This window comes from Streptomyces sp. NPDC006602, assembly GCF_042870385.1.
Taxonomy (GTDB): Bacteria; Actinomycetota; Actinomycetes; order Streptomycetales; family Streptomycetaceae; genus Streptomyces.
In genome coordinates, this window is record NZ_JBIAHG010000019.1 from 114,673 (window position 1) to 162,064 (window position 47,392).

General features: G+C 67.7%; 35 protein-coding genes and 1 pseudogene. 24 read left to right on the top strand and 12 right to left on the bottom strand.

What is annotated here, in order from left to right:
• Positions 1-175: 175 nt before the first annotated feature.
• The 11 genes from ACFYO2_RS34310 to ACFYO2_RS34360 all read left to right on the top strand — a co-directional run bounded on the left by ACFYO2_RS34310 (position 176) and on the right by ACFYO2_RS34360 (position 22,377).
• The gene (locus tag ACFYO2_RS34310) at positions 176-3,229 is read left to right on the top strand and encodes a DEAD/DEAH box helicase family protein (protein ID WP_388356949.1); all 3,054 of its coding nucleotides are present in this window, start codon (positions 176-178) and stop codon (positions 3,227-3,229) included.
• Positions 3,226-4,575 (top strand): hypothetical protein, encoded by a 1,350-nt coding sequence (locus ACFYO2_RS34315; RefSeq protein WP_388356951.1) that lies wholly within the window; start codon positions 3,226-3,228, stop codon positions 4,573-4,575. Before ACFYO2_RS34310 ends, ACFYO2_RS34315 begins: the two co-directional genes overlap by 4 nt.
• Entirely contained in the window at positions 4,572-6,086 is a 1,515-nt protein-coding gene (locus tag ACFYO2_RS34320; RefSeq protein WP_388356953.1) for an N-6 DNA methylase, read from the top strand. The genes ACFYO2_RS34315 and ACFYO2_RS34320 overlap by 4 nt, the downstream gene beginning before the upstream one ends.
• Positions 6,087-6,120: 34 nt before the next feature.
• Positions 6,121-7,755, top strand: a complete 1,635-nt coding sequence (locus ACFYO2_RS34325; protein ID WP_388356956.1) for an AAA family ATPase — start codon at positions 6,121-6,123, stop codon at positions 7,753-7,755.
• Positions 7,756-7,835: 80 nt separating this feature from the next.
• On the top strand, positions 7,836-8,888 hold the full coding sequence (locus ACFYO2_RS34330; protein WP_388356959.1) for an HNH endonuclease: 1,053 nt from the start codon (positions 7,836-7,838) through the stop codon (positions 8,886-8,888).
• A gap of 372 nt (positions 8,889-9,260) precedes the next feature.
• Positions 9,261-9,620, top strand: coding sequence for a hypothetical protein (locus tag ACFYO2_RS34335; RefSeq protein ID WP_388356961.1), 360 nt, complete (start codon positions 9,261-9,263; stop codon positions 9,618-9,620).
• 28 nt (positions 9,621-9,648) lie between these two features.
• On the top strand, positions 9,649-14,952 hold the full coding sequence (locus tag ACFYO2_RS34340) for a sacsin N-terminal ATP-binding-like domain-containing protein (RefSeq protein ID WP_388356963.1): 5,304 nt from the start codon (positions 9,649-9,651) through the stop codon (positions 14,950-14,952).
• A 721-nt stretch (positions 14,953-15,673) separates the two neighbouring features.
• Complete coding sequence (locus ACFYO2_RS34345; protein WP_388356965.1) at positions 15,674-17,155, top strand: DUF3375 domain-containing protein; 1,482 nt, start codon at positions 15,674-15,676, stop codon at positions 17,153-17,155.
• On the top strand, positions 17,152-17,778 hold the full coding sequence (locus ACFYO2_RS34350) for a DUF4194 domain-containing protein (RefSeq protein ID WP_388356967.1): 627 nt from the start codon (positions 17,152-17,154) through the stop codon (positions 17,776-17,778). The genes ACFYO2_RS34345 and ACFYO2_RS34350 overlap by 4 nt, the downstream gene beginning before the upstream one ends.
• Positions 17,775-21,191 (top strand): ATP-binding protein, encoded by a 3,417-nt coding sequence (locus ACFYO2_RS34355; RefSeq protein ID WP_388356970.1) that lies wholly within the window; start codon positions 17,775-17,777, stop codon positions 21,189-21,191. Before ACFYO2_RS34350 ends, ACFYO2_RS34355 begins: the two co-directional genes overlap by 4 nt.
• Position 21,192: 1 nt before the next feature.
• Complete coding sequence (locus ACFYO2_RS34360) at positions 21,193-22,377, top strand: Wadjet anti-phage system protein JetD domain-containing protein (RefSeq protein ID WP_388356973.1); 1,185 nt, start codon at positions 21,193-21,195, stop codon at positions 22,375-22,377.
• A 48-nt stretch (positions 22,378-22,425) separates the two neighbouring features.
• On the opposite strand, the gene ACFYO2_RS34365 is transcribed toward ACFYO2_RS34360, so the two are convergent.
• The gene (locus tag ACFYO2_RS34365) at positions 22,426-23,814 is read right to left on the bottom strand and encodes an HNH endonuclease (protein WP_388356975.1); all 1,389 of its coding nucleotides are present in this window, start codon (positions 23,812-23,814) and stop codon (positions 22,426-22,428) included.
• Between the two features lie 649 nt (positions 23,815-24,463).
• Here ACFYO2_RS34365 and ACFYO2_RS34370 point away from each other — a divergent pair.
• A complete protein-coding gene (locus ACFYO2_RS34370; RefSeq protein ID WP_388356977.1) occupies positions 24,464-25,333 on the top strand; it encodes a hypothetical protein in 870 nt (289 codons plus the stop codon).
• 8 nt (positions 25,334-25,341) lie between these two features.
• On the opposite strand, the gene ACFYO2_RS34375 is transcribed toward ACFYO2_RS34370, so the two are convergent.
• The 7 genes from ACFYO2_RS34375 to ACFYO2_RS34405 form a co-directional block, all read right to left on the bottom strand.
• Positions 25,342-26,709, bottom strand: coding sequence for an IS701 family transposase (locus ACFYO2_RS34375; RefSeq protein WP_388356979.1), 1,368 nt, complete (start codon positions 26,707-26,709; stop codon positions 25,342-25,344).
• A gap of 195 nt (positions 26,710-26,904) precedes the next feature.
• Entirely contained in the window at positions 26,905-27,309 is a 405-nt protein-coding gene (locus ACFYO2_RS34380) for a transposase (RefSeq protein ID WP_388356982.1), read from the bottom strand.
• Positions 27,310-27,539: 230 nt separating this feature from the next.
• A complete protein-coding gene (locus tag ACFYO2_RS34385; protein WP_388356984.1) occupies positions 27,540-28,640 on the bottom strand; it encodes a PDR/VanB family oxidoreductase in 1,101 nt (366 codons plus the stop codon).
• A gap of 23 nt (positions 28,641-28,663) precedes the next feature.
• Positions 28,664-29,575, bottom strand: coding sequence for a metal-dependent hydrolase (locus tag ACFYO2_RS34390; protein WP_388356987.1), 912 nt, complete (start codon positions 29,573-29,575; stop codon positions 28,664-28,666).
• Positions 29,576-29,656: 81 nt separating this feature from the next.
• Positions 29,657-30,586 (bottom strand): alpha/beta fold hydrolase, encoded by a 930-nt coding sequence (locus ACFYO2_RS34395; RefSeq protein WP_388356989.1) that lies wholly within the window; start codon positions 30,584-30,586, stop codon positions 29,657-29,659.
• Positions 30,583-31,728 carry a hypothetical protein gene (locus ACFYO2_RS34400; RefSeq protein ID WP_388356990.1) on the bottom strand — a complete coding sequence of 382 codons (1,146 nt, stop codon included), beginning with the start codon at positions 31,726-31,728 and terminating at the stop codon, positions 30,583-30,585. Before ACFYO2_RS34400 ends, ACFYO2_RS34395 begins: the two co-directional genes overlap by 4 nt.
• 4 nt (positions 31,729-31,732) lie before the next feature.
• On the bottom strand, positions 31,733-32,644 hold the full coding sequence (locus tag ACFYO2_RS34405; RefSeq protein ID WP_388356993.1) for an SDR family oxidoreductase: 912 nt from the start codon (positions 32,642-32,644) through the stop codon (positions 31,733-31,735).
• Positions 32,645-32,796: 152 nt separating this feature from the next.
• Between ACFYO2_RS34405 and ACFYO2_RS34410 the strand changes: the two genes are divergently transcribed.
• The 9 genes and pseudogenes from ACFYO2_RS34410 to ACFYO2_RS34450 all read left to right on the top strand — a co-directional run bounded on the left by ACFYO2_RS34410 (position 32,797) and on the right by ACFYO2_RS34450 (position 41,010).
• Positions 32,797-33,438, top strand: a complete 642-nt coding sequence (locus ACFYO2_RS34410; RefSeq protein ID WP_388356995.1) for a TetR/AcrR family transcriptional regulator — start codon at positions 32,797-32,799, stop codon at positions 33,436-33,438.
• A gap of 57 nt (positions 33,439-33,495) precedes the next feature.
• Positions 33,496-33,834 (top strand): annotated as a pseudogene (locus ACFYO2_RS34415) (TetR/AcrR family transcriptional regulator); the annotation flags it as partial.
• 797 nt (positions 33,835-34,631) lie between these two features.
• Positions 34,632-35,444 carry an oxidoreductase gene (locus ACFYO2_RS34420; protein WP_388357046.1) on the top strand — a complete coding sequence of 271 codons (813 nt, stop codon included), beginning with the start codon at positions 34,632-34,634 and terminating at the stop codon, positions 35,442-35,444.
• Positions 35,445-35,509: 65 nt separating this feature from the next.
• The gene (locus ACFYO2_RS34425) at positions 35,510-36,028 is read left to right on the top strand and encodes a nuclear transport factor 2 family protein (protein WP_388356997.1); all 519 of its coding nucleotides are present in this window, start codon (positions 35,510-35,512) and stop codon (positions 36,026-36,028) included.
• A 200-nt stretch (positions 36,029-36,228) separates the two neighbouring features.
• Positions 36,229-37,386 (top strand): L-dopachrome tautomerase-related protein, encoded by a 1,158-nt coding sequence (locus tag ACFYO2_RS34430; RefSeq protein ID WP_388357000.1) that lies wholly within the window; start codon positions 36,229-36,231, stop codon positions 37,384-37,386.
• 462 nt (positions 37,387-37,848) lie between these two features.
• Positions 37,849-39,147: an SNG1 family protein gene (locus tag ACFYO2_RS34435; protein WP_388357003.1), complete on the top strand. Its 1,299-nt coding sequence runs from the start codon at positions 37,849-37,851 to the stop codon at positions 39,145-39,147.
• 234 nt (positions 39,148-39,381) lie between these two features.
• Positions 39,382-39,957 (top strand): TetR/AcrR family transcriptional regulator, encoded by a 576-nt coding sequence (locus tag ACFYO2_RS34440; protein WP_388357005.1) that lies wholly within the window; start codon positions 39,382-39,384, stop codon positions 39,955-39,957.
• A gap of 360 nt (positions 39,958-40,317) precedes the next feature.
• A complete protein-coding gene (locus tag ACFYO2_RS34445; protein ID WP_388357007.1) occupies positions 40,318-40,557 on the top strand; it encodes a hypothetical protein in 240 nt (79 codons plus the stop codon).
• Between the two features lie 54 nt (positions 40,558-40,611).
• Positions 40,612-41,010 carry a hypothetical protein gene (locus ACFYO2_RS34450; protein ID WP_388357009.1) on the top strand — a complete coding sequence of 133 codons (399 nt, stop codon included), beginning with the start codon at positions 40,612-40,614 and terminating at the stop codon, positions 41,008-41,010.
• A 93-nt stretch (positions 41,011-41,103) separates the two neighbouring features.
• On the opposite strand, the gene ACFYO2_RS34455 is transcribed toward ACFYO2_RS34450, so the two are convergent.
• The gene (locus ACFYO2_RS34455; protein ID WP_388357012.1) at positions 41,104-41,703 is read right to left on the bottom strand and encodes a TetR/AcrR family transcriptional regulator; all 600 of its coding nucleotides are present in this window, start codon (positions 41,701-41,703) and stop codon (positions 41,104-41,106) included.
• Between the two features lie 85 nt (positions 41,704-41,788).
• On the opposite strand from ACFYO2_RS34455, the gene ACFYO2_RS34460 reads away from it, so the two are divergent.
• Both ACFYO2_RS34460 and ACFYO2_RS34465 read left to right on the top strand, forming a co-directional pair.
• Positions 41,789-42,844: an aldo/keto reductase gene (locus ACFYO2_RS34460; RefSeq protein WP_388357015.1), complete on the top strand. Its 1,056-nt coding sequence runs from the start codon at positions 41,789-41,791 to the stop codon at positions 42,842-42,844.
• Positions 42,845-43,586: 742 nt separating this feature from the next.
• Positions 43,587-44,723 (top strand): alpha/beta fold hydrolase, encoded by a 1,137-nt coding sequence (locus ACFYO2_RS34465; protein WP_388357018.1) that lies wholly within the window; start codon positions 43,587-43,589, stop codon positions 44,721-44,723.
• Here the strand turns inward: ACFYO2_RS34465 and ACFYO2_RS34470 are convergent.
• On the bottom strand, positions 44,710-44,913 hold the full coding sequence (locus ACFYO2_RS34470; RefSeq protein WP_388357021.1) for a 3-methyl-2-oxobutanoate hydroxymethyltransferase: 204 nt from the start codon (positions 44,911-44,913) through the stop codon (positions 44,710-44,712). The two genes, ACFYO2_RS34465 and ACFYO2_RS34470, sit on opposite strands and share 14 nt — an antisense overlap.
• A 19-nt stretch (positions 44,914-44,932) precedes the next feature.
• Here ACFYO2_RS34470 and ACFYO2_RS34475 point away from each other — a divergent pair, with 19 nt between their 5' ends.
• On the top strand, positions 44,933-45,571 hold the full coding sequence (locus ACFYO2_RS34475; RefSeq protein ID WP_388357024.1) for a hypothetical protein: 639 nt from the start codon (positions 44,933-44,935) through the stop codon (positions 45,569-45,571).
• A 25-nt stretch (positions 45,572-45,596) separates the two neighbouring features.
• Here the strand turns inward: ACFYO2_RS34475 and ACFYO2_RS34480 are convergent, their stop codons facing one another.
• Both ACFYO2_RS34480 and ACFYO2_RS34485 read right to left on the bottom strand, forming a co-directional pair.
• On the bottom strand, positions 45,597-46,775 hold the full coding sequence (locus tag ACFYO2_RS34480; RefSeq protein WP_388357026.1) for a serine/threonine-protein kinase: 1,179 nt from the start codon (positions 46,773-46,775) through the stop codon (positions 45,597-45,599).
• 46 nt (positions 46,776-46,821) lie between these two features.
• Positions 46,822-47,349 (bottom strand): hypothetical protein, encoded by a 528-nt coding sequence (locus ACFYO2_RS34485; protein ID WP_388357029.1) that lies wholly within the window; start codon positions 47,347-47,349, stop codon positions 46,822-46,824.
• Between the last annotated feature and the right edge of the window lie 43 nt (positions 47,350-47,392).

Genomic DNA, 47,392 nt, shown 5'->3' on the forward strand with positions numbered 1-47,392 from the left:
GGGCATCTCAGGGGTCGCGCCATCCGCTGGCTCGCCTTGGGGCGGAGCTGATGCATTAAGCGAAACCTCGATGTTCCACACGGTTGACGGGCGATAGGGTAGGGGACCGGTCTGTAGCGCGCACCACGCCGCCGACCGCATCACCAGGCAGGTCAGGCAGGCAGGGAGGGCTGGCGTGGCTCGGGAGTCGAGCGACCTCGAAAGCCGGTTCACGGACCTGGCGCTCGCCTCAGCCAATTTCGGTTTTCTTCTTCCCTACGAACCGCTCCTCGTGCTCTATGGAGCCTCGGCCGAGGCTCGTGCGTCCACTGCTCCTGCTGTGGCGGTGACGTCGGCGCGTCAGTTCGGTGAGGTTCTCGCCGCCAAGCTTGGCCACATGGCCGGGGTGCGGCCGCCGACGGCGGACCAGTCGGCCCGTCTGCGGGTGCTGACCCGAGCCGGGCTGCTGCCGGCACGAGTCCTTGCCGCGTTCACTGACCTCCGCGGTTCCTCAGAGGGTGACCGGGGAGCGGCGGCCGCGTCTTACCTGGTGCAGCGCTGTTTCGAGCTGGCTGTCTGGTTCTTCCGTCTTCAGACCTCCGACAAGGAGCCGATGTCCTTGGTTCACACCAGCCCGTCCGACCTCCGTGTGGTGGCGGAGCTAGTGGCCCCGCTTGACGCGGTGTTGCCCCGGTTGCGCCGGGAATTCGACCGTCGGGTGGGGCCAACTTCCTTGCCGGCCTCCGAGCGCGAACACTTGATCGTCAGCGCCCGCGACGCTGCCTATGAGCCGTTGGCAGAAGAGGCGATCGCGGCGGAGGTGCAGCGCGGGCTCACCAAGGCGGGGTGGGATGTTCTGGGCCCCGATGCGGATGATGACCGGCACCACTCGCTCGGTTGCGTGTTGATCGAGCCCCGTCTGCCCGGCGGCAGCCGTGCCGACTTGCTGCTGTTGGTTGGCGGGCAGGTAGTGGGCATCATCGAGTGCAAGAAGGACGGCGCGGATCTCAGCACGGCCATGGAGCAGGCGGGGAGGCTGGCCGCCGCGGTGACGGACGCCTCGCCGTGGTCGGTCTGGCGCTCTCCGCTGCCCTATCGGTACGTGAGCGACGGCCGACGGCTGCTTTTCTACGACGCCAATGATCCAGAACCGCGCGGCCGGCTGGTCAGCGGCTTCCACCGGCCGGCCACGTTGGCTCGTTGGCAGCGTGAAGCAGAGGCAGACGGTGAGGCGCCAACCTATCGCGCCAGGATGGCGGCCCTGCCGCCTCTGCAGGAGGGCACGCAGGCGGCCGGGCAACTGCGCCAGCCGCAGCTCAAGGCAGTTTTGGCAGTCGAGCAAGCCCTCGCGGCCGGAGACCGCCGTGCTCTGGTCCAGATGGCTACCGGCACAGGACGGATCTATACCGAGGTCTTCGCGGCCTACCGCCAGCTCAAAGACGCCAGGGCCGCCCGCATCCTGTTCGTCGTCGACCGCGTGGTGATGGCCCATCAGCTGACGGCCGTGTTCCGGCAGTTCACTCTCCCGGATACGGGTCGGAGCCTGGCCGATGTGTACCAAGTCGCAGAGCTGACATCGGCAGGCGTGCCTCCGTCGGCATCCATCGTCGTGGCCATGGCACAACGGTTGGAGGGCATGCTGGCAGGCACGCCCGAGCCGGAGGACGGGTCCGCCCGCGTATCGGCCTATGAGACCGCCGAGCAGGTCTCGCAGTCCGACACCGTGCCGCTCGAAGTGACCTACTCCCCGACCCTTCCGCCTGACTCCTTTGACCTCATCGTCGTCGACGACTGCCATCACCAGGTCTACGGACGAGGGCGTGCTCTCCTGGAGTACTTCGACGCTCCTGTGATCGGATTCACCGCGACACCGGTCGCCCCGGTGTTCGGCTTCTTCAACGCCAATCTGGTCAGCGAATACCCCTTCGAACAGGCCGTCGCCGACGGACTCGTCGTGGACTACGCCCTCTACCAGGCACGGTTCGAGCCGTCCGGACGCGCGGCGCTGGTGCCGCTGACCGAGCGCATCACCGCAGAGGCCAAGGCTCCGCGCCGCAGCTGGTACGAGCAGTTGGACGAGGACCTGGCTCACGCCGGACCGGCCAGCGCCCCACGGATCGTGGGGCCCAAGCAGCTGGCCGCGGTGATGACGGAGTTCCGTGATGAACTGCCTGCCCTGTTCCCCGAGCGGGCGGTCGAGGGCGGGCTGGGCGTCCCCAAGACCGTGGTCTTCGCACTCAACGACGCGCACGCGGAAGACATCGTGCACCACATCCGCGAGGTGTTCGGCGCCGGCGATACCTTCTGCCAGAAGATCACCATGCGCAGTCATAACCCGGACCAGCTGCTGAGGGACTTCCGGACCGCTCCGCAGTTTCGGATTGCCGTGGTGGTGGACATCATGTCCGGCCCCACCGACATGCGGGCGGTCGAATGCGTGCTGTTCCTGCGCGATGTCCGCTCCGCTGCCTACTACGAGCGGCTACTGGCGCAAGGGGCGCAGCGCATCGCACCGGCGGTGCTCCGCGCGGTCACCCCAGGAGCATTCGCCAAGACCCAGTTCGTGGTGATCGACGCGGTGGGAACCTCGCGTCACCATCACCGACGGCTCGTCAACGTCACTGATGCGTCCGGCCGGGCCGGCCGACGCGCCCTGGAGCGCCTGCTGAACCGCACGGCGGACGCCGGCATGACCGCCGACGAGACGGCCGAACTCGGGGTGCGGCTTGCCCGGCTCGTTCCCGTGTTGAGCGACGCCGATGGCGCTGCCGTGCGGAAACTGGCCGGCTTTTCCTTGGAAGGGTTGGTAGCCCGGCTTCTCGGCACCGTCGATCCGGACCACGTGGCGCAGGTCCGCGCAGCCTGGGGGCCGGAGGCCCTCGAGGAGGAAGTCCGCGATGCCGGTGCTCTGCTGGGCAACAGGCCTGCGCTGCGGCAGATGCTGCTCCGCCTCTACGACCGACCGGCCACACCGGATGCGGGGGAGCCCACCGGACAGAGTGCGGCCGCCGAGGACATGCGACGGCGTCTGGCCGCGTTCCTGCAGCAGGCCGGGCCCTTCACCCCGGCCCAGGTGTGGTGGATCGAGAACATCGCGGAGGCCGCTGCCGCAGCCGAGGACCGATTTGACCCCCGGGACCTCGACAGCGTCCCGTTCTCGGGCCGGGGTGGCACCGACGGCTTCCTTGGCACGTTCGGCGCCGACGCCGCGATTGACCTCCTCGACGACCTGGGTGAGGCGCTCGCTTGAACCGTGACCTTCCCACCGGTTGGACCCTGGTGAAGTTGGCTGACGTCCTGCACGAACCGTTGGCCAACGGCCGGTCCCTGCCCGCCCGCCAGGATGGCTTCCCCGTGCTGCGGGCGACGGCCCTTCGCCCGGTGACGGTGGACTTCACCCAGACCAAGGGCGGCGACGAGACAGCCCACAACAGCCCGCCCGTCCTGGCCGAACCCGGTGACCTGCTGGTCAGCCGGGTCAGCGGCTCCCGGTCCCTGGTCGGCGAGGGCGCCCTGGTGGACGTCCCGCCCCGTGCGACGACCTTCCCCGACACCATGATCCGCGTGCGCGTACAGCCTTCCCTGGTCGACCCGCGATACCTCGCGCACCTGTGGAACTCGCCGATCGTGCGCCGCCAGATCGCGGACCGGGCCCGGCAGGGGGGCGCCGCGCTATACCGGATCAACCACCGTGATCTGGCGCAGATCCTGCTTCCGCTCCCGGCACCTGGCGAGCAGGCCCGGATCACCAGCCTGGTGGAGGACCATCTTGCTCGGATCGACGCCACCACGACCCGCACCCGCAGGGCAGTGGACCAGGCCGGCGAACTGGTCCACGCAATGAGCGCCCAGGCCAGCCTGGGCCGCCTGTCCGGCACCGACCGTGCAGCAGGAAGCCTGCCGGCTGCCGGCACCCACGACGGCGCCCTGCCTGCCTTGCCCGTCGACTGGCGGTGGACCCGTCTGGAGACCGTCGCCGAGCTGACCCTCGGGGTAGCCAAGAACAGCAGACGGCAGTGGGATCCCGCAGACGTGGAGGTTCCCTGCCTTCGCGTCGCCAACGTGCAACGAGGCCGACTGGCCCTGGACGACATCCAGGTGATCCGGGTGCCCGCGCAGCGGGCTCAGGCCGCCCGCCTCCGCACCGGTGACGTGCTCCTGACCGGCGGCGGAGACCGCGGCCAGCTGGGCCGCGGATGGATCTGGGAGGAGCAGGTGCCCGACTGCGTCCACCAAAACCACCTGTTCCGCGCACGCATCACCGACCGGCAGCTGCACCCGAAACTGCTGGCCTGGCACGCCAACGGATTCGGCCGCCAATGGTGCCAGCGCAACGCCACGCAGGTCACCGGGCTGGCGTCCATCGGTCTGGGGAAAATCCGGCTGATGCCGGTCCCCGTCGCGCCGGCCGGCGAGCAGCAACGGCTGGTCGCATTGGTCGACGCGCACCTCACCACCCTGCAGACCGCCTCCGCCGCGGCCGAACGAGCGGTTGACGTCGCCGACCGGCTGCGGAGCAACCTCCTGCAGCGGGCGTTCACCGGCCAACTGTCCCACGCCGCCCACCCGTTCGGGCACCAGGAGTCCTCGCTGTGAACCCACCTGCCTCCTCGCACCCCGGCCCCGACCAGGACCTGGCCAAGGTCCTGTGGTCCTTTGCCGACGTGCTGCGAGAAGACGGGGTCTCGGGCATCGAGTACGTCGAGCAGCTCGCCTGCCTGATCTTCCTCAAGCTGGCCGACGAGCAGAGCCGGCGTCCGCTCAACCCCGTGGAGGTGACCGGCTACGACGCGTGGGCAGAGATCCGCTGGAGCGCCGGTGAGGGCCAGCAGGAGCGCTACGAGCAGGCCCTGGACCGCCTTGCATACGGTCCGGGCAACCTCGGTCTGCTCTTCCGCAAGGCGCAGAACCGCATCCCGGACCCCGCCAAGCTCAGCCGACTGATCGACCTGGTCGACAGCTACCCCTGGTCAGGAGAGGGCAGCCCCGGCCGCGGCGCGGTCTTCGAAGCCCTGCTGGCCCGGATGGCCGCCGATACCAAGACGGGCGCCGGACAGTTCTTCACCCCCCGCCCGCTGATCGAGGCGATCGTGCAGTGTGTCCAGCCGGGCGTAGGCGACACGATCATCGATCCGGCCTGCGGCACCGGCGGCTTCCTGACCAAGTCATTCGAGTACCTGGTCGAGCACTTTCCCCCCGGCGTCACCCCTGCCGAGCGCGCCCGACTCACTGCGGGCGCGTTCAGCGGCACCGAACTCGTCGACGCCACAGCGCGGCTGGCCACGATGAACCTCGTCCTGCACGGACTGACGCGGGCCGACGCCCAGCCCCTGATCGCCGTCGGCGATGCGCTCGCCCAGACTCCGACACGGCACGCGACGCTGGTCCTCACCACGCCCCCGTTCAGCAGGCGATCCACGATCGCCGGGGAGACGTACGCGTACTATCGGCCTGACTTCTGGGCGGAGACCGGCAACCGGCAGCTCAATTTCCTCCAGCATGTCCACAGCCTGCTGCAGCTCAACGGCCGCGCCGCCGTCGTGGTATCCGACAACGTGCTGTTCGAAGGCGGAGCCGGCGAGCATGTCAGGCGCCGACTCCTTGACGCGTGCGATGTGCACACCCTGCTCCGGCTTCCGCCAGGCGTCTTCTACGCAACCGGCCTCAAGACCAACGTCCTGTTCTTCGACAAGGCCGCTCCCCGGCCAGACGGCAGGCCGTCAACCAAGCAGCTGTGGGTGTACGACCTGCGCTCCCACCGCCCCGCGTCCACCAAGACGACCACGTTGACCAGCGCCGACTACGACGACTTCGTGTCCGCCTACCGGCCAGGACGGCCCCGCAGCGAGCGGGTCGAGTCCCACGTGTTCAGGTCCTTCAGCGTGGAGGACCTGCTCGCCCGGGACCGCACCAACTTCGATCTTCTGGCCGCAGACCCACCGGACGATCCGCTCGCCCCCGCCGAGCCCGAAGCCGACCTGCACCACATGGCCCAGGAAATCGCCGGTGAACTCCGCTCGGCCCTGGAGGAGTTGACCGCTCTCACCGAAGCGCTGCGGCCCTACGGTGCACACGGCGACGGCCCGGATCTGGGCCCGGCGACGTGACCGTGACCATTTCTGCTGCGACTGGAGGGACCGCATGCGGCTGCTGCGCCTGAGCCTTCCCGACTACCGCGGGCTGCGCGACTTCCACCTGGACCTCACCGACGCGGTGGACGGCGGCCATGCCATCGCCACGCTGATCGGCCCCAACGGCGGCGGCAAGTCGCGGGCCCTGCACGCGCTCGCTGAGATCTTCGGTGCCCTGCACCGGCCGAAACACCGCACGGCATTCCCCTTCGACGTCCACTACGAGCTGCGCGGCACAACCGTGAGGGTTGTGCAGACCACCCACGCAGCCGCCCCCGAATTGACCGTGGCGCAGGAGGGCCGCGAGCCGACAAGAGTGCCGAGGGCACACTGGCCGCACCATCTTCCCAATCACGTCTTCGGCTATCAGGCCCACCCCCATGCCCCCTGGACCGCGGAGTTCGACCAGCACCGCCGCTTCGCGACGCGCCGCCTGGGCGATTGGCGCCGGCAGTGGCGAGAGGCCCTTGACGAGTGGCTTGCCAGCCGGTCGCCCGAGGAGGCGTGGCCGGAACAGCTCACCCTGCCCATCCGCTGTCCCCTGTACACCCCCGTCTTCCTGTGCACCCCCGCTCACCTGCCGCTGCTGCTCCTGGCGCAGACCACCCACTGGGCCGACTCGTTCGGTACCTACCTGCGGGAGCACTCCTACATCCAGCACGTCGCCTCGGCCGTCCTGCGCGTCAAAGCGCCCCACACCGTGCGGGGGGCGCCCTTGGCCGAGCTGCCGTACTGGGGCCTGGGCGGGCCCGCCCGCACGCTGTTCGCGGCCGTGGCCGAGTCCGGCCGGTTCGGCCCCATTCCCGACGCCGACCCGGTGGACGGTGCCGGGAGTCCCGCCGACGGGTTCCGGATCGTGCTGGGCACCACCGAGGACGTCCGGGCCTTCCGCAACCTCTTCGACAGTGATCTGTCGATGTTCGGGCTGCTCGCCACCCTGCTCGACGCCGGATACCTCACCGTCGACGTCCGCCTGCACAAGACCGGCGCGGTGATGCTCGGCCTGGACGACCTGAGCTCCGGAGAGCAGCAACTTCTGACCATTTTGGGCCTGCTGCGGCTCCAGCGCGCACAGGAGTCGCTCTTCCTCCTGGACGAGCCCGACTCACACTTCCACCCCGAGTGGAGCCGGCGCTGGTACAGCTCCGTGCGCACCGTCCTCGGGGCACATCAGGACTCGCAGTTCATCACGGCCACCCACGAACCCCTGCTGGTATCCAACATGACCCGCCAGCAGATCCGGATCATCGCCACCGATCAGGAAGGTCAGGCCACGGCCGTAATTCCCGAGGCCACCCCGCGGGGACAGGGCGCAGGCGGTCTGCTGACCACCGATCTGTTCGGGCTGCCCAGCCAACTGGACGAACACACCCAGGAGTTGATCGACCGCCAGTACACGCTGCTGCCGGCGGCGGCCCACGACGCGGTGCTGCAGACGGAGCTCCGCGAGGTCACCGACGAGCTCGACGCACTGGGCTTTACCACCGCGAACCGTGATCCTCTCGTGACGGCCTTCCTCGCCGAACTCCACCGCAGGCGCCGTGCTCTCGTCGAGGCCGCCACCAGCACCAACCCTCCGCCGCCGCAGGTCCTGGAGGCCATGGTCGCCGAACTGTTCAACGAGCACTTCTCGTCGGTGATCTGACGCCGATGCGACACGTGGACATGAGCGGACTCTCCACTCCACAGGCGTGGACGGCCAAGACTAAAACCACCTTGGACGCCGTGCGGGCCGCGATGGCCAGCAACACCAAGCGCGCCTTCACGGAGCACTGGACCGATGACGAGGTACGCGACCCCCTGCTTGCGCTCGTCGGACAAAAATGCTGGTACTGCGAGACCACAATCCAGCGCGCGGATATCACCGTCGACCACTTCCGGCCGAAGTCCGAAGTGCTCGGCGAACCAAGCCATGACGGCTACTGGTGGCTCGCCTACACGATCGACAACTACCGCATCGCATGCAAGCACTGCAACAGCGGCGGGGCCCGGTTCAACGGTGCGCGAGAAGGCCGTGCCAAGGGCAGCCGGTTCCCGCTGCTGGCCGGGCCGCGCGCCTGGCGCCAGCACGACGACCTGGGCCTGGAGCAGCCGATGCTCCTGGACCCGGCCCGGATCGGCGATCCCGACCTGCTCGGGTTCGACACCGCCGGCTACGCCCGGCGCAGTCACACCCCCTACTCCAAGGCCGAGGCACACCGCGGGGTCTGCCGCGCCGACGAGACCATACGGATCCTGGCGCTCAACGCCACCCAGATCAAAGACCAACGCCGCCTCCTGATGAAGGAGATCGCGGTACTCGCCCAGATACCGGGCGACCTGCCCAGCGTCCAGGCACTGATTGCCGGGAAAACTGCGACAACAGCGCAATGGAGCGCAGCAGCCGCCGCTGCCCTGGCCCTGCACCGTGCATGTGCTCTGACGGGGAACGAGCCCGACCAGTCCCCGGCAGGGCATCCCGACACCCCGGTCATCGACCCGGGGCGTTCGACCGTCGACGTGCGGGACCTGCTCAAGCACCTGAACCCGGCCGAACTGACCGCCGGCATCCCACTGATCGGCCGTCACAACAACAAGCCGCACCCGGGTGTTCTGCAAGCGGACGGCCGCATCAGCGTCTGGAAGCGCCCTTGGGGTACCCCGAACTCTGCGGCCCGGGCCGCCACCGGCAGCGACGACATCGACGGCTGGGAATTCTGGCGGCTGACCATTTCCGGTGTCGAGCAGTCGCTCGCCGAGTTCCGCGCCGCACACACCACGCCCGACCCACCGGCCTGAGCGGGTAGCCCCACTTGATGCTCGCCCTGACACGCCTGGGGGCCGGACGAACAGGCCAGACGAAGGACGGACAGCCCTTCAGGGCTGGCGGCGGTGGCGGCGCGCTGGCCCATCGCAGTGATGCCGCGCCGTCGGCTGACGAGGCACAGGCACTGCGAGGTGCACCATGACGAGGCTCACGCCGGTGATTCACTCACCGTTTCGGACACTGCTTGTTGCTCCGGACGTTCCGGACTGGGCCCGGATCTTCAGTCAGGGTTCGTGGATTGGGTGCGTTCAGAATGCCGGACGCGGTGGTTGCGGCTGGTGTAGCGGCAGAGATTGCAAATTTGCAGATCAAAGTGGTAACTGCCGTGATAGGAGGAGGTGGTTGTGCCTGCTGATGGGGTGGTCCACCGCTATCTGAAGCCCGCGAACGTGATCCTGGCCCCGGACAGGGCGCGGGTGCTGGACTTCGGCATCGCCCACGTCGCCGACGGCACCGCGGTCATCCGTCCTGGCGCGCCGACCGGGACTCCGGGCTGGCTGAGCCCCGAGTACCACCGGGATGCCACAGCGGGTCGCACGGAGATCTTCGCCTGGGGTGTGCTGTACGCCTTCACGGCAACCGGCTGCCACTCCTTCAGCACCGGCGTTCGTACTGGTCGGTGGGGCGATGACTCCTCGCCGACCACCGTGCTTCGGGTTGTGCGTCCGAAAGTCAGTGGTCACCCCTATCGTCGGGAAGAGTAGTTGTCAGAAGGCTTCCGGGGGGGGAAGAGTGACCGACGGACAGAAGCGAGCAGGGCGGTCCGCGGGTCGTGTCGGTTCGGCCAGGCGCAAGCGGGTCGTAGCGACGGCGGTCATGGAGGCCGAGGGGTGTCTCGCCGACCTGAAGCGCGGGCGCCGTGCCGCTCGCGAACTCAAAGAAGTCACCGAACAGATGCTCTCGCCTGAGTACATGGGGCGCGTGCTGGTCGAACTCCTTCAGAACGCCCACGACGCGCACCGCGCCCGGCACGGCGATGGCCGCGTAGAGATTGTCCTCGACGAGGACGAGGGCGAACACGGCGTCCTCTACGTGGCGAACGGCGGAAGGCCTCTCGGGTACAAGAACTTCGAGGCGTTGTGCAGCATCGGCCTGTCGAGCAAGCGACCCGACGAGGGTATCGGCCACAAGGGGGTCGGCTTCAAGAGCGTGCTTCAGCTCACCTCTGCCCCAGAGATGTACAGCGTCACGAGCTCCGCGTCCAAGGCCTTCGACGGGTTCTGCTTCCGCTTCGCCCGGGACGACGACTTCGACTGGTTGGCGGACCAGGTCGCGCCCGGCCACCCGGAGGCTGCCGACCAACTGCGCGCGAACCTGTCATCGTTGAAGGTTCCAGTGCCGGTGGACGACGTCCCGGCTGCGGTGGCTCCCTTCCGCCGACGGAGAATGGTGACCGTGGTCCGGCTCCCGCTGCGGTCCGCCGAGGCCAGGCTGGAAGCGGTACGCCAGCTGCGGGAACTGACCGATGACGGGGCGCCGTTCGAACTCTTCCTGGACCGCCTCGGCAAAGTGACCGTCACGCACCGGGTGGGCGGCCGGGGGCGCCCCAGCGTCTACACACGCAAGGTGGACACCCTCTTCACCTCTCGTGACCTGAAGATCCAGCAGATCACGCTGCGCCGTCGCACCCGCCTGATCATGGTGACGGCCGCAGTGGACAGCGAGCGCGCACTCGAAGCCATCGCCGCCGGCCTGGGATCCGGACCGCTGAAGGACGGCTGGCAGGCACTAGGAAACTCGGCCGTGGTCAGCGTGGCGGTACCCGCGGGCGACCCTCTGGAGCGCGGCAGGCTCTACACGTTCCTGCCCATGGGGACACAACGGATCTGCCCGGTGCGCGGGTTCGTCAACGCGCCATTCCACACGGACGTGAGCCGACGCACCATGGCGGAGTCCACGCAATGGAATGACCTGCTGCTCGACACCGCGGCCGAGGCCTGCGCACGGGCGACCGCATTGGTCGACGAAGGACGCGTCGTGCTGCCCGCAGGCACCCTCATCGACCTGATGTGCTGGGAACACGATCAGGTTCGGCGCCTGGAGCTGGCCTTCAAGGCACAGGACCGTGAGTTCGACGCCGTTCCGTTCATGCCGGTACTGCACCCCGCGGGCACCCGCACCGCGTACCGCTGCGGCTACTTGTGGCGCGGCCCCGACCAGGCTCGCGTGTTGACACCGCAGGCCGTGGCTGCCGCTGGGGTCAAGCACGTCATCGACCCACAACTCCATCCCCGGCGCGCCGAGCGGCTGGCGGCGCTGGGTACGGCCCGTGGACTGGGTCTCGTCCCGCCTGTCAGCGTGCTCGCCGACTGGGCGGAGAGCGTAGCCTCGGCCCTCGCCCAGGAGGAGTTCGACGCCGGAAAGTGGGCGGACTACTACCACGACCTCTCGGTCTGCTTCGCTCGCACTGGCGAGGAACTGAAGGGGAGGAAAATCGTCCTCACGGTCGACGGGAAGCGGGCTCCGGCCGGCGATCCCGGGTTGTTCTTCCGCCGTTCGGACGGCCCGCCGGCCGCGCTGCCCGCCCTGCCACCTGGACTCGCGAAGAGCATCTCCTTCGTCCACACGGAGATCGCTTGGGCGGGACGGAAGACCAGCCGGCGCTCCCGCGGTCGTACCTGGCTGGAGGAACAGGGGCTGGTACGGGACTACAGCCCGAAAGCCCTGCTGGAAGTGCTGGGCGACGCCATGCGCAAGGTCCGTGAGGACGACGAGGCTCTGCGCGAGCACCTCCTGTTCGCCTGCGCCCTGTGGGCGTCCTCCGTGGACCGGCACGGCAAGCGGCCTGTGATCAAGGGGCTGTTGGTGCCGGGCCGCAAGACCTGGGTGCCCGTTACGGAGGCCATGTTTGGAGATGGTTGGACAGGCGGGCACGGCGGGATCGACCGGGCACTGGTCCGCTTCTTCGACCGTACCGAAGCTGTCTCCCGTGACCTTGTCGCCGCCGCCGATCGGGTCGTCCGCCCCGCCCACGACATCTGCGCCGGCACCCGCACCGACGCGCAGACTCTGCGGCGCTTCCTCGAACACCAGGGCGTCCGCCACGGCCTGCTATCGACCTACGTGGCAACGTCCCAGGCGGTGAAGGGGCAGCATCTCAACCGTCCGTCCAGCTTTCCCGGACTGTGGGCCCTGAACCTGGACCCGGATGAGCGGACCCAATGGCAGTCGACGGCCCAGCGCTGGCCCAAGCGCCGCGACGATCTCTACCTGACCGTCGAGTACCGCCCGACCCGCAAGAGGGTGGCCGTTCTTCCCGGCCAGCGGGAATACGCCGCGTTCGACGAGGAGAGTCGTCGGCTCTACGCCGAACTGATTGTCCACGGCCTGGACACCTGGGACGCCGAGGCACTCGAGTTCCGCTTCGCGGGCGGCTCGGATCAGAAGGGCACACCGTGGCCCACCCCGCTGGCGGCCTTCCTGTTCCGAGTCCCGTGGATTCCCCAGACGGGTGACGACGAAGACACCCCCGCTTTCACCACGGCCAGCCAGGCGTGGTGGTGGGCCTCGGGGGAGGCGCCGCCCGCCTTCCTCACCGTCGCCTCCGCCGCGCTGCGCAGACGGCAGTCGGACCGCGTGCTCAAACGCCTGGAGCTGCTCGGCGTACGTCGCTGGGACGATCCCGAGACCGCCGCGGACCGGCTCCGCCACCTGCCCGCCCTACTCCGCCGTGTGCCCCGGCTACGGCAGGGACGCCTTGGGCATCTGCTGCGGCGGGACTACGAACAGGCCTGGGCGGACCTCCTTCCTCCGGACGGGTTCGGCGGCGGGTGGCGGTCCGGGGTCCTCCCCGAACTCCTTGTGAGCCGGGCCGGGACACTGGATGTGCTGGCAGCCGATTCTGAGCCGGAGCCGGTCTACGTGGCCGACATCCGCGGCACCCAGCAGCGGAGGCTGCTCGACGAGGCACCCCTGCTGCTCCTGCCGGTCGACGACAGAGCTCTGGGCCAGCGCGTTCACGAGCACCTGGAGGCGCAGGGCCGTTTCGTGATCCGGCCGACGAGCGAGGCGGAACTCGACGTGCGGGTCGACCAGCTGCCGATCGCCGACGCACCCCGAGTACCGCTGTTTGCCCTGGCCGGGCCCTGGCTGGAGACCCTCATGGTCGCGCTGGTCGAGTTCGACGAGGAGCGGTCCTCCCGCGCCACGGTCCCCGCGGCGCGCCGCGTCAGGCAACGGCTTCGATCCTGTGGCGTCGTCGTGGCGCGGACCGCGGTCACCCATATCGCCGGGCACGCCCTCGACGCCTCCGGCGATGACCGCTCCCTCCTCCACGACGATCCGGACGAACCCCGGCTCGTCGTGGTGTGCGCAGGGCAGCGCTCCGGCTGGCATGTGCTGGAGGTAGCCGCGACCGCCCTGAGTACCCTGATCGGCGCCCCCTACCTGAGCACGGCGGTACAGCTGGCGTTCATCGCACTGAACCGGCTGGACCGGACCGTCGCGGACGTCACCGAGGCGGACATTGCCTCCGTGCTCGCCATCCCGCAACAGCGCCTGGAGGCGGTGCTCGCCGACCGTGCCTCGATCCGCTCCGGCAGCGCCCGACTCGTCCCCCTTCTCGCCTGCGTTAACCTCGCCCTCGCCGAGGAACTGCAACGCGGACAGGAGACCTTGCACGATCGCGGCGAACTCCACGACTGGCTGGTCGCCCGGCTCGATGTCGACCGCGCCGACCAGTTGCTGGGACTCGTGGAGGAGGCCGACTGGCAGCGGATGCTGTCCGCACTGGGAGTGCCCCTGGCCGAGGCCAACCAGGCTTGGCAGACACTGGGTCTGCTGACCGTCGACAACGCGGAGACCCACCAACGCCAGTTCCAGGCCTGGTTGCAGCTGAACCGGGCCCGAATGGCCGACCGCGTCCGTGACGCCTACGTGGCCACGCACAAGGGTGGCGCCCCCCTCACGGAGTACGTTCGGCTGCGCTCGCTCCCCGGACTGGAGCCGGACCCCCGGTGGGGACTCGAACACTGGGACCTTCCTGCTGACCTCCTCGACGCCCACGCCGAGGAATGGACGGTCACGCACCTGCCCCCGACACCGGCCCGGCAGCACCACCCGCGCACGGTGGCCGAGATCCACGAGGACTGCGTCGACACCATCCACGCGCGCCTTCCCCGCCTGCGTGTCCGCATCGAAGCCTGGCTGAACCGCCAGGGCCGTGAGATCCCCTCCCTGCCGTCGGCCACCGAGGTCGCGTCGGCGATGGACGCCGAGGGCCTGCTCGACTTCGAGCCGATCGGCACCCGCACGCTCATCGCCTGGCTCCAGACCCACGGTCACTGGCCCGCGGACATGCCCGCCACGGACCGGGCGGCCGACCTCGGTCTGCGCGAACCCGCGCCCCTCCCGCCGAGCCCGCCCGTCGGTAGCACCTCGCTCCCTGCCGCGCCGTTGGGCCCGTCACTTCTCCTGAACGGCTGTGCCCTTCTGATCAGCCCCGACCACCTGCGCGACCTTGCCCGACAGGTCGCCGCCGACCTCACCCCCGACCAACTCGCTGCCTCCCCACAGCCCGGGACACCGTCGGCACCCGCCCTCCCGAGACAACGAACCACCTCCGCGGTCGCCGGTCGTGGCGGGGGATACCAGGCCGTCCCTCGGGACCCCCAGAGGGACAGGGCCGTCGGACTCGCCGGAGAGGTGGCCGTGGCCGCCTGGCTGGAGCGGCAGTACGGCGTCCCCCGCGAAGAATCCTGGAAGTCCGGGCTACGCCAGCACGTCCTCGCCGACGGCTCGGGCGACGACAGCCTCGGCTACGACTTCCTGATCCACGACGGCGATCGCACCCTCCTGTACGAGGTGAAGGCCTCGACCGGGGACCGGGGCGAGTTCGAACTCGGCGAGTCCGAAGTCGAACGAGCCAGTCACCTACGCCCGGACGAGACCTACACCATCGTCTACGTCACCCACGTCCTCGACAGCACCCACCGACGCATAACACCCCTCCCCAACCCGTTCAGCGCTCCCGGCCTCGCCGGCTACCGCCTCGTCGGCACAGCCATGCGCCTGCGGTTCGAGCTGCCGCCGGGGTGACTGAAACCTTCTCTGTAGGCGAACGAGGCTGAGCTGACTCCAGGAGCCGCTTGGGCAGTTGTTGGAGCAGCCCGCCCTCGCCGGTCAGTTGAAGGCTCTGAGCTTGAGCCCGGACCCCCAGCTCGTCGATCAGCTGGGGGTCCACAGGCGGTCCAGGCCCTGGCGGCGCCAGCGGCGCAAGAGCACGTAAACCCGTGCCCACGGCGGGTGGGTGCGGCGCATCCGGAGCTGGAGCGCTATCAGGGCTGGGCGATGTCCGGGCCGCAACGGTGACCTTGCCACCCGTGTCCCGCCCGACCGCAGAGGGCTGCGGCATTCGCGACGGCGGTGCGGGAACCCTGGTCGACGGCGGTGGGCTGTTTGCTTTAACCCGTCGTGATCAAGGTCCGATGGCATGGCCTCTCGTCCGCGCAGATGACGTCGGGCCGGGACTCGAAATGGTGTTCGCATAGGGCCTGAGGAGGAGGGTCGGGAACGATGCGGAATTCAGATGTATCTACCCTCTTGCCTGGCGTTTTACTTCCTCGGGCTGCCGTGGCCTATCCAGTTGTCGGCTCTGCCGAGTCCCGTTGTCAGTGGTGCCCTCTACGGTTTCTTGTGGTCGGCGCGGAATGCCTGTGCACGGCTGCGCGGGCATGGGTGCCGGCCGAGTAGGGCGTGCGTTTCCGCCGTTGGCGGGAAATGCGGTCGTACTCACCGGGGTAGTGAGAGGGCAGGATGTATGGAGTTGGACTACGACCGTCTGGTCGCCCTACGAAAGCAGAGCGCTGCTTGGCGGCTGCTGAAGGCCGACAACGCCGCGCTGATGCTGAGCTTCTTCAACAAGGTCTTCGTTGAGCATGGAGCGCGCTCGATTGTCGGTGCGGAGCTTGTCGAACGGCTGGACGACGAGTTGTTCGCACTCAACGACCGGCTGGGGCAGGGCACGTTTCCCAAGTCCGCGAAGGCGTATCTGGATGACTGGTCGGGGCCGGGGAACGGCTGGCTGCGCAAGTATTACCCGCCGGATTCGGACGAGCCGCACTATGACGCCACGGCTGCAGTCGAGAAGGCCATCACGTGGGTCCGGTCGCTGGAGGAGCGTTCGTTCGTCGGTACTGAGTCGCGCCTGAACACGATCTTCGATCTGCTGCGGCAGATGACGTATGGCACTGAAACCGACCCCGAGGCGCGACTGGCGGAGCTCACCCGGCGTCGGCATGAAATCGACCAGGAAATCGAGCGTGTTGAGGCTGGCGAGGTGGATGTTCTGGACAGCGCGGCGCTGCGGGACCGCTATCAGCTGGTGACGACGACGGCGCATGGGCTACTGGCTGACTTCCGCGAGGTCGAGGCGAACTTCCGGGACCTCGACCGAGACCTGCGGAGCAAGATTGCCGCGTGGGACGGGGTCAAGGGCGAACTCCTGGATGAGGTGCTGGGCAGCCGCGAGAGCATCGCGGAGTCGGACCAGGGCCGGACTTTCCAGGCGTTCTATGACTTCCTTCTCGCCCCGAGCCGTCAGGACGAACTCAAGTTGCTGCTGGCCGCGGTCGAGGCGATGGAGGCTATCGGTGAGCCCGATCCGAGGATGCGACGCATGGCCCGGGACTGGCTGGAGGCCGCCGAACGCACCCAGACCACGGTGCGGCAGCTGTCGGATCAGCTGCGCCGGTTCCTGGACGACCAGGTGCGCTCGGAGGATCGGCGTGTCCTGCAGCTGGTGCGCGGGATCGAGGCGCAGGCCCTGGCGTTGCGTGATACACCGGGCGTGGATTTGGTCGCCGAAGTCGATGCGGCCGCTCCGGCCATCGCCTTGCCGATGGAGCGGCCTTTGTATACGCCGGTGGTCAAGGTGGCCATCGACAGTACGGGGATCCAGGCGGGGGATGAGGAGTTCACCGCCGACGCCTTGTTCGAGGCTGTGTATGTGGATCCGGCCAGGCTGACGGCCGCGGTGCACCAGGTGCTCGGCTCCCGCACCCAGGTGTCGTTGGCCGAGACGCTGCGCGAGCACCCTTTGGAGCAGGGGCTTGCCGAGCTGGTCGCCTACTTCGCTCTGCCGGACGCCGGGTTCACCACCGTGTTCGACGATCACCGTCAAGAAGAGATCACATGGATCGGCGAGGACGACGCTCTGCAGGTCGCCACCGTGCCCGTGGTCACTTTTGCCCGCACGAGCCCTGGCATCGCCTGGGCGTCCAGCCCGAAGGAGGGGCGATGACCACGCCCGCCACCCCCATCCCACACCAGCCGTACACCCTATCGCTGCCGGTCAACCAACTGCTCAAGGGACCAGTATCCCGCGACCAGCACGAGCGGGCCTGGGACGCCCTGCTCCATCACAGTGCCGGCGTGAAGGACTACGTCGACGTCATGGGGCTGCGCGTGGTGATCGACGAGATGGAGGGCTACGCCTTTCTCCAGTCGAAACCCGACGACGAAGACGACGTCCGCGATCCTCGGATGGCGCCGCCGCGGCTGATGCCCCGCCGCTCGCTGTCCTACCCCGTCAGTCTGCTGGTCGTGCTGCTGCGTAAGCGGCTCGCCGAGTTCGACGCGGGTGCCGACGGCACCCGTCTGATGATCACCCGGGACGAGATCGTCGAGATGATCCGCACGTTCCTCCCGGCCGGCAGTAACGAGGCGCGTCTCGTCGACCAGATCGACGGCCACATCAACAAGGTGGTGGACCTGCAGTTCCTGCGCCGTGCTCGCGGGCAGGAGCAGCTGTTCGAGGTGCAGCGGATCATCAAAGCCTTCGTTGACGGGCAGTGGCTCGCCGACTTCGACACGAACCTGGCCCAGTACGCCGCCACCCACACCCCCCAGGAGAAGCAGCAGTGATCCCCGCTCAGCACGGCCCCGCTGGCACGAGTGCCTCCACCGATCTGGTTGCGGCAGGATTCCGGCTGGAGCGTCTGGAGGTCTACAACTGGGGCACGTTCGACAAGCACGTGTGGTCGTTCGGCCTCGGCGGCGCCAACGCCTTGCTGACCGGTGACATCGGTTCCGGCAAGTCCACCCTGGTGGATGCGATCACCACGCTGTTCATGCCCGCCCGCAAGATCGCTTACAACAAGGCGGCCGGCGCGGAGAGCGGAGAGCGGAGCCTGCGCTCCTACGCGCTGGGCCACTACAAGTCCGAACGCAACGAGACCACCGGGACGACCAAGCCGGTGGCACTGCGCAAGCCGGGCAGCTACTCCGTCATTTTGGGTGTGTTCACGAACCCGGCGCTGTCTGCGACCGTCACGCTGGGGCAGGTGTTCTGGCTGGCCGACGCGAATGCCACAAGCCCCGAGCGTCTGTTCCTCGTCGCCGACCGGGCGCTGTCCGTTGCCGGGGACTTCGCCGACTTCGGCACCGAGGTGCGATCCCTGAAGAAGCGCCTTGAAGCGAGCGATGTCCGCGTCCACAAGACGTTCCCCCCCTACAGCAAGGACTTCCGGCGCCGGATGGGCATCGAGTCCGAGCAGGCGCTGGAACTCTTCCACCAGACGGTGTCGATGAAGTCGGTGGGCAGCCTGGATGACTTCGTGCGCAGCCACATGCTCGAACCGTTCGATGCAGCGGTGATGACCGGCAACATCGTCAGCCACTTCGACGCGCTGACTACCACCTACAACTCCGTTCAGCGAGCCCGCGCCCAGATCGAGGCACTCACTCCGCTGCTTGAGGACTGCGACGCCTATGAGGGCCTGGCTACACGTATCGAGGAGGCCGACGCCCAACAGGCCGCCTTGCGGTACTTCATCGCAGAGCGCACGGCGGTGCTGCACGAAGCTCAGTGCGCAGAGGCGGAGCGGATGCTCAGCCGCCTGGAGAGCGAGAAGAAGGCTGCCAAGGAGGAGCTGGAGCGGCTGCGGGGCCAGGAGCGCCGGTGGGAACTGCAGCGTGAGGGCCTGGGCGGCGGGCGCCTGGGCGAATTGGAGCGCCAGATCGAGGAGATTGAGCAGCAGCGCGCCGCTCAGGAGAAGCGCGCCCGCCAGCACGCCGCCCTGCTGGAGCAGGCAGAGCTGGCCCCGGTCACCGATCAGGCGCAGTTCTCCGACCGCCTTGAGGAGATCGCCCGGGCCCAGCACGACGTCGCCGCGACGACACAGGAGACACGCACGGCCCTTGAGACGCTCGCAGTCGAGGCTGCACAGCTGAGGCAGCGGGCCGAAGACCTCAACGCAGACCTGATCAGCCTGCGCTCGCGCCGCAGCAACATCCCCCGCAAGCAGCTGGAGGTACGCGCCTGCCTGAGCCGCGAACTCGGCATCGAGGAAAGTGTCCTGCCCTTCGCCGGCGAACTCATTCAGGTGCGAGAGGAGGAACAGGCATGGGCCGGAGCCGCCGAGCGGCTGCTGCGCGGCTTCGCCGTGTCCCTCCTGGTTCCCGGCGATCAGTACACTCGCGTCTCCGACTGGATCAATGACCACCACCTGGGGACGAAGCTGGTCTACTTCCGCGTCCCGGACAAGCTCCCGCCGCGGCGCCTGTCCACCGGTGCGTCCACAGCGCTGTTCACCAAGCTCGAAGTGCGAGAGGAATCGCCATTCGCTCCGTGGCTGGCCAGCGAGCTCGAACGCCGTGCCTCCCACGCCTGCGTGCCGACGATGGAAGCCTTCCGGTACGCCGAACTGGCTATCACCGCACAGGGGTTGATCAAGGGGCCGCGGGGCCGCCACGAGAAGAACGACACCACCCGCATCGACGACGGCAGCACCTATGTGCTCGGCTGGACGAACCAGGCGAAGATTGATGCCCTACTGGATCAGGCGGGACGGGTCCATGGCGCCCAGCGCGAGATGGAGAAGAAGAAGAGCGGGCTGGGAGCCGTCTACGAGGACGCCATCAGCCGAGATAAGGTCCTCGACCGGCTGACGGCGATGCTGGACTACAGGGAGATCGACTGGCCGTCCGCAGTACGACGCATCACCGAGCTCACGGGTGAGAAGCAGCGCCTGCAAGCCGCCTCCAAAGACCTGGACGAACTCACCCGCAGCCTCGCCGAGATCGCCGACGAAATCACCGAACAGGAAGCAGCCTATGAGAAGGCCAGCCAGAGCTGGGGACGGGTCGGCGGCGAACGCGACGCCGCTGAACGCTCCCGCGACGAGGCCCGCGCCGTACTCGACGAACCTGCCGCCGACGCTGCACAGGCGCACTTTCCGGCCCTCGAACAGCGCTTGACCACAGCCCGCCTTGCGTGCCGGACCGCGAAGGAGTGCGCGCAGACCGAAACCTGGCTACGAGAGGAGATGACGGCGCACAAGGACCGCTGGGCCAAGGAGCAGACCCGGCTCACCCAGACGATCGCTGCCCAGATGAGCTCCTTCCACACTACCTATCAGGTCGAGACCAGCGAACTCGACGCCTCCGTCACCTCCGCCCCCGGATACCGCGCCCTGCACCAGCAGCTCGTCGCCGACGACCTGCCGCGCTTCCAGGACCAGTTCCGCACCTACCTGAAGACCAACGTGATCCGCGAAATCGCCGGATTCCACGCGCAGTTGAACATCTGGGCCGACGAGATCGGCGACCGCATCCACACCATCAACGAGTCGCTGGCCGGCATCGACTACCACCCAGGCCGCTACATCATGCTCAAGCCCGAGCAGACGCCCAACACCGAGATCCGTGAGTTCACCGCGGAACTGCGCGCCTGCACCGACGACGTCCTGTCCGGCGACGACTCCGACCTGTACTCCGAGGAGAAGTTCCACCAGGTCCAGCGCTTGATCGAACGCTTCAAGGGCCGCGAAGGCCACACGGACAGCGACCGCGGCTGGACCAAGCGCGTCACCGACGTGCGGTACTGGTTCGTCTTCAGCGCCAGCGAACGACGCCGCGAGGACGACTCCGAGTACGAGGTGTACTCCGACTCCGGTGGCAAGTCCGGCGGTCAGAAGGAAAAGCTCGCGTACACCATCCTGGCCGCCTCCCTTGCCTACCAGTTCAAGCTCGACACCACCAGCAGCAGGAGCCGTACCTTCCGCTTCGTGGTCATCGACGAAGCCTTCGGACGCGGCTCGGAGGAATCCGCCCGCTTTGCCCTGGACCTCTTCAAACGCCTGGGCCTGCAACTCCTCATCGTCACCCCGCTACAGAAGATCCACGTCATCGAGCCCTACGTCTCGGCCGTCGGCTTCGTCGATAATCCCAGCGGACACCATTCCCGCCTGCGCACCCTGACCATCTCCCAGTACCGCCAAGAACGCCTTGCCCACACCTTGGCCGGCCTGCAGCCCGCCGCAGGACAGGGAGACTGAGATGACGACTCATCAAGACCTCAACTGGACTACGCCGCAGGCCGTCCTCGAACGCCTCCGCAAACGCTGGAACACGGGGACCTACCTCACCCAACTCGCCGACGGGGCACGCTGGAAACCCGTCGAGATTCCGCTGCGCGGCCCGAAAGCCAGCGACATCACCCGCCACTATGACCAAGTCCTCGCCTGGACCGAATCGTGGGTGCCCAGCGCACACAGGCACTTGCGCATCGAATACCGCCGACTCGGCGGACGCCTCGCTGGCGTGAACAACATCCCCGACCGCGTCTGGATCGACGACCGCGACGGTCTCTGGCGCCTGCTCGGCGTCACCCCCACGGTCGCCCGCTACCAAACCCTGCTGACCTCTACCCAGGAATCACTGCCCGCGCTCATCGACTGGATGATCGCCCACCCCATGCAGGTCCTCCAGCGGGAAGCCGACTGGCTCCGCCTACAGGCCACGAGCCGCTGGATCACCGACTACCGTGGCCCAGCCGTCTACCTGCGCCAGCTCGACGTACCCGGCGTGGACACCAAGTTCATCGAACGCCACCGCGCCATCCTAACCACCCTGCTTGAGCAGTGCCTTCCCGACGACCGCATCGACGCCGAGGCCGCACGCACGGACTTCGCCGCCCGCTTCCGCTTCCTGCGCAAGCCCGCCTACCTGCGGTTCCGAATGCTCGGTGGCGAGTCGCTGGCGGGCTTCAACGAACTCACGGTCCGGGCGGATGAGTTCACCGCGCCGCCGCCCGGCATCACGACCGTGTATGTCGTCGAGAACGAAACCAACTACCTCGCCTTCCCTGGCCAGCCCCACAGCATCGTGATCCACGGCGGCGGCTACGCCGTCACCCAACTGTCCGCCCTGAACTGGCTGAACGGCATACGCCTCGTGTACTGGGGCGACCTGGACACTCATGGGTTCACCATCCTCGATCGGCTGCGTCGGGCCTTCCCGCACACGCAGTCCATCCTGATGAACCGGGACGTTCTCCTGGAGCACCGCGGCCAGTGGGTGAAGGAGGACGCCCCCACCCACCAGCCTCTCGGCACGCTTACTCCGGACGAGGTCGATGTCTACGACAGCCTCGTGGACGGCGAGTTCGGCCCCAACGTGCGACTCGAACAAGAACGCGTGCGGTTCCACCTGCTGGAAGATGCCCTCAACGAGCTCCGCTAGGCACCGCACACCATTAGCCAGCTTGTCGGTGCCGATGAAGGGGCAGGTTCATCGAGCCGCGGCGAGCAGTTCCTGGTGCCTGGCGAGGGCCGTAGCGCGAAGGAGAACACGGAACTCGTCGGTCACCGTCCCGCGGGTCTTCAGGGCATGGCAGTTCGGGCACAGAGCAATCATGGCCTTGGGAAGGTCCGCGCCCCCCTTGGCGTGATCGTCTATGTGATCCACTTCCAACAGGTAGGAGCCATTGCGGCTGAGTGCCGAGGTGTAGCGGGGGTCAGGGCAGCGGGGGTTCTCGCAGCCCCCTTGGCTGCGCTCGAGCACCGCATGGCGGGATGCGGCGATGCGGCTCAGCCGCTGACCACCTTGGGGCCGGTGGCGGTGGCTCTTGCCGTCCCGCACGGCGCGCTCCGCCCGGTCATTGAGCTCTGCGTAGCGCAGAGCCGGATCTGCCATGCGCCGCAGCAGTGCCACGGTCATCCGGCAGCGGTCGAGTGCATCGGCGGCCGGTTCCTCGGCTGGCAGTGTGAAGTGACCGGTGGCCGAGTTCCAGTCGCTGTCGAACTCGCCGCGGCGCAGACGCGCGCACTCCCAGCTGCTGCGGTTCAACTTCGTGAGTGTGGTAGCGGTGTCCGGCCACAGGGCACCGTAGGGGAGGCCGTCCCGTAGCCAGGCGTACTCAAGCCCCGCGTAGATCGCGGCGTACTGCAGGTTGCGTCCGTAGGTGACGACGCGCTTGCCCTGGATTCTGCGCAGCAGGGTGTCAGCTACCTCGTGGAAGCGGGGGGCGGCTTCGAGTTCCGCAGGGCCGACAGGGCCCAGTCGAAGCTGCTGCAGGAATGCCGTCTCCCATTCAGGGTTGATGAATTGATGCCATCTCTTGCGGCCGCCGCCCGAGGTGAGTGCTATCTCATAGGGCACGGCCCGTTCCAGGGGCGGGGTGGACGGAGCAGGTGACCCGATGGAGCTGACGGCCAGAATGACCGTATCGGGGTCGTCGAGGACATCCTGTGCCCAACGGATCGCAGCATGGCGGATGGTTTGGGCTTCGTGGGCATCAGGTGGCACCGAGAAGGGGACAGCTTGATCTGCACGATAGACAGGCGTAGGCGGATATACGGTCTCTTCCCATTCCGGCGTCGTGCGCCCGGCGCTCGTGGGCGCCCTGGGGACGGCAATCAGCTGCGGAGGCCCGAGTACGTAAGCGTCGGGACGGAACAAGTTCAATGCCCGCAGCCCTGCGGCCTTGAGCTGGCCGGCGGACTTCAACCCTCTCGGTAGCCGAGGGTAGCGCTGAAGCAGGCCCCTCAAGACGTCGTTCGGCTGTGCGTCCGGATTCTGGACGTAGACCGGCGCGCCGAACCCGGCGGGGGTGGCGCCGCACACCACATGTTGCTCACCCACGGGGCTGAACGAGACGGCATCAAACTCTACGAACATGTGCGGCTGCTGACTCCATGGCGACGGACGAGGACCTAGAGTGAATCTAACCTGACAGGCTCGTGGCCGAGCTGTTGCGGCCCGGTCAAGGTCCCCTTCAAATGAGGGTTGGCTCCGCGCCTGCGCCTGTGGTTCTCCGAACCAGAGCCCGTCTCATGGGGCGTTGGACAGCACCGCGCAGCCTGCGGGTGCGCCAACCACTCGACGAGGACCTCTGGTGACCAACCGGTTCGGCATGCCCGTCCTGCACAGCGACTTCCACAACCAGTGGAAAAGGGCGCTGGAAGTAGCAGACCCTCCCCAGGCACTCGCTTCCATGGCTTGAAGCACTCCTACGCGACTGCGCTCGGCACCTGCGGCAAGCACGATCCGAAACCGTGCAGGCGCTCTCCAGGCACGCCGAGTTCTCCGAGATCCGAGACACCTACGCCCATCCACCGCTCGCGATCGAAAGTGCCACAGTATCCGCGTTCAGCTTCGCTTTCGGCCACCCGTGCGAGACGGAGGAGCTCCCGACCGGTGCCGCACTCGGCTCTGTAAAAGGTGCTGAGGTCGGATAATTCAGGCCATTATTCGGTTGCCATATGGGCAGCCCAGGGTCCCCCCGGACACCCTGGTGCATGGAAACCGTGTCAGCGGAGGGGGCGCCATGGAGAACACGCCGAGTGGAGCCGAGGTACTGAAGCAGCTGTTACAGCCGGTCACGGTAGCCACCGACTCTAAGAGCGCCCTGGCCGGCAGCGTCGATGTTGCCGCTCACAGCGAAGACAGCAAGAAGCAAAGGGAACATGAGCGGAAGGCCGAGGAGGCCGAGAACGAAGGCAAGGCGCACAGGGAGATGCCGCCCCTGCTGCGGCGCAAACAAGGGCTTCAAGCCCTGCCTGATGCCGAGTTGCAGAGTTCAGTTCGGTTGCCGTACATCGGGCTGCTGCACCGTCTCGCGCGGGGCATGGCGCTCACTCGGCGTGGTGCGGCACGTGGACTCGCTGAGCACTGGGGCAGCCTGAAGTACATCCAGGCGCTACAGGCGGGGAAGGGATCGTTGCTGTGGCTGTCCTCGGAGGGGCGGCACATCGCCAGGCACTACAAAACGCTGCAGTCAGAGGAGCTGGGCCAGGCGTTCGCTCTCGTGCTGGCAGAGCACATCCTGCGCAACCGTTTCCCTGGCTACGGCGTGTCCATCGTTCATTCCGACACGGCCCTGCGGGCGGGCTGGGCACTGACCGCCTCCGAAAGAGACACGAAGGACGACAAGAGCGCCAGTGTCGGCTACCGCTACCGGCCTCACTTCCTGGCAGAAGTTTGGAAGCCGTCGCAGCCGTCCGTGATCATCCCGATCGCATGCAAGGGCAACCACAGCGGAGCCGGTGTTTCGCACGAGCAGCTGGCATCGTGCGCGGCACACGTCGACGGCCTGCACGTCGGGACGTGGAACCAAACACCTGGGTTGCTGTTCAGCACCGAGCTCCCTCTAGATGGGCCGGTCACCGTCACGGCAGCTGTAGTTCGTGAGGCGTGAGGTTTCTGTCATGCGATGACTACTGCTGTGACGTTGTTCCAGCGACGGTGGCAGTCGGCTGCGCGATGCTGATGTCGGCGGCGCCAGTGGGACCAGCGGAGCACGTGTGCGGGATCGGCGTCCTGGCGGGGGCGGGGCAGGGCGAAGGCCCTGATCAGGGCGAGGAGTTCGTGCGGGCTGACGGGCACCATGGCCAGGTCGTCGTCGGGATCGGCGGGGGTCGTGTGTCGCCGCTGCTGGAGGGCGCCGACGGCCAGGAGGGCGTAGGCGAGCACGCTCATCAGGCTCCAGCGGTGCCAGGAGGTCCAGCAGGTGACCTGGCCCTCGTCGAGGTGGGCCAGGCCCTTGGCCCCTTGGAAGTCCTCCTCGACGCGCCACCGGCGGCAGACCGCGCTGACCAGCACCGATATCGGTTGCGGGTCGAGGTGCCAGGTGCGGTAGAAGGAGAGGGAGCCGGTACGGCGGTGGCGGCGGATGAGAACCTGGCTGTGCCCGGCGGCCTGGCCGGACGGGGTGTCGTCGGGGTGCACGTCGATCATCGCCCAGTCGTAGAGCCGCTCACCCTTGGTGCCGTGGCCGGTCTTCAGCCGCATCCAGGCCCGCTTGGGCACCCGTTCCAGCAGCGCGGTGACCTTGCTCTTCCCGCCGCCTGGTGTGGTGACGTGGTGGCTGGTGGGCACGGTGATCGCATAGCCGTAGCCCAGGGAGCGGATGCGGCGGCGTAACTCGCGGCCGCCGTAGACCTCGTCGGCCGCCACCCACGCGGTGCGGATGCCCGAGGCGTGTGCTTCGGCAAGCATGGCGCCGGCCAGCTGCGGCTTGGTGGCGAACGCTGTCTCGTCGGGCACACCGGTCAGTTCACGGCGTTCGTCGTCGGCGGCCCATGCCTCGCCCAGGTAGAGGCGGCGGTCGATCAGCGCGTGTCCGTCGGCGCTCACGTAGGACAGGTGCACCGCGACCTGGCACAGTCCGATCCCGCCCAGGGCACCGGAGTACTGGCGGGCCGCGCCGACCGCGTCGAGGGAGGATTTCTCATCGCCCGTCTCGTCCACCACCAACATCACTTCTCGGTCGCCGAGTTGCTCCACCGTCCAGGCCGCGGCCGACCGGCGTATCGCCTCGGTATCGAAGCGGGCCCGGGAGAGGAAGTGCTGCAACACGTGCGGGCCGGTGTGGCCGATCGCCTCGGCCAGCGACCAGCAGTTCGCTGAGTCCTTGACCATCAGCAGCCCCTGAACCATGTTCCGGCAGGTCAACCGCGTCTCTCGGCGTGGGAAGCACCCCGCCACTCGGCCCATCAAAGCCTCGAAGGACTCGCCCCACCCGGCGTGTACTACCGTGGCCTGCGCGGCCACCGCTTCGTTTTCCGTCTTCACAAACGATCACGATGCAGGTGGCCGCACCTCTACCCGCCGGCACCCCACCCACCACGTTGACCAGTAGACGCCAACGGCGGTAGGTACAAAGGATGCGACTCGTGAAGTGGCTCGGTGGCGTGGTGTGGATCGGTTCCTGGTACCTGATGTACTTCGAGATCACCCGCTGGCACCACGTCAAGCCGTCGCTGGCGTTCAACTCGGACATAGCCCCGCGCGGACCTGCGAAGCCGTATGCGGGACTACGTCCGTGCCCTGCTCGGCCCGGTCGGCTGCAAGAACGGCTGACAACTGGCCGAATACGCTGGCCACCGCCCCCTCGATGGCCTGCAGCGGCTGCTCAACGGAGCCACCTGGAGTGCCGACGACATCCGCGACGACCCGCAGACACACGTCGCCGAGAAGCTCGGCGACGACGGGGTACTTATACCTTGACGACACCGGCTGGGCCCGGTGCCTGTTGCGGTAGTTCCCCTGGCCACCCGCGGCCCGCTCACCGGGCTCGTGCCCCAGATGATCAGTGAGCTCGCCCTCCAGCGCCGATTCCAGCACCCGCTTGGTCAGCTGTTGCAGGAGGCCGCCCTCCCCGGTGAGCTTCACGCCACCGGCCTGAGCCCGCGCAACCAACTCGGCGACCAACCGTCATCCACGGCGCTCGCCCCCCTCACAGCAGCCTTCCCGGCCCCTCGGTGTCACTCGTCACGTCAGTCATCAACTGCCGCTTCCAGCTCAAGAGTTACACCGCTCACCGTGCAGACCCCTCTGACGGCGTTGGCAAGAGGGCCGGAGGGCGTCACGCAAGACTTCCTCGACGGGCGCTCGGCCATCGCTCACACCTCCAGCACCAACCGCTCTCCTTCCGGTGCGCGTGAGACACAGGGCAGCATGGCGCCGGCCGCTCGTTCGGTGGCGGTGAGCCGGCGGTCACGGTGATCGACGTGGCCCTGGGCCACCCGTACCCGGCAGGTTCCGCAGAACCCCTGGCGGCAGGAGAAGGGCAGGTCCGGCAGGGCCTCCTGGAGAACATCCAGGGCGGAGCGGTCGTACGGCACTGGCAGAACCCGTCCGGTGTCGCCCAGTTGGAGTTCGAAGGGACGGCCGTCCGTGATGGGGGCCGGGGCGAAACGCTCGAAGTGCAGGGCTGACGCGCGGCTGTCACCGAACGCGCGCCGAACGCCGTCGATCATGGGCGCGGGCCCGCAGCAGTACACCGCCCCCGCCGCCGGGCTCAAGTTCAACAGATCGGCTGTTTCGGGCGCGCCGGACTCGTCGTCAGGTCGGATGGAGACCCGGTCAGGGGCTGCGGCTGCGAGTTCGGCCAGTTCTGCCGCGAAGGGCATCGAGCCGCGGCTGCGGCCGGTGTGCACGAGCCGCCACTCCAGCCCGCGGCGGGCGGCTTCCCGGGCCATCGGCAGGATGGGGGTGATGCCGATGCCGCCTGCGATGAGCAGGATGGATGCTTCGGCGGCGAAGGGGAAGGCGTTCCGGGGCCCGGTGATGGCGACCCGCATACCGTCTGTGAGGGCGTCGTGTACCTCGGCCGAACCGCCTTTGCCGTTGGCGATGCGGCGCACGGCGATGCGGTACCGGTACCGGTCGGCGGGGTCGCCGCACAGGGAGTACTGCCGCTTGCGGCCGGAGGGCAGGTGCAGTTCGATGTGGGCGCCGGGCTGCCAGGGCGGGAGTTTTGCCCCGTCGGGTGCTGTCAGCCGCAGGGAGACGACGTCCTCGGCCTCTTGGTGCTTGGTGGCGACCACCAGTTCCCGGATCACGGGCATCTCGGTGGCCGGCGGACGTCGGGGAGGAGCGCTGCGCCGCGCGAGGCGCGTGACCGCGTGGTCGCTGAAAGCCGCCAGCTTCTGCATGAAGGAGTCGTTGCGCGGCCTGCCGTACAGGTCCGGTGGCCGGGTGACGGGTGTGATGGTGTTCATGGGATGCCTTGCTGGTTGCCGGGTCACTGGGCAGCCGCTCGGGCGGCGGGGGACGCCGCCAGGTAGGCGACCGCCTGCTGGGTCGAGCCCTCTTGCGTCGGGTGGTAGCCGGGGCGGAAGTAGCGCAGCACCGAGCGGGCGAACGCGCCCGGCGGGGGCAACAGGTCCTTGTGGGCCGCGGTCAGGTAGTCGCGGAAGCGGACCTTGACCCGGTCGTCGAGTTCGGGGTCGGCGCTCATCAGGAAGCGGACTCCGCGGATCCATAGCCGGGTCAGCACCGGAGCGGTGACGAGCATGCCGACCACGCGGCGCCGGTAGCGGGGATCGAGGTGCACCAGCAGGTCGAACGCGACCGAGCGGTGTTCGACCTCTTCCGCGCCGTGCCAGCGGAACAGGTCGAGCATCGCGGGGTCCGCGCCGGCCTGGTCCAGGTGCCCGTTGCTGAGAATCCAGTGCCCCATGTACGCGGTGAAGTGCTCGAAGGCCGCGATGAGGGCGAGTCGTTGGAGGAGGTGCGCGTGTGTGGCGGCCGGTGTCAGCTCCGGCCGGTCTCCGAGCACCCTTCGGAAGATCCATTCGGACTGCAGGGTGTACGGAGTCGGGTCCAGCCCCTTGGCGAGCAGGTGCTCCAGGACCTCCTGGTGCGCCTCGGCGTGCATCGCTTCCTGGCCGATGAAGCCGCGTACGTCCTCGCGCAGCCGGTCATCGGTGATCAGTGGCAGTGCCTGCTCGAAGGTGCGCACGAACCAGCGTTCGAGTTCGGGGAGCATGAGGTGGAGGACATCGAAGGTGTGGGTCGCGAAGGGCTCACCCGGCAGCCAGTGCAGCGGGGTGGTGCTCCAGTCGAAGGTGACGTCCCGGGGTTGCAGCACCAGGTCGTGGTGGTCGATGGGCTCGGACGGACTCTCCTGGTGGTCATGTGCGGCTCGGAACATGACAATTCCTCCTCCGTCAGCGGTCGGTGTGTGGGAAGGGGTGGTCAGGCAGACGTCCCGTACTGGTGGTCTGTTGGGCTGTCAGATCGGGTACGCGGTGTGGTCCGGAGTGTGAGTGCGGCGGGGGCCGTCCTCGATGCGGTTGGCGAATTCCGCGATCAGGGACGCGATCTCCTCGGGGTGGCTGAGCTGTACCCAGTGCCCGGCGTCGATCGGGCGCCGTTGTATCCGGCCCGTCCAGTGCTCCACTCCGTACGACAGCACCGGGGTGACGCAGAAGTCGCGGGTGGGGATGATGAGCTGTACCGGGACGGTGGTCGGCCGGTCCTGGGGACGTAGCAGGCGGGGCAGCATGTTGGCGCGGTACAGCGCGGTGCCGGATACAGCGTCGCGGGCCAGCGTCGGAGCGGGGTAGAGGGTGTGCCCGGGCACGCCTTGGGAGCCGGTGAGGAAGGCGCGCCAGCGGTGTCCCAGTGCTCTCCAGGTCAGGGCGGGCAGGAGCGGAAAGTGGAAGTAGGCGATGTACCAGGACCGTGCGGCCTGCCGCAGCATCTTCGGCAGGTCCGGATGCCGCGGCTGGAGGCGGGCACGGATCAGGTGGCCGACGTGGTCCAGGCAGGGTCCGGAGATGGAGGTGAACGAGGCGATCCGCCCGGCCAGGCGGGTGCCGGTGACCGACTCCCAGGAGTGGATCGATCCCCAGTCGTGTCCGACCAGGTGCACCGGGCGGTCGGGGCTCACGGTGTCGAGAACCGCCTCCAGGTCGGCTTCCAGGCGGGACATCCGGTAGGCGCGCAGACCCCTGGGCCGGTCGGAGGCACCGGCTCCCCGCACGTCGAAGGCGGTGACGTGGAAGCGGTCGGCCAGGTGCTCGGCGACCGGGCGCCACACGGCGCTGGTGTCCGGATAGCCGTGGACCAGCACCACCGCAGGAGCCGTGGACGCTCCCCATTGGTAGGCGGCCAACTCCACGTCGTCCGCATCGATCCGGCGGACGGCCGGGCCGGTCATCGGCCACCACCGGCAGGGGTCAGTTCGCCGTAGTTCAGACCGCCGTGGAAGAAGCTGGGCCGCACCGGCCAGTGCCGCTTGAAGGGGGCCAGCTCGGATGAGGGCAGGATCTGCAGCCAGCGCGGATCGCGCCGGCTGGGGTCGGCGAGGGTCTTCTCCTTGACCATGGAGTCGTACTGGTCGAGGGAGTCCTCCAGGGTGTTGGCGTTGGGCACCACCTCATGGCCGTAGAACGCGGCGTGGCGGCGCACCCCGGGGATGCGGGAGAGCTCGGGCTGCCAGTTGTCGGCCGAGATGCCGTTCTCGGAGGAGACCCACACCCCGTCGGGAGTGTTCAGCACCAGGGAGTGGTTGCCGTCCGTATGGCCGGGGGTCCACAACAGGCTGACGCCGACACCGAGTTCGACATCGCCGTCGAAAGCGGTGACGCGCTCGGGCGGTACCCCGTCCATGCCTCCGTCGACGTACCAAGCCCACTGCATCGGATGCGTCGATTCGAAGGTGCCCAGCTCCCTGCGGTGCACCAGCAGCCTGGCGCGGGGGAACAGCGCTTCGCGGGGCGCCCGTTCGCCGGGAATGGTGCTGGTACTTCCCATGATCATGCGCACGTCCTGGACGTGCAGGTGGTCGAAGCTGACGAAGTCCACGTCCTCGGGTCGCAGACCGCAGGAGGGCAGGACGGTGTTCGGGTCCTGGTAGAAGCGGGCGAAAACGTGCTCGGTGAGAAAGTCCCCCGCCAGTCGCTTGAGCTGGGCGTAGAACGGCGCTTGAGCCGTTCCGGCGGCGACGGTCGGCTCCCACACGAGTGTTTTCGGCTGACCGTCGAAGCCGTCGAACTGCACGACGAGCATCCGGTTGATGATGCTCACGAACGGGTTGACGGCGAGCGCGGCGCCGTGGAAGCCGAACCGGGTCGGGTACGGGGCGGCGGCGATGTCGAAACTGCGGACGGCGTGGATGCAGCCCTGCTGGATGAACCGCTCACGGTAGGTGGCCGCGGCGCTGCGCACGGCGCGCAGCCGGTCACCGCGGGGCCATACGTCGTGGACACCTTCGAATTCGGGGATGGGACGCGGAGCGGCAGCGTCCTGGGCCTCCTTGGTCTTCTTCGCGCTGGACGCCGGCTTGGGCGTGGTGGTCACGGGCTCATCCTTCGGGCAGGCGGGCGGTACGGGTGCGCTGCTCGTAGGCCGCGCGGACCGACCGGTCGGACAGGGCAGCGAGCTGGTTGGGGACGAGGAGGTGATGCAGGGCGTCGCGGGCACGGCCCGGCAGCACTGCGGCCAGCCGGGTCAGGGCGGCCACCTGACGGGGAACGAAGACCTCGAACCGCGGGCGCAGCACGACGTCGAGCACCGCGTCGGCCACCTGATCTGTCGTCAGGCGTGGGGTGCGGCCAGCCGCGGTGCCCACGGCCAGCTCGGTGTCCACGACGCCGGGCATCACCAGGGACACCTGCACGCCGGTGCCGCGCAGTTCGGTGCGGACGGCGGTGCTGTAGCCGTGGAGGGCGTGCTTCGTCGCCGCGTAGGTCGCCTCGCCTGCCGGGGCGACCTTGCTGGCGGCCGAGGCGATGTTCACCACGTGGCCGCGCCCGCGTTTCCGCATCTGCGGGATCACCAGTTTCATCCCCCGCAGTACGCCGTGGACGTTGACGTCGAACTGGCGCAGGGCGGCTTCCTCCGGTTCCTCCTCGAAGGGGCCCACCCACATGATTCCGGCGTTGTTGATCAGTACGTCGACCGGCCCCAGCTCGGTTTCGACGGTGCGCAGGAAGTCATCGAAGGAAGGTGTGTCGGTGACGTCGAGAGACAGCCCGAGCAGTCGGCCACCGGGACGCGCGCCGATGGCGCCGGCCGTCTCCCTGGCAAGCTCCGCGTCGAGATCGCCGATCGCCACGGCGGCTCCGGCCGCAGCGAGCCGGGCTGCGACAGCACGCCCGATCCCGCGGCCCGCCCCGGTGACCGCGATCACTCGGCCGGTCAGCGGTTGTGTGCGGGAGAGCCCCTGGCGGTCTCTTCGGCTGAACACGTACGGGTGTTTGGGCGGTGCTGCCACGGTCGAGCCCCTTCCTTGCCCTGAGCACGAGCGGACCGCTGAGCGGCAAGCGGCCCCCACACGCTTCTGACACGTTGACGTGTCAGATGAACTGACAAGCTAGAGTGTCAGTTCGGAGCACACCGGTGTCAACACCTCTGCGAAGGGGAGAAATGGCCGGCACACAGACCGCCGGGCGGCGCTACGGCGGACGTGAAGCGGCGCAACGACAGCAGGAGCGCCGCACCCGACTCATCCAGGCGGGCCTCGACCTGTTCGGCACGTCCGGATACGCGTCGGTCTCCGTCAAGCAGGTGTGCTCGCATGCCGGACTGACCCAGCGCTACTTCTACGAGTCGTTCCGCGACCGCGAAGACCTTCTCGCCGGGGTCTACAACGACCTGATCGCTACGATCAGCGCCGAAACCGCGCAGGCCGCAGCCGCTGCCGCACCCGATGTCGACGCCCAACTGCGCGCCGGTCTTGAGGTGTTCATCCGCACACTGGCCGGCGACGCCCGCATGGCCCGCCTGGTGCTCATCGAGGTCGTGGGCGCCAGCCCTCGCCTCGAAGTGCGTCGCCGTGAGGTCCTGCACGAATTCGCCGCAATGGTCGCCGCCGTCGTCGGGCCGCTCCCTGGCCCGGAAGCCTCCTCCAGCCGGCTCACCATGACCGCGATGAGCCTGGTCGGCGGAGTCAACGAACTCCTCGTGGACTGGACGCTCGGTCACCAGAACGCGACCGTCGAAGAGCTGCTCGACCTGTGCCACACCCTGTTCATCGCGGCCTACCGAGCCATCAGCGATCAGCCCTGATCACGCAGGCCCGGATTCCTTCAGGAGCTTTCCGCACCGGACGGCAGCCCACGCCCCCGTTCACCCCGCAAGCGGATCCTGCACGTATTCGAGCCCGTGGAACTGCAGGCGTGTGCGCCCGAATTCCGCGACTGCCGGTACCTGGCTGTGCAGATCTAGCTGAAGGATCAGAGTCACCCTACGAGCCAGGTGGCACACAGGATCAAGGGAGGGCTGACGGCCTTTTCCGTGCCGAGGCCGAACGGGGAGGGGTGAGTGATCCCGAGCTGCTGGCCCGACTGCCGATCCTGGTCTTGATGGCGCCAGTGCCCGCGCGGGGATCGGCGCCGACTGCACCTGACCGGGCTCATCGCGCCCACTGTGGCCGCCCTGCTCGATGGGGCAGGCATGCGCTGACGCATCGCCTTTCCGGGCAGGTTCGGTGACTGATGTGTTTCTCCGAGCTGATGCCGGTCTCAGGTAACCGGCACGGCCCGAGCCGCTTGATGCCCTGGCTCCCCGGTACGCGGGGCAAAGCCCGATGATCGTAAGGGAATTGATGAGCAGCCGGGCGCGGGGGAGGCTGTGGTCTTGTCGGCATTGGTGCCCAGCGGCAGGGCATGGTCATGGTGTCCGGGAACCTCATCCGGCTGGCCCGGACGCTCGCCGATCTGGTCATTGCCCCGCGCGTTGGCGGCTGCCACGACGGCGTACCCCTGCATCCGCATATGGAGCGCTTCGGGGTGTGCCGAGATCGGCCGCGTAACCGATCGCCATTGGGCTGCCCATGGCGCGGGAGGCCCGCTCGTACCCCTCATCCTTGCCTTTTGCCCAAGCTCTCGAACGCTGAGCAGGCGTCTTCCGTGCTCCGCGTCAAGGCGGCGGCGACGATCGCCTTCTCGCCCGGGAGGAGTCGGAAGAGGTACGGCTGCGTGACACCGACCCGCTTGGCAATCGCCTCGGCAGAGGTGCCGTAGCGGCCCTTGAGCGCGAACTCGCGATCGCAGCGCGGGGATGGCGCTCCCACATCTCTCATGCCTGCTCATCCGGTGCGTGCCGCCATGCCGGCGGGCGCCGTCAGCTCCACCTGAAGCCGGCCGGCGGCGCGGCCTGGGATCAGTTCCGTGCTTGAGCTTGCGCAATGTAAACCGATCGCTTTACAGTGAGGCCAAGGGGAAACCGGCCGGTTTCCCAGATGGCTTCGGGAGTGCATGATGACGACAAATCGGCCGGTTGCCCTGGTGACGGGCGCGTCCTCCGGCATCGGCAAGCAGACCGCGCTCGCGCTGGTCGCGGCGGGTTTCGAGGTGGCCGGCACGGGCCGCGACACCTCACGCGTCACCCCGCTGCGGGGGGTGACGTTCTTCGACCTCGACGTGGTCAGCGACAAGTCGGTGGCTGCCGTGGTCCAGCAGGTGATCGGCCGCTTCGGGCGGATCGACGTCCTGGTCAACAACGCCGGCATCGGCTCGATCGGCGCGGCCGAGGAAACCTCCCTCACGCAGGCCCAGGGCGTCTTCGACATCAACGTCTTCGGCGTCATGCGCATGGTGAAGGAGGTCCTGCCGCACATGCGTGCCCAGGGACGCGGACGCATCATCAACCTCTCGTCCGTACAGGGCTTCATCCCCGCCCCCTACATGGCCGTCTACGGCGCGTCCAAGCACGCGATCGAGGGCTACTCCCAGTCCCTGGACCACGAGGTCCGCCCGTACGGCGTCCGCTCGCTCCTCGTCGAACCCGCCTACACCAACACCGGATTCGAGGCCAACAGCGCCAAGCCCGACACCCCCCTGCAGACCTACGCCGACCAGCGGCACATCTTCGACCGCCTGATGACGGAGGCGATCAAGGCCGGCGACGACCCCGCCGTGGTCGCCAAGGCGATCGTCACGGCCGCCACCGACAAGAAGCCGAAACTGCGCTACGCCGCCGGCCCCACGGCCGGACGCGCACGCCTGCTCCGCTTCGCTCCCGCCTGGGTCCTGGACAAGCAGATCCGCAGCATGAACAAACTCACCGGCTGACCCCCGCCACCCGCGCATCCCGCCACCCACAAACCCGTTCGCGCCGTTGATACCGGGAGAGACCCGTGTCCGAGACCCTGCACTCCGCCGCCACTACCATCGCGCGCTGGCGCTCCGCCGAGGAACGCGGTGATGTCGAAGCCGCGGTCGCGTGCTTGAGCCCGGACGTCGTGCTCAGCTCGCCGCTCACCGACCAGTTCCCCTTCGAGGGATCTGACCAGCTGCGCGACTTCCTGACCGTGGTGTTCGCGGCGGTCAAGGACGTCCAGTACCACACCCAGACCGGCGAGGGCGACACGTACGCCCTGGTCTACCGGGCGCGGGTGGGTTCCCAGTCGTTCGAGGAGGTGCAGATGCTGCGGCTCGACGACCAAGCACGCATCACGGAGATCACGCTCTTCGGGCGTCCGATGCCGGCCCTCACCGCCCTGATGCACCTCGTGGGTCCGGCGCTCGCTCGCCAGCAGGGCCGCCGGGGCCTTGCGACGCTCATGAGCGTCAGCACCGTACCCATTCACGCGATGGTCTCCTCGGGGGACCGCAGCATGGTCGCGAAGACCCGCCCGGCAGCCCGGCGGACCTGAGAGCACCAGGTCCACCGGCCGTTTGACCCCGTTCCCCTTCCAGGAGTTGGCGGTAGCCGCAGGCGATGTCCTCGGCGGACAGCGCTCCTGGTGGCGGCCTCCACCAGCCACGGCAGTGTCCGTCCATTCCCACCACGCGCCGATGTGCTACGGCAACTCGTCGCGCTCTCCAGTGACTTGACCCAACAGGAGACGCTCTTATGAAACGACGTACGTTCCTTACGGCGACCACCGCGTCGCTGGCCGCCAGCCAACTCGCCGGACCCGCCTACGCCTCCGCATCCCCCTCCGGTTCAACAGCCGGTCACTACGAGGTCGTCGCCCGCTTCTGGGACGCGATGCCGACGGGTGTCACCGTCTCGTGCCACGGCCGCATCTTCGTCAACTTTCCCCGCTGGGGCGACGACGTCCCGTTCACCGTCGCCGAACTGCGGGACGGGAAGCCGGTGGCCTACCCCGACGCCGAGGTGAACCGCCAGGACGCCTCCGACCTGGCCGGGCACTTCCAGTCGGTGCAGAGCGTCGTCGTCGACGGGGCCGACCGGCTGTGGATCCTCGACACCGGAAGCCCGCTGTTCGCCGGGTCCTCCTACGGCGGCCCCAAGCTCGTGGCGGTCGACCTGCGCACCAACCGGATCGTACGGACGATCCTCTTCCCGCCCGAGGTGGTGCCGGCGAACAGCTACCCCAACGACGTGCGCCTCGACCTGCGGCGCGGCGCCCAGGGCACGGCGTTCATCACCGACTCGGGCGGCTCCAACGGCATCATCGTGGTCGACCTCGCCACCGGCCGCTCCTGGCGGAGACTGGCCGGACATCCCTCGACGCTCCCGGACCCGGACTTCCTTCCGGTCATCGATGGCCAGCCCTTCATGGTCCGCCCGCCGGGCGGCGAGCCCACGTACTACGAGACCGGCTCCGACGGCATCGCTCTCAGCGCCGACGGCACGCGCCTCTACTACTGCCCGCTGTCCAGCCGCCGACTGCACAGCGTGTCCACCGACGCCCTCGCCGACCCGGACGCCACGGACGCCGAGGTCGCGGCGACAGTCGAAAACCTCGGATTCAAGCCGATGGCCGACGGCCTGGAGAGCGACGACAAGGGACGGCTCTACGGCGGCGACCTGGAACACAACGCCATCTGGCGCAGAAACCCGAACGGCACCTACCGCACCCTCGCCCAGGGCACCGACCTGAACTGGATCGACACCCTGTCCGTCGCCTCGGACCGGCACCTGTACGCCACCGCAAACCAACTCGACCGGCTGGCGCCCTTCCACGAGGGCCAGGACCTGCGCCGCAAGCCCTACCTCCTGGTCCGCCTGCCGATCGACGCCGGGCCGGTCAGGCTCGTGTGACCTCTCCGGCTCGCGTCAGGCGGCCGCCTGGTCACTGTCCAGGTGCGCACCCCAGCAGTGCAGCGGTCGACCCTGCCCCGGGCGCTGCCCCGGGCGGGGTCCCCGTCGAGGCAGGGCTTGCCGGTGTAGTGCGCTGCAGGGCTTGCGCGACCTGAAGCGAGCCGCTCCCCTCACGGTTCGAAGCGACTCGATGACCAGGGGTGGCGTCGGCACGCGGCTTCGCGGCGCTGCCGGGAGATGGGCCAGCGCCTCGACTTGGAATCCGTAAACCGATCGGTTTGCCGATGGGTCTGAAACCGACCGGCTTCATCGGCTGGAGTCCCGGCAGGGTGCTGAATCGGCACCTCCGGTTCCGCGTCGCGGCCGTGTGCCGAGATCGAACATTCCGAGGGTCACCGGTCCGCAATGAAGCTGTCCGGCCTTCTCCGTCTATGAGTGTGTTGTCCGAGACCGGAGTAAGTCATGAGTGGGATTCACCCGTTCCGCGTCCTGCGTGCCAAACCCCTGTGGATCGCCAACGGCGTCATCACGGGCGTACTCGCGCTGCTGTTCACGGTGTTCTACGTCGGGGCCAACATCGATCCCGTCGATCACATGAAGAATCTGCCCGTCGGCCTGGTCAACGCCGACAAGGGGGCCGCTGTCGGTGGCGAGCAGGTCAACCTGGGGGCTCGGATCACCGAGTCGATCAGGAAGTCCACCGCGAGCGGGGGCAAGATCGACTGGAAGGTGATGGACGAGAAGGCGATGAAGGAGGAACTCGGCAAGGGCAAGCTGTACGGCGCGCTCGTCGTCCCCGCCGACTTCACCTCCGCCACCACCGCACTCACCGGCCCCGCGACCACCGGGACCCCGACCCGTCCGACGCTGACGGTGCTGACCAACCAGTCCGCCGGCAGTGTGGGCTCCAGCCTGGCCCGGACGGCGACGACGCAGGCGGCCGAAAGCGCCTCGCTCCAGGTGGGCAAGGAGCTCACGGCCCAGGGCGGGACCGGGCAGGCGAAGCTGCCCGCCGCGGCACGCGTCCTGCTGGCCGACCCTGCCGCCGTCACCGTCGAGGACGGCCATCCCCTCGATGCGCACAGCGGCCTGGGCCTGACAGCGTTCTACTACGCGCTCGTCCTGGTGGTCTGCGGCATGCTCTCCGCCAACGTCATCAGCGGCCAGGTGGACCACGCCCTGGGCTACACCCACAACGACATGGGCCCGTTGCGCCTGCACCGCCCGCTCATCCGGGCGACCCGGGTGCAGACCCTCGCCATCAGCAGCACCCTCATGGCCGGGCTGTCCCTGCTGATGGGGAGCCTGGTCATGGCGGGCGCGGTCGGCCTCATGGGAATGCAAGCCGCCCATCTGCCGCTGCTGTGGCTGTACTCGGTGTGCGCCATCGCCGTCTCCGGGATCGGTGCGCTCACCCTGCTCGCCGTCTTCGGCACGCCCGGCATGCTGGTGGTCACGCTGGTCTTCATCGGGATGGCGGTGCCGACGGCCAACGCCACCACGCCGCTTCAGGCGCTGCCCGGCTTCTACCGCTTCCTCGCGGAGTTCGAGCCGCTGCGTCAGATCACCGGCGGCATCCGCTCGATCCTCTACTACGACGCCCAGGCCGACGCCGGCCTGACCCGGGGCTGGGTCATGATGGCCGTCGGCCTCGCGGCAGCCGCCCTCTTCGGCTTCGGAGTGACCAGCTGGTACGACCGCAAGGGGCTGCACCGCATCCCCGCCGACACGGAGCCCGAGAAGACCGCTGCCCCGGCGTAGCGGAAGGCGGCTCACCCAGGACGGGGCCATTCAGCGGAGTGGCCCCGGTGTGCGTCGCCCCCGCGGGGACGAGAGGCGCGTGCACCATCAGGGCTCGGCGACGGTCTCTCCCCCAAGACCGTCGCCGAGCCTCTGAGCGGCCTTCAGACGTCCGCCCGACGGCAGGCGCCTCCCCCGACCCCGCATGGAAACCGATCGGTTTCCATTGCGTCCGATTGGAGTTGACCTCGCGGTATGACTACCAAAGTGAAGCAAAGCCCCCGGGAGCGGCTGCTGGAGGCAGCAGCCACGCTCACCTACCGCGACGGCGTCGGCATCGACATCAGCGTCCAGGCGCTGTGCAAGGCGGCGGGGGTGTCCAAGCGCTCCATGTATCAGCTGTTCGAGAGCAAGGACGAACTGCTGGCGGCGAGCCTGAAGGAGCGTGCCGCTGCCTTCGTGGCGAGGGCCCTGCCCCCGGCGGATGATGGCCGCTCCCCCCGCGAGCGGATCAGTTACGTCTTCGAGCGGGTGGAGTCGCAGGCGGGTGCGCCCGACTTCCAAGGCTGCCGGTACCTGGCTGTGCAGATCGAGCTCAAGGACCAGACCCACCCCGCGAGCCGGACGGCCCACCAGATCAAAGCGAACCTGACGGCCTTTTTCCGTTCCGAGGCCGAACGGGGTGGGGCGAGCAACCCCGACCTGCTGGCCCGGCAGCTCATCCTGGTCATCGACGGCGCCAGCGCCCGCGCGCGGATCGGCGCCGACCATCTGACCGGGATCATCGCACCCACGGTGACCACCCTGCTCGATGCGGCAGACATGCAGTGATCCACCCCGTCTTCGAGCAGGATCGGCCGACCGAAACGCTCTTTCGGGTTGATGCCCGACTCCGGCAGCCGGAGCAGCGCCCACGGCCTCACGTCCCCGCTTCCCCACCATCGACGGGAAGCTCGATGGCCATAAGAGTGCTGCCGATCATGCCGCAAGCAAAGAAGCCTGTGGTCGCGTGGACGTCGGCCCCCAGCGACAGGTGCACGGGTACCCCACCGCCTCATCCAGCCGGTCCGGACGAGCTCGCCCGTCTGGCCATCACCCTCTGCCTCAGCGGCCGCGACGACGCCGTATCCCTGCATCTGCATCACGAGCGTTTCGGAGCGCGCCGAGATCAGCCGCGCCTACGCGCCCGCCATGGCGCCCAGGGCCTGCTCGCTGCCCTTCACCGTCGACCGCGTGATGGCGGAGGCGATCAGGGACGGTGACGCCCCCGCCACCGTCGCCAAGGCGATCGTCGCGGCGGCCACCGGCGCCAAACCGAAGCCGCGCTACACCGCCGGCCCCACGGCCGGACGCGCGCGCATACTGCGCCGCGTCGCCCCCGCCCAGGTTTTCGACAAGCAGATCCGCAAGATGAACAAGCCGGCCGGCTGACACCTGCCCGCACTCAAGCACCCCGCAAGAACGAAAGAGGCGATGGAGCGGCACATGGCGGAGATCCAGATCGAGTTCAATGTTCCGGCAGAGATGCGTGACGGCAGGCTGCGCGCGGATGTCTACCGGCCCGGCGGTACGGGACCGTGGCCGGTGCTACTGAGCCGGCTGCCGCACGGCCAGCAGACGCCAATGATGGGCATCGCACTCGATCCTCTGCGGCCATCGGGGCACCGAGCGGTGCCCCTCCGCTCGGACTTACGGATGGAAACCGATCGGGTTTACGACGAGGGGGCCCGATCAGTTTTCGTCGCAGAGGCGAGCAAGTCCCGAACCCCCATCACTAGGAGTACGGACGGCTTTCCCGCGCGACATCGAAGGGCAGCACACGCAGATTCCCGCGACCTCAGCCTTCACCCGAGCGCCGGAAGTGCGTTCTTCATGGTCAGTTGAGGGACGCGACTGGCAGCCCAAAAACAGCGCTAACCGCTGCAGCCATTGGTCCCGCTCGCGTCGAAGATGCGGGGGGTGATCTTCAGCTGGGGGTCAGCTCGGGGCCGGCGGGATGGCCTGGTCGATCAGCATTTCCGCGACTTCATGGGCGTCACGGAAGGGCTGGGTGTCATTGAGTGAGGTGGACAGCGCGCGGGCTCCGTCGAACAGCAGCGCCAGGCGGCGGGCGAGGGTTTCCGGGTCGGGGGCGCCTGCTTCGGCGGCAAGCCCAGCCAGGCGGTGGGTGAATGCCTGTTTGTGCTGTTGGACCAGTTCCGCCACCTCGGGCATGGTGCCTGCACCCTCGACGACGGCGTTGTGGAACACGCATCCGCGATATACCGCGTCCGGGCTGGTCGGGGGTTCGCGGAACAAGGCGAGCAGGCGTTGCCGCGGATCGACGTCGTCGCGGGTCAGTTGCGCCACGGCGGGCACCGGCGGCTCGGCCCTGAAGCGTCCCAGATAGGCGGCGACGACGGCCTCCTTGCTGGGGAAGTGCTGGTACAGGGTGCGGCTGGACACGTGAGCCACCTCAGCGAGCCGGGCGACGCCGGTGGCGTGAATGCCGTCTCGTGAGAACAGTTCCGCCGCGGCGCGCAGGATGCGCTCCCGTGCGCCACGTCCACCCCGGTGGATCTTCTCGGTGCTGGTCACCACTCAAGTATAGCGGCCGCTTTACTTCGGGTCGGTCGTCGACTAGGGTCAAGTACCGCGATCGCTTTACTTTGGAGGCGGCATCATGCGGTACCTGACCTTCGGCCGCGGCAACGGCCTGCGCGTCTCGGAATACGCTCTGGGAACCGCAACCTTCGGCACCCGGTGGGGCGCCGGCAGCAAGCGGAGTGAGACGGCTCGGATCCTGGACCGGTTCGCTGACGCGGGCGGTACCTTCCTCGACACCGCCGAGAGCTATCAGGCCGGCGAGTCCGAAGAGATCCTCGGGGAGTTGCTGACCACCCGGCGCGACCAGTTCACCGTGGCCACGAAGTTCGGCGTCGGCATCAACCCCACCTCGGGCGTGCAAGGCACCGGCGACTCCCGTCGGAACATGATCCGGGCGGTCGAGGGCAGCCTGGCCCGGCTCCGCACCGACCGCATCGACCTGCTGTGGGTCCATTTCCCGGACCCGGTCACCCCGACGACGGAGATCGTGCGTGCACTGGACGATCTGGTGCGCTCCGGGAAGATCCTCTACGCCGGGCTGTCGAACTTCCCGGCCTGGCGCACCGCGCGGGCCGTCACCCTCGTCGAGGTGCGCGGCTGGGCCCCGATCGTGGGCGTGCAGGTTGAGTACAGCCTCGTCGAACGCTCCGCCGACCGGGAAATCCTGCCGATGGCCGCAGCGCTCGGCTTGGGCGCGACGTTCTGGTCACCGCTGGGCGGCGGGCTGCTGACCGGCAAGTATCGCCACCGGTCGGAGGGACGACTCACCACGCTGGGTCGACTGATCCACACCGAAGACACCGAACAGAAAAGCACCGTGCCCAACACCGTCCTGCGCATCGCCGACGACCTCGGCATCACCGCGGCGCAGGTCGCGATCGCGTGGCTACGGCACCGCGCGACAATCGCCACCACCGGACTCGTCCCGGTGATCGGCCCACGCACCGTGTCCCAATTGGACACCTACCTCGCCGCCCTCGACGTCGAACTCAGCCACGAGCAATACCAGCAACTGGACGAAGCCAGCCGGATCCCGCTCGGCCAACCCCACGAATCCGTAGCCGCCCGCACCCCGACCCTGCTCGGCGGCTCCGACATCGACTTCCGGCAACCGACCGTCCCCGTCGCCTGAAAGAAGAGCTCGGATGAAACGACGTACGTTCCTCGCAGCGGCGACCGCATCGATGGCCGCCACCCAACGCGCTCGACCCGCCTGTGCCGCCAGTTCAACCGCCGGGCCCTAGGTGTATTGACCCGCAGCGTTGTTCACACGGCTGATGGGTGGCTTGCCTCCGAGTGCGGTGTTCCACTTCGAGGGACCCGGCCTGCTGATTTCCTGGCCTCCGCGTTCACAGCGGTCGAGGACATCCGCCTCCACACCCAGACCGGCGAGGACAACGCGTACGCGGTGCTCCACAACGCGCGGGTAGGACCCAGCCGTTCGAGGAGGCGCAGCTGTTGCGACTCGACCACGAGGCACACATCAAGGAGATCACGCTCTTCGGGCGTCCGATGCCGGCCCTCACCGCGATGATGATCACCCTGGGGCCGGACCTCACTCTCCGGCAGGGCCGCCGTGGCCTCGCTGCGCGCCAGCGCCGCGCCGGCACACGCGCTGGTCACCTTCGGGGACCGCAGCGTGGTCCCGCCGCCCCGGCCGGGAGCCCGGCGGACCTGACAAGACCATGTGCGAGCACGGCCTCCAGCAATTCGATCTCGATGATCCAGCGGCGGATCTCTGACTCGCCGGGGCGATGACTCTGGCTCCGGAATCCTTCCCTTGAGTATGCAACCAGGAAAGTAGGAGAAAGATGTCGACACGCTCACGCGCAAATCACGGGAAGAAAGGTCTCATACGGCACAGGACTGGCCGTGTGGCCATCGCTGTCACCGCTCTAGCACTGTGCGCGTTGCTTCAAGGTTGTGCTGGCCCCGCGCGGTCAGCCACCGAGCTCCGGGCTGCTGCAGGCACGGCGGCAAGTGGGGCACCGTCGCCCCAGTCCGGTGTGACGACTCCCCGCGAAGGGGACGCCACTGTCGCTAACTACAAGTTCCGGGACGGCGAAACAATCGATCAGCTGAAACTCCATTACACCCTACTCGGCGAACCACATAAAAATCAGAAGGGCGTGGTCGATAACGCTATCTTGCTCCTTCACTGGACGGGCGCGAGCAGCAAGGCCCTGTTGACACCGGAGTTTCAACAGTCACTTTTCACGCCAGGGGCGCCATTTGATGTGACACGTTATCTGGTTATCATTCCCGACGCGATCGGGCACGGTCAGTCGAGCAAGCCAAGCGACGGACTCAGGAGCAGATTCCCTCACTATGGGTACGGCGACATGGTCGATCTCCAACACAAGCTCGTCACGGAGACACTCGGCATTTCGCATCTGCGCGCAGTCGTGGGGATGTCCATGGGCTGCATGAACGCCTGGCAGTGGGCAGAAGCTTACCCATCCGCGATGGACGGGATCATGCCAGTGGCGTGCTTCCCAGCGCCGATCAGCGGACGGAACCTGCTGTGGCGAAAAATCATCGTCGACCAAATAAAATCCGACCCAACCTGGAACGGCGGAAACTACCAACAACAGCCACCTGCGGCGGCGGCTGCTGCCAGCATTGCGCGCATGATGATCGACGGTGTCTCGCACCTGCAAGAAGAAGTCACCACACCCGGGCAGGCTGACCAGTTTATCCAGGCCGTCAAAGCGCAATCCTCCGGCGGTGACGCCAATGACCTCATCTACTCGTTGGAGGCGTCCCAAGATTTCAACGGCGAGCCTCACCTAGGGAATATAACGGCCAAGGTGTATGCAGTGAACTTTGCCGACGACGAATTCTACCGCGACAGCCTAGGTATCCTGCAGCGAGGCATGACCAAGGTGCAGCACGGAAGATACGTCGTACGCCCGACCACAGACGATTCAACGGGACACTTGTCGATGACACATCCAGCCCTGTGGAAAGACAAGGCGCAAACCTTCATGAAGTGGCTCAACGCCAACTGAGCCATGCTCCAAAACGGGCCAGCACCATCTCGATCAGCACAGCGAACGCACCGGCCGCCTCCAATGCCTTCGCCGCGGACACCAGCCCCTGCGCGTCCTCACCGTGCCTCTGCACCCGGTAGCCCAAGGCTGTGTTCGGACTGCGGGTGAACCCGATGTGCGCCATCACCGGGATCCCGGACCGGGTCAACTCACGAACTACAGCTGCCGTGACCGTCCATGCCCTGCATGCGCCGGGCGATGGTTCACGTCTCGATCTTCCGAGTGGAGCGCATGTCGCCCACGTGGACCTGGACCAAGTCCCGCGACAGGAGAATCACTTCCCCGGCATCGAACGCCCCACCCAGGGGGACCAGACGTTCGATCCTCTGCCCGGCTGCCAGGTCAGAGCAGAGCACTTCGCCTGGTTCCAGGAGACTCTGGCCCACACTGACGCTGCGAGCCTGATGGCATTCGCTGGCTCAGGGCTCGCCACCGCGCGACTGCTCACGAAGCGGCAGGGCAGCGAGTTCTTCAAGACATTTGAGCACCCCTCCGCCGGCAGCGTGCAGGACATCGCCCACACTCTGCTCGGTGACGAGTTTGCTGGAACAGACCACATCTTCCGTCTCAACGGAACTCACGTGGAGGCTTTCTCCGGCGTCCAGAAAGACCTCTTCGAGTACCTGGCGGAAGGAGGCGATGTCCAGAGCCCCCAGGTATCGCAGTGGCGCACGCAAACACACAATCGCAGGTCGTCATGGCCCCGTACCGGCTGGGACAGCGGCTGGGGTGGCCCGGTCAGCATTCATCAGGACGGCACTGTCCTGGCTATCCGACCGGTGAGCGTAACAAAGACAAACCGCTGACCCCTGAGCGGGCTGTACACGATCTTTAGGGCTCGTAGCGTGCGCCCGATCTCGTAATCCATCGTGCGACGCCCTCGAACGCGTTGAGTGCCCGCACGTCGTAAGGTCCGAAGAAGTTTTGGCAGTCATGGCCGAGCCGGTCGTACAGGGCGGCTGCTCCTCGGGTGTCGCCTGACCGACCTGTGAGCTCGGCGTGCTCTCCGCGTGCTTCGATCACCAACTGTGCGCTCGCTCCGTACCGGAGCTCCAGATCAAGGATGTAGCGGTCCAGGTCTCGGATCCGGGCGGAGAAGCCAGCATCGCGGTCACGAGAATCAGGTGGGTCTGCTCGTCTGATCTCGTCGTCCGCGGCTGCGATATCCAGGACACGCTGGGTTTTGCTCACAGCGTGAGCAACCGCTCCTGCGCTCTTCGGGCGCTGCGCCGGGTCCTTGGCCAGCAGTGTCTGGACGATGGAGTCCAACTGAGCGGGCACGCCGGGACGGTGGGCACTCGGAGGTGCCGGCGTATCGTCCCGATGCATCCTGCCCACGGTCATGGGGTCGTCATCAGCAGTACCGAAGGGTGGACGCCCTGTCAGCATCTCGTACAGGACGCACCCTGTGGAGTAAAGGTCACTGCGTCGACTGCCGGGCTCCCCGTCCCACCGCTCCGGTGCCATGTAGAGGGGGGTGCCAGCACTGGTGCGGGACTGAGTGAGGTCGGCGAGAGAGGCCAGTCCGAAGTCCACGATCTTCACGTCGCCTTGAAGCGTGATCATGATATTGCAGGGCTTGATGTCCTGGTGGATCACTTGCGCAGTGTGCGCTGCACTGAGGCCTTCGCAGATCTGACGCGTCCACCGTACGGTTCGTTCAAGGGGTAGGGGTGGCCCCGTCTTCAGGTATTCGGCTAGTGATTGTCCCTCGACGTACTCCATAGCGATGTAGAGCTCGCCATCGTGTTCACCGGCGTCATAGATGTGTGCGATGTTCGCGTGCATGGCCCTCGCCATGGCCACGCCCTCGCGTTTGACCCCTCGCGCTGTCGGCTGAGCAAACTCTGTGCGGGCTCCGGGCTGGATTACACGTCGCCCCGCGAGGATCTTGAGAGCCACGGTCCGGCCCAGATTGAGGTCTTCGGCTGTCCATACCTCACTCATAGCGCCGCTGCCGAGCCGTTGCTTCGGCCTGTAGCGGCCGTCGATCAGCTTGGAGGTGTCCACGCATGTTCCTTTTCTGTGCCCTCGGCAGGGTCGCGTGATCCGGTGGTCAGTTCGAGTCGGGATGCCCTCCCCAAGAGGTGAGGTCTGTCAGTCCTTCCATGGCCTCATGCCATTCCTCGAAGAAGTCCTTGCCTTGGGCGAGCGCCTTCGCCAAGGTCGCGACGGACTCGTTGCGCAACCGGTCACCCTGCTCGTGTACCTGCTTCCTCCGTAGCGGAACACCGCAGATTTCCCATACAACCCACGCGACCATGCCGAAGGCTAGGAGAGTGAAGAACCCTCGCCACGCTTCGTCAACAAACGGCACCACTATCAACCCACTGATGCCTCCCGTCACTAGCGCACCGCAGACGCGGGGCCATCTACGTACGACCGCCTCTGACTGGACCTGTGTCTGCCGCGTAATGTGCGCGGCAAGGTCACGAACGAGCGGGTCTGGATCCAGAAACAGCTCCGGGTCCGTCGAAACAGTGCAGGACCAGTCCGCAACACTCAGCGTGATGCGCTGGGGAAGATGCTGCCTGAACCGCCCCGGTTCGAATGGAGACTCGATTTCATGAAAGGATCGAGTCATGGCACGACCTTCCCGTTACCCGCTTGAGCTCCGCCGTCGTGCG

Excerpts from the sequence above, each read along its gene's own strand:
- ACFYO2_RS34325 (WP_388356956.1), top strand. The coding sequence starts at position 6,121 with ATGCGGCTGCTGCGCCTGAGCCTTCCCGACTACCGCGGGCTGCGCGAC.
- ACFYO2_RS34345 (WP_388356965.1), top strand. The coding sequence starts at position 15,674 with ATGGAGTTGGACTACGACCGTCTGGTCGCCCTACGAAAGCAGAGCGCT.
- ACFYO2_RS34350 (WP_388356967.1), top strand. The coding sequence starts at position 17,152 with ATGACCACGCCCGCCACCCCCATCCCACACCAGCCGTACACCCTATCG.
- ACFYO2_RS34360 (WP_388356973.1), top strand. The coding sequence starts at position 21,193 with ATGACGACTCATCAAGACCTCAACTGGACTACGCCGCAGGCCGTCCTC.
- ACFYO2_RS34365 (WP_388356975.1), bottom strand. The coding sequence starts at position 23,814 with ATGTTCGTAGAGTTTGATGCCGTCTCGTTCAGCCCCGTGGGTGAGCAA.
- ACFYO2_RS34370 (WP_388356977.1), top strand. The coding sequence starts at position 24,464 with ATGGAGAACACGCCGAGTGGAGCCGAGGTACTGAAGCAGCTGTTACAG.
- ACFYO2_RS34385 (WP_388356984.1), bottom strand. The coding sequence starts at position 28,640 with ATGAACACCATCACACCCGTCACCCGGCCACCGGACCTGTACGGCAGG.
- ACFYO2_RS34390 (WP_388356987.1), bottom strand. The coding sequence starts at position 29,575 with ATGTTCCGAGCCGCACATGACCACCAGGAGAGTCCGTCCGAGCCCATC.
- ACFYO2_RS34395 (WP_388356989.1), bottom strand. The coding sequence starts at position 30,586 with ATGACCGGCCCGGCCGTCCGCCGGATCGATGCGGACGACGTGGAGTTG.
- ACFYO2_RS34410 (WP_388356995.1), top strand. The coding sequence starts at position 32,797 with ATGGCCGGCACACAGACCGCCGGGCGGCGCTACGGCGGACGTGAAGCG.
- ACFYO2_RS34420 (WP_388357046.1), top strand. The coding sequence starts at position 34,632 with ATGACGACAAATCGGCCGGTTGCCCTGGTGACGGGCGCGTCCTCCGGC.
- ACFYO2_RS34430 (WP_388357000.1), top strand. The coding sequence starts at position 36,229 with ATGAAACGACGTACGTTCCTTACGGCGACCACCGCGTCGCTGGCCGCC.
- ACFYO2_RS34435 (WP_388357003.1), top strand. The coding sequence starts at position 37,849 with ATGAGTGGGATTCACCCGTTCCGCGTCCTGCGTGCCAAACCCCTGTGG.
- ACFYO2_RS34440 (WP_388357005.1), top strand. The coding sequence starts at position 39,382 with ATGACTACCAAAGTGAAGCAAAGCCCCCGGGAGCGGCTGCTGGAGGCA.
- ACFYO2_RS34445 (WP_388357007.1), top strand. The coding sequence starts at position 40,318 with ATGGCGCCCAGGGCCTGCTCGCTGCCCTTCACCGTCGACCGCGTGATG.
- ACFYO2_RS34450 (WP_388357009.1), top strand. The coding sequence starts at position 40,612 with ATGGCGGAGATCCAGATCGAGTTCAATGTTCCGGCAGAGATGCGTGAC.
- ACFYO2_RS34460 (WP_388357015.1), top strand. The coding sequence starts at position 41,789 with ATGCGGTACCTGACCTTCGGCCGCGGCAACGGCCTGCGCGTCTCGGAA.
- ACFYO2_RS34485 (WP_388357029.1), bottom strand. The coding sequence starts at position 47,349 with ATGACTCGATCCTTTCATGAAATCGAGTCTCCATTCGAACCGGGGCGG.